General features: G+C 61.2%; 62 protein-coding genes and 1 pseudogene (2 of these 63 only partly in view). 26 read left to right on the forward strand and 37 right to left on the reverse strand.

What is annotated here, in order from left to right:
• From C8N42_RS06850 to C8N42_RS06865, 4 genes and pseudogenes are all read right to left on the reverse strand, one after another.
• Positions 1-426: the 5' end (the start) of a DctP family TRAP transporter solute-binding subunit gene (locus tag C8N42_RS06850; RefSeq protein WP_107815802.1), read on the reverse strand. It extends 576 nt beyond the left edge of the window; the window shows 426 of its 1,002 coding nt (coding positions 1-426); the start codon lies at positions 424-426; the stop codon falls past the left edge of the window.
• A 145-nt stretch (positions 427-571) separates the two neighbouring features.
• Positions 572-673, reverse strand: a pseudogene (locus C8N42_RS21840) (type II toxin-antitoxin system YoeB family toxin); the annotation flags it as partial.
• A 77-nt stretch (positions 674-750) separates the two neighbouring features.
• Positions 751-1,980 carry a sigma-54-dependent transcriptional regulator gene (locus C8N42_RS06860; protein ID WP_170109235.1) on the reverse strand — a complete coding sequence of 410 codons (1,230 nt, stop codon included), beginning with the start codon at positions 1,978-1,980 and terminating at the stop codon, positions 751-753.
• Complete coding sequence (locus C8N42_RS06865) at positions 1,967-3,769, reverse strand: sensor histidine kinase (RefSeq protein WP_107815804.1); 1,803 nt, start codon at positions 3,767-3,769, stop codon at positions 1,967-1,969. The genes C8N42_RS06860 and C8N42_RS06865 overlap by 14 nt, the downstream gene beginning before the upstream one ends.
• Before the next feature lie 59 nt (positions 3,770-3,828).
• Here C8N42_RS06865 and C8N42_RS06870 point away from each other — a divergent pair, with 59 nt between their 5' ends.
• The 5 genes from C8N42_RS06870 (at position 3,829) to lexA (ending at position 8,700) form a co-directional block, all read left to right on the forward strand.
• Positions 3,829-5,010: a cytochrome P450 gene (locus C8N42_RS06870; RefSeq protein WP_107815805.1), complete on the forward strand. Its 1,182-nt coding sequence runs from the start codon at positions 3,829-3,831 to the stop codon at positions 5,008-5,010.
• Positions 5,011-5,127: 117 nt separating this feature from the next.
• A complete protein-coding gene (gene trpC, locus C8N42_RS06875; RefSeq protein ID WP_107815806.1) occupies positions 5,128-5,928 on the forward strand; it encodes an indole-3-glycerol phosphate synthase TrpC in 801 nt (266 codons plus the stop codon).
• Entirely contained in the window at positions 5,928-6,404 is a 477-nt protein-coding gene (moaC, locus tag C8N42_RS06880; RefSeq protein WP_107815807.1) for a cyclic pyranopterin monophosphate synthase MoaC, read from the forward strand. Before trpC ends, moaC begins: the two co-directional genes overlap by 1 nt.
• A complete protein-coding gene (locus tag C8N42_RS06885; RefSeq protein ID WP_107815808.1) occupies positions 6,405-7,577 on the forward strand; it encodes a molybdopterin molybdotransferase MoeA in 1,173 nt (390 codons plus the stop codon).
• A gap of 397 nt (positions 7,578-7,974) precedes the next feature.
• Positions 7,975-8,700: a transcriptional repressor LexA gene (gene lexA / locus C8N42_RS06890; protein ID WP_107815809.1), complete on the forward strand. Its 726-nt coding sequence runs from the start codon at positions 7,975-7,977 to the stop codon at positions 8,698-8,700.
• A 74-nt stretch (positions 8,701-8,774) separates the two neighbouring features.
• On the opposite strand, the gene C8N42_RS06895 is transcribed toward lexA, so the two are convergent.
• Positions 8,775-10,931, reverse strand: a complete 2,157-nt coding sequence (locus C8N42_RS06895; protein WP_245889987.1) for a ComEC/Rec2 family competence protein — start codon at positions 10,929-10,931, stop codon at positions 8,775-8,777.
• A gap of 93 nt (positions 10,932-11,024) precedes the next feature.
• On the opposite strand from C8N42_RS06895, the gene gltX reads away from it, so the two are divergent.
• Both gltX and C8N42_RS06905 read left to right on the forward strand, forming a co-directional pair.
• Complete coding sequence (gene gltX / locus C8N42_RS06900; protein ID WP_107815810.1) at positions 11,025-12,473, forward strand: glutamate--tRNA ligase; 1,449 nt, start codon at positions 11,025-11,027, stop codon at positions 12,471-12,473.
• A gap of 250 nt (positions 12,474-12,723) precedes the next feature.
• A complete protein-coding gene (locus C8N42_RS06905; RefSeq protein ID WP_107815811.1) occupies positions 12,724-14,022 on the forward strand; it encodes a citrate synthase in 1,299 nt (432 codons plus the stop codon).
• A 77-nt stretch (positions 14,023-14,099) separates the two neighbouring features.
• Here the strand turns inward: C8N42_RS06905 and C8N42_RS06910 are convergent, their stop codons facing one another.
• Positions 14,100-14,549: a hypothetical protein gene (locus C8N42_RS06910; RefSeq protein ID WP_107815812.1), complete on the reverse strand. Its 450-nt coding sequence runs from the start codon at positions 14,547-14,549 to the stop codon at positions 14,100-14,102.
• A gap of 70 nt (positions 14,550-14,619) precedes the next feature.
• Here C8N42_RS06910 and C8N42_RS06915 point away from each other — a divergent pair, with 70 nt between their 5' ends.
• The gene (locus tag C8N42_RS06915; RefSeq protein WP_107815813.1) at positions 14,620-15,072 is read left to right on the forward strand and encodes a MarR family winged helix-turn-helix transcriptional regulator; all 453 of its coding nucleotides are present in this window, start codon (positions 14,620-14,622) and stop codon (positions 15,070-15,072) included.
• 3 nt (positions 15,073-15,075) lie between these two features.
• Here C8N42_RS06915 and C8N42_RS06920 read toward each other — a convergent pair whose 3' ends face one another.
• The 14 genes from C8N42_RS06920 to C8N42_RS06980 all read right to left on the reverse strand — a co-directional run bounded on the left by C8N42_RS06920 (position 15,076) and on the right by C8N42_RS06980 (position 25,366).
• Positions 15,076-15,852, reverse strand: a complete 777-nt coding sequence (locus tag C8N42_RS06920) for an enoyl-CoA hydratase-related protein (protein WP_107815814.1) — start codon at positions 15,850-15,852, stop codon at positions 15,076-15,078.
• 80 nt (positions 15,853-15,932) lie between these two features.
• Positions 15,933-16,502 (reverse strand): DUF2087 domain-containing protein, encoded by a 570-nt coding sequence (locus tag C8N42_RS06925; protein ID WP_107815815.1) that lies wholly within the window; start codon positions 16,500-16,502, stop codon positions 15,933-15,935.
• A gap of 218 nt (positions 16,503-16,720) precedes the next feature.
• On the reverse strand, positions 16,721-17,170 hold the full coding sequence (locus tag C8N42_RS06930) for a cytochrome c-type biogenesis protein (protein ID WP_107815816.1): 450 nt from the start codon (positions 17,168-17,170) through the stop codon (positions 16,721-16,723).
• The gene (locus C8N42_RS06935; RefSeq protein ID WP_107815817.1) at positions 17,167-19,137 is read right to left on the reverse strand and encodes a heme lyase CcmF/NrfE family subunit; all 1,971 of its coding nucleotides are present in this window, start codon (positions 19,135-19,137) and stop codon (positions 17,167-17,169) included. The genes C8N42_RS06930 and C8N42_RS06935 overlap by 4 nt, the downstream gene beginning before the upstream one ends.
• Before the next feature lie 156 nt (positions 19,138-19,293).
• The gene (locus C8N42_RS06940; RefSeq protein WP_107815818.1) at positions 19,294-19,728 is read right to left on the reverse strand and encodes a hypothetical protein; all 435 of its coding nucleotides are present in this window, start codon (positions 19,726-19,728) and stop codon (positions 19,294-19,296) included.
• On the reverse strand, positions 19,725-19,856 hold the full coding sequence (locus tag C8N42_RS22070; protein WP_281261413.1) for a hypothetical protein: 132 nt from the start codon (positions 19,854-19,856) through the stop codon (positions 19,725-19,727). Before C8N42_RS22070 ends, C8N42_RS06940 begins: the two co-directional genes overlap by 4 nt.
• Positions 19,856-20,038, reverse strand: coding sequence for a hypothetical protein (locus C8N42_RS06945; protein WP_107815819.1), 183 nt, complete (start codon positions 20,036-20,038; stop codon positions 19,856-19,858). The genes C8N42_RS22070 and C8N42_RS06945 overlap by 1 nt, the downstream gene beginning before the upstream one ends.
• Positions 20,031-20,630, reverse strand: a complete 600-nt coding sequence (locus tag C8N42_RS06950; RefSeq protein ID WP_107815820.1) for a holin family protein — start codon at positions 20,628-20,630, stop codon at positions 20,031-20,033. The genes C8N42_RS06945 and C8N42_RS06950 overlap by 8 nt, the downstream gene beginning before the upstream one ends.
• Positions 20,621-21,232 (reverse strand): holin-associated N-acetylmuramidase, encoded by a 612-nt coding sequence (locus tag C8N42_RS06955; RefSeq protein ID WP_107815821.1) that lies wholly within the window; start codon positions 21,230-21,232, stop codon positions 20,621-20,623. The genes C8N42_RS06950 and C8N42_RS06955 overlap by 10 nt, the downstream gene beginning before the upstream one ends.
• 92 nt (positions 21,233-21,324) lie before the next feature.
• Positions 21,325-21,915 carry a thermonuclease family protein gene (locus C8N42_RS06960; RefSeq protein ID WP_107815822.1) on the reverse strand — a complete coding sequence of 197 codons (591 nt, stop codon included), beginning with the start codon at positions 21,913-21,915 and terminating at the stop codon, positions 21,325-21,327.
• A gap of 93 nt (positions 21,916-22,008) precedes the next feature.
• Complete coding sequence (gene ccmE / locus C8N42_RS06965; protein WP_211309160.1) at positions 22,009-22,452, reverse strand: cytochrome c maturation protein CcmE; 444 nt, start codon at positions 22,450-22,452, stop codon at positions 22,009-22,011.
• Positions 22,453-22,485: 33 nt separating this feature from the next.
• On the reverse strand, positions 22,486-23,514 hold the full coding sequence (gene argC / locus C8N42_RS06970; RefSeq protein WP_107815824.1) for an N-acetyl-gamma-glutamyl-phosphate reductase: 1,029 nt from the start codon (positions 23,512-23,514) through the stop codon (positions 22,486-22,488).
• Between the two features lie 120 nt (positions 23,515-23,634).
• Positions 23,635-24,447, reverse strand: a complete 813-nt coding sequence (locus tag C8N42_RS06975) for a glutamate racemase (RefSeq protein WP_107815825.1) — start codon at positions 24,445-24,447, stop codon at positions 23,635-23,637.
• Between the two features lies 1 nt (position 24,448).
• A complete protein-coding gene (locus C8N42_RS06980; RefSeq protein WP_107815826.1) occupies positions 24,449-25,366 on the reverse strand; it encodes a lysophospholipid acyltransferase family protein in 918 nt (305 codons plus the stop codon).
• A gap of 244 nt (positions 25,367-25,610) precedes the next feature.
• On the opposite strand from C8N42_RS06980, the gene C8N42_RS06985 reads away from it, so the two are divergent.
• The 5 genes from C8N42_RS06985 (at position 25,611) to grxD (ending at position 30,435) form a co-directional block, all read left to right on the forward strand.
• Positions 25,611-26,525, forward strand: a complete 915-nt coding sequence (locus tag C8N42_RS06985; RefSeq protein WP_107815827.1) for a LysR family transcriptional regulator — start codon at positions 25,611-25,613, stop codon at positions 26,523-26,525.
• Positions 26,526-26,947: 422 nt separating this feature from the next.
• Positions 26,948-29,107: a phosphoribosylformylglycinamidine synthase subunit PurL gene (gene purL, locus C8N42_RS06990; RefSeq protein WP_107815828.1), complete on the forward strand. Its 2,160-nt coding sequence runs from the start codon at positions 26,948-26,950 to the stop codon at positions 29,105-29,107.
• A gap of 69 nt (positions 29,108-29,176) precedes the next feature.
• Positions 29,177-29,662, forward strand: a complete 486-nt coding sequence (locus C8N42_RS06995; RefSeq protein WP_107815829.1) for a hypothetical protein — start codon at positions 29,177-29,179, stop codon at positions 29,660-29,662.
• Positions 29,663-29,727: 65 nt separating this feature from the next.
• Positions 29,728-29,958 carry a BolA family protein gene (locus tag C8N42_RS07000; protein ID WP_107815830.1) on the forward strand — a complete coding sequence of 77 codons (231 nt, stop codon included), beginning with the start codon at positions 29,728-29,730 and terminating at the stop codon, positions 29,956-29,958.
• A gap of 117 nt (positions 29,959-30,075) precedes the next feature.
• Positions 30,076-30,435 carry a Grx4 family monothiol glutaredoxin gene (grxD, locus tag C8N42_RS07005; RefSeq protein WP_107815831.1) on the forward strand — a complete coding sequence of 120 codons (360 nt, stop codon included), beginning with the start codon at positions 30,076-30,078 and terminating at the stop codon, positions 30,433-30,435.
• 119 nt (positions 30,436-30,554) lie between these two features.
• Here grxD and C8N42_RS07010 read toward each other — a convergent pair whose 3' ends face one another.
• Positions 30,555-30,971, reverse strand: coding sequence for a cell division protein ZapA (locus C8N42_RS07010; RefSeq protein WP_107815832.1), 417 nt, complete (start codon positions 30,969-30,971; stop codon positions 30,555-30,557).
• A gap of 3 nt (positions 30,972-30,974) precedes the next feature.
• Complete coding sequence (locus C8N42_RS07015) at positions 30,975-31,502, reverse strand: hypothetical protein (protein WP_107815833.1); 528 nt, start codon at positions 31,500-31,502, stop codon at positions 30,975-30,977.
• 330 nt (positions 31,503-31,832) lie between these two features.
• On the opposite strand from C8N42_RS07015, the gene tkt reads away from it, so the two are divergent.
• From tkt to C8N42_RS21575, 7 genes are all read left to right on the forward strand, one after another.
• Complete coding sequence (gene tkt, locus C8N42_RS07020) at positions 31,833-33,854, forward strand: transketolase (RefSeq protein ID WP_107815834.1); 2,022 nt, start codon at positions 31,833-31,835, stop codon at positions 33,852-33,854.
• A gap of 162 nt (positions 33,855-34,016) precedes the next feature.
• A complete protein-coding gene (locus C8N42_RS07025) occupies positions 34,017-34,205 on the forward strand; it encodes a hypothetical protein (RefSeq protein WP_146168248.1) in 189 nt (62 codons plus the stop codon).
• Positions 34,206-34,373: 168 nt separating this feature from the next.
• Complete coding sequence (gene gap, locus C8N42_RS07030) at positions 34,374-35,369, forward strand: type I glyceraldehyde-3-phosphate dehydrogenase (protein ID WP_107815836.1); 996 nt, start codon at positions 34,374-34,376, stop codon at positions 35,367-35,369.
• 193 nt (positions 35,370-35,562) lie between these two features.
• Positions 35,563-35,706: a hypothetical protein gene (locus C8N42_RS21570; RefSeq protein ID WP_170109236.1), complete on the forward strand. Its 144-nt coding sequence runs from the start codon at positions 35,563-35,565 to the stop codon at positions 35,704-35,706.
• 124 nt (positions 35,707-35,830) lie between these two features.
• Positions 35,831-36,832, forward strand: a complete 1,002-nt coding sequence (gene gap, locus C8N42_RS07035) for a type I glyceraldehyde-3-phosphate dehydrogenase (protein WP_107815837.1) — start codon at positions 35,831-35,833, stop codon at positions 36,830-36,832.
• 252 nt (positions 36,833-37,084) lie between these two features.
• Positions 37,085-37,735, forward strand: coding sequence for a MarC family protein (locus C8N42_RS07040; RefSeq protein WP_107815838.1), 651 nt, complete (start codon positions 37,085-37,087; stop codon positions 37,733-37,735).
• Between the two features lie 167 nt (positions 37,736-37,902).
• On the forward strand, positions 37,903-38,061 hold the full coding sequence (locus C8N42_RS21575) for a hypothetical protein (protein WP_170109237.1): 159 nt from the start codon (positions 37,903-37,905) through the stop codon (positions 38,059-38,061).
• A 64-nt stretch (positions 38,062-38,125) separates the two neighbouring features.
• Here C8N42_RS21575 and coaD read toward each other — a convergent pair whose 3' ends face one another.
• The 3 genes from coaD to C8N42_RS07055 all read right to left on the reverse strand — a co-directional run bounded on the left by coaD (position 38,126) and on the right by C8N42_RS07055 (position 40,160).
• Entirely contained in the window at positions 38,126-38,620 is a 495-nt protein-coding gene (gene coaD, locus C8N42_RS07045) for a pantetheine-phosphate adenylyltransferase (protein WP_107815839.1), read from the reverse strand.
• A gap of 120 nt (positions 38,621-38,740) precedes the next feature.
• Entirely contained in the window at positions 38,741-39,175 is a 435-nt protein-coding gene (locus C8N42_RS07050; RefSeq protein ID WP_107815840.1) for a CBS domain-containing protein, read from the reverse strand.
• 91 nt (positions 39,176-39,266) lie between these two features.
• Positions 39,267-40,160, reverse strand: coding sequence for a LysR family transcriptional regulator (locus C8N42_RS07055; RefSeq protein ID WP_107816014.1), 894 nt, complete (start codon positions 40,158-40,160; stop codon positions 39,267-39,269).
• Positions 40,161-40,273: 113 nt separating this feature from the next.
• On the opposite strand from C8N42_RS07055, the gene C8N42_RS07060 reads away from it, so the two are divergent.
• Positions 40,274-41,773, forward strand: a complete 1,500-nt coding sequence (locus C8N42_RS07060; protein WP_107815841.1) for a CoA-acylating methylmalonate-semialdehyde dehydrogenase — start codon at positions 40,274-40,276, stop codon at positions 41,771-41,773.
• Positions 41,774-42,083: 310 nt separating this feature from the next.
• Positions 42,084-42,281 (forward strand): YgaP family membrane protein, encoded by a 198-nt coding sequence (locus C8N42_RS07065; RefSeq protein ID WP_107815842.1) that lies wholly within the window; start codon positions 42,084-42,086, stop codon positions 42,279-42,281.
• Between the two features lie 3 nt (positions 42,282-42,284).
• Here the strand turns inward: C8N42_RS07065 and C8N42_RS07070 are convergent, their stop codons facing one another.
• From C8N42_RS07070 to C8N42_RS07120, 11 genes are all read right to left on the reverse strand, one after another.
• Positions 42,285-42,941 carry a Crp/Fnr family transcriptional regulator gene (locus tag C8N42_RS07070; protein WP_107815843.1) on the reverse strand — a complete coding sequence of 219 codons (657 nt, stop codon included), beginning with the start codon at positions 42,939-42,941 and terminating at the stop codon, positions 42,285-42,287.
• A gap of 33 nt (positions 42,942-42,974) precedes the next feature.
• The gene (locus C8N42_RS07075) at positions 42,975-43,406 is read right to left on the reverse strand and encodes a DUF302 domain-containing protein (protein WP_107816015.1); all 432 of its coding nucleotides are present in this window, start codon (positions 43,404-43,406) and stop codon (positions 42,975-42,977) included.
• Positions 43,407-43,518: 112 nt separating this feature from the next.
• Positions 43,519-44,625, reverse strand: coding sequence for a c-type cytochrome (locus tag C8N42_RS07080; protein ID WP_107815844.1), 1,107 nt, complete (start codon positions 44,623-44,625; stop codon positions 43,519-43,521).
• Complete coding sequence (gene soxC / locus C8N42_RS07085; RefSeq protein ID WP_107815845.1) at positions 44,606-45,895, reverse strand: sulfite dehydrogenase; 1,290 nt, start codon at positions 45,893-45,895, stop codon at positions 44,606-44,608. Before soxC ends, C8N42_RS07080 begins: the two co-directional genes overlap by 20 nt.
• A gap of 58 nt (positions 45,896-45,953) precedes the next feature.
• On the reverse strand, positions 45,954-47,651 hold the full coding sequence (soxB, locus tag C8N42_RS07090) for a thiosulfohydrolase SoxB (RefSeq protein ID WP_107815846.1): 1,698 nt from the start codon (positions 47,649-47,651) through the stop codon (positions 45,954-45,956).
• 110 nt (positions 47,652-47,761) lie between these two features.
• Positions 47,762-48,628, reverse strand: a complete 867-nt coding sequence (soxA, locus tag C8N42_RS07095; protein ID WP_425430517.1) for a sulfur oxidation c-type cytochrome SoxA — start codon at positions 48,626-48,628, stop codon at positions 47,762-47,764.
• Positions 48,629-48,692: 64 nt separating this feature from the next.
• Positions 48,693-49,022: a thiosulfate oxidation carrier complex protein SoxZ gene (gene soxZ / locus C8N42_RS07100; RefSeq protein ID WP_107815848.1), complete on the reverse strand. Its 330-nt coding sequence runs from the start codon at positions 49,020-49,022 to the stop codon at positions 48,693-48,695.
• Positions 49,023-49,049: 27 nt separating this feature from the next.
• Positions 49,050-49,466, reverse strand: a complete 417-nt coding sequence (gene soxY, locus C8N42_RS07105) for a thiosulfate oxidation carrier protein SoxY (RefSeq protein ID WP_107815849.1) — start codon at positions 49,464-49,466, stop codon at positions 49,050-49,052.
• Positions 49,467-49,506: 40 nt separating this feature from the next.
• A complete protein-coding gene (gene soxX / locus C8N42_RS07110; RefSeq protein WP_107815850.1) occupies positions 49,507-49,995 on the reverse strand; it encodes a sulfur oxidation c-type cytochrome SoxX in 489 nt (162 codons plus the stop codon).
• 160 nt (positions 49,996-50,155) lie between these two features.
• The gene (locus tag C8N42_RS07115) at positions 50,156-50,752 is read right to left on the reverse strand and encodes a thioredoxin family protein (RefSeq protein ID WP_107815851.1); all 597 of its coding nucleotides are present in this window, start codon (positions 50,750-50,752) and stop codon (positions 50,156-50,158) included.
• Between the two features lie 3 nt (positions 50,753-50,755).
• On the reverse strand, positions 50,756-51,511 hold the full coding sequence (locus C8N42_RS07120; RefSeq protein WP_107815852.1) for a cytochrome c biogenesis CcdA family protein: 756 nt from the start codon (positions 51,509-51,511) through the stop codon (positions 50,756-50,758).
• Between the two features lie 133 nt (positions 51,512-51,644).
• On the opposite strand from C8N42_RS07120, the gene C8N42_RS07125 reads away from it, so the two are divergent.
• From C8N42_RS07125 to C8N42_RS07140, 4 genes are all read left to right on the forward strand, one after another.
• Positions 51,645-52,046: a thioredoxin family protein gene (locus C8N42_RS07125; protein WP_211309153.1), complete on the forward strand. Its 402-nt coding sequence runs from the start codon at positions 51,645-51,647 to the stop codon at positions 52,044-52,046.
• A 22-nt stretch (positions 52,047-52,068) separates the two neighbouring features.
• The gene (locus C8N42_RS07130; RefSeq protein WP_107815854.1) at positions 52,069-52,569 is read left to right on the forward strand and encodes a GlcG/HbpS family heme-binding protein; all 501 of its coding nucleotides are present in this window, start codon (positions 52,069-52,071) and stop codon (positions 52,567-52,569) included.
• 73 nt (positions 52,570-52,642) lie between these two features.
• Complete coding sequence (locus tag C8N42_RS07135; protein WP_107816016.1) at positions 52,643-52,975, forward strand: ArsR/SmtB family transcription factor; 333 nt, start codon at positions 52,643-52,645, stop codon at positions 52,973-52,975.
• Positions 52,976-53,045: 70 nt separating this feature from the next.
• Positions 53,046-54,089 carry a YeeE/YedE family protein gene (locus C8N42_RS07140; protein WP_107815855.1) on the forward strand — a complete coding sequence of 348 codons (1,044 nt, stop codon included), beginning with the start codon at positions 53,046-53,048 and terminating at the stop codon, positions 54,087-54,089.
• 3 nt (positions 54,090-54,092) lie between these two features.
• Here the strand turns inward: C8N42_RS07140 and C8N42_RS07145 are convergent, their stop codons facing one another.
• A protein-coding gene (locus C8N42_RS07145) for a glycerate kinase type-2 family protein (protein WP_107815856.1) crosses the window boundary here: on the reverse strand, positions 54,093-55,117 show its 3' portion. Its footprint extends 226 nt past the window's final position; only the last 1,025 of its 1,251 coding nucleotides appear in the window; its start codon lies off the right edge, out of view; its stop codon occupies positions 54,093-54,095.

Consider the following 55,117-nt stretch of genomic DNA (forward strand, 5'->3'; position numbering starts at 1 on the left):
CAGAAGCCCGCGCCGCACCATGCCCTCTTTCATCGCCTGCCCGGTTTCCGAACTCTGGAACTCGTCCACCGCCTCGATGTTCTTGAACATGAAAGGCAGATCGAAGATGCGGAACTGTTTCGTGAAGGTCTCGAATTTGGACAGGCTGGGCGCGGCCAGTTGCACATCGCCCTGAAGCATCGCCTCAAGCACCTGATCGTCATTGTAAAGCGTGGCGTTCGGATAAATCTCCATGCAGGCTTTGCCATCCATCTCGGTGTTCACCCGCTCCATCAGAAGATTGGCCGCGATGCCCTTCGGATGTTTGTCGGTGTTGACGATATGGCTGAACTTGATGACGATCTCGCCCGGATCGCAGGCCGCAAATGCCGTTCCGGCAGACGAAATAAGGGCGCTGGCAGCCAGCGCGCAGGTCAGAAACTTCATGATATACCTCCCAAGGTCCCCCGGGTCATTCTTTCACCCGGCTCCTAGCTCAACAGACAAGTTGCCGTAGCGTGAGGCAATGTTACCCAAGGTATCGGGTCATGCTTTTGCAGAATGCGAAAACAAAAGTACCAGTGCAAAACTGTCAGTAGTGATAACGCAACTGGGCGATATGAAGCGCCTGCGCCGCCCCCGTGCCGCTCACCCGGTAGACCTGCCGGTCCTCCCGGTTGATCCGCCGCGACCACCAGCCCTTGAAAGGATGGCGCTAACATTCCTTGATCAACCCGTTGTCACGCCCCAGCACACGCGCGGGTCCTGTGCTCACCGATACTCCTCCGCCCGCACCCCATGCCGCGTCAACTTGTCATAGAACGTCTTGCGCGGCAGCTTCAGTCCCTTCGCGGCCTCGGTCGCATTGCCCTTGTGGCGCTGCAAGGCCGCAATCAGGAGAGAGCGCTCCACCTGCGCCAGTTGCTCGGCCAAGCCCAGTTCCTCCTGCGCCTCGCCTTCCGTGAGCCCCATGGCGAACCGCATCGCCGCGTTCATCAGCGAACGCGCATTGCCCGGCCAATCCTGCGCCATCAGGCGCGAAATGACATCGGGCGTGATCTCCGGCACCGGCAGGTCGCTTTGTTCGCAGGCGATGTTGACGTAATGGCGAAACAACACCGGTATGTCCTCGCGCCGTTCCCGCAGGGGCGGGATACGGATCACGGCGGCTTCGAGACGATAGAACAGATCGGGCGAAAACCGCCCCTCGGCGGCCTCGGCGGCAAGATCGGCATAGGTTCCGGCGATAAGACGGGGCCGATCATGGGTTTCCAGCAACTCAAGCAGCGCGAATTGCGCCGGGCTGGTGAGCTGCACGATCTCGTCGAGGAAGACCGAGCCGCCTTCCGCCTGCGCAAAGGCATTTGCGAGCGTGTCCGGCGTCATTGCGGAAGCGGAGAATTTCAGGAAAGGCGCCATCGAGCCCGCCGACAGGAGATGCACCACCTCGGCCATTTTCGCGGTGCCTACTCCCGGTTCGCCGGTGACCAGAACGTCGGAAGCGGAGCGCGCCACCGCTCGGGCCGCATCGCGCATTTTCACCGACATATCTGATGAGCCCCGAAGCAGGCGTGCGGCGGCGTCGCCCTGTTCCACCTGCCGCTTGAGACGCCGGTTCTCCAGAACCAGAGCGCGCGTTTTCAGGGCCTTCTCCACCACCGCGATCAGGTCTTTCGGCGCGCAGGGTTTTTCGAGAAAATCGAACGCGCCCGAGGAAATCCCCCGCACCGCCATCGGGACATCCCCCTCGCCGGTCAGCAGGATCACCGGCAGTTCCGGGTCGATCTTCTGCGCGAATTCCAAAAGCGCGAACCCGTCCTTGCCGGGCATCCGGATGTCGGAAATCACCACGCCGGGAAAGTCGCGGGAGATATGATCCTTCGCCTCGATGTAACTGCCCGCCAGCGTCGGGGAGAGATCGGCCAGTTCCAGCGTCTGTCCCAAAGCTTCGCGCACCGAAGCGTCGTCATCGACCAGGAGCACTCTCTCAATATATGGCATCATGGCTCTCCTCTCGGATTACATCCCCGCTTACATCCGCCGGTTGCAATTCAACGGTGAACAGCGCCCCGCCCTCGGGTCGGTTCTCACCCCGGATACGCCCGCCGAAACTCTGCACCAACCCATAGGAAATCGACAGGCCCAGCCCCATGCCCTGCGCCGCCCCCACCTCTTTCGTGGTGTAGAACGGATCGAAGATTTTCTCCGGCTCGGATATCCCCGGTCCGGTGTCGGCAACCGTCAGCCGTGTCGGCTGACCCGGCTGCCCCCCGGGGATCGACCGGATTTCGATGCGTTTGGTGTCGCTCTGTGCCATCGCATCCACCGCATTGGACAAAAGGTTCATCACCACCTGCTGCAACCGCACCTCCCCGCCGCGCACCCAGACCTGCCCCTCCGGCTCCCAGTCGAGCGTCGCGCCCGCGCGTGAAATCTTGGCCTGCGTCATCTCGATCGCCGCCTCGATCACCGCGGTCAGTTCCACATTGGTCACCGTCTCCGTCTCTTGCCGGGCGAAGGCACGCAGGTTCTTGATGATCCGCCCCATGCGTCGGGCAAGCTCCGAAATGCGCCCAAGATTGTCGGCGGCTTTCTCCGGCTTGTCGCGTTCCAGAAAAGCCTGCGCATTCTCGGCGAACGAACGGATTGCCATCAGCGGCTGGTTCAGTTCGTGTGAAATCCCCGCCGACATCTCGCCCAGCGCCGACAGCTTCCCGGCCTGCACCAGATCGGCCTGTGCGCGCTTGAGCCGCGCTTCCGCCTCGTGGCGTTCATGCACCTCGTGCTGCAACTCGCGGTTGGCGATCTCCAGCGCTTCGGTGCGCGCCGCCACCCGCGCCTCCAACCGCAGGTTCGCCTCCGCCAGCGTCCGCCGCCGCTCCATGGTGAAAAACAGGAAGGCCGCGAAGACCAGCGCCAGAGCCGCCGCCATCCCCGCCTGCAACCCCGCCTGCGCGATCACAGGATGCAGATCCAGCAAAAGCTCGGCGGTCAACCCGACCACCGGCAGGGGTTTCGTCAGATGCAACGCGGGCGACGGAATGTAAGGCCCCATCTCATGTGTCCAGATATCATGACCCGCAAGTACATACGTCCCCCGAACAGGCAGCGGCCCGCGCAACCCGCCCCTGAGCGCAAGCTCGGAGCGGTTGGCGACAAACACCACACCGTATTCGTCGGTGAAATAGATCGCCGAAGGCTCCGACGGCCAGCTCCATTCCAGCAATCCGATGTCGACGGAGACCAGCACGGCGGCCATGGGCGGCCCCTCGGGCGAGAATACCGGGGCAGCAAAAAGGTAACGACGACGACCCTCGGGATCGACGAAATGCGCAATCCCCAGCGCCCCGTCCAGCGCCCGTGTCAGGGCCGCCTGCGCGCCTTTCGGCAGATGCGTCTCCCCTGAGGCAGCCAGCACGTCTCCGCCTTGCGAAACCACCAGCATCGAGAAGGCCCCGGTCTTGTCCATCACACCCTGAAGCAGATCGTCGGCGGAGGTCTCTCCGCCCTGCACCCGTGCCGTGACCGTCGGATGATCGGAGAGGAAGACCGCAAGTTCGCGATACCGTTGCAGCCCGGTGGTCAAACGATCGGCAGACAGCGTCAGATCCGACGTGCCCCGCGCCGCCGCCTGATCGAGCGCCGCGCGAACGGAAAAGGCGAAAACCCCAAGCCCGAACAGCACCACGACGACAAGCCCCGTCAGTGCCGTAAGCACCCGGCGACGCGCAGCATGGCGCTCGGCTTCGGCAGAAGGTGCGCCGGGGAAAGACTGATCTTGTGACGTCATGGCGGGACTCTAGAAACTCCCGCTTGCAAAGGGAAGCGCTTGCGATAAACCTCACGGCTATGAAACGCTTTGCCCTCTCCCCGCAAGACCCCGATTTCGTGCAAAATCCCTACCCGTTCTATGACCGCCTGCGCGCGGCGGACAAAATGGTATTCTGGGAAGACCTGAACCTGCCGGTGGTGGCGGGCTATGACGGGGTGTCGATGGCGCTGCGCGACAATCGTTTTGGCCGCGAAGCCCCTGAAGGCTTCACCCCTGACATTCCCGACCACCTGCGCCCTTTCTATGACATCGAGGATCACTCGATGCTGGAACTCGAAGGCGAGCGGCACACGCGCCTGCGCTCTCTGGTGCTCCGCGCCTTCACCTCGCGGCGAATCCGGGCGCTGATCCCGGACCTCGAAGAGATCGTGGGCGATCTCATCGACCGTTTTCCGGATGGGGATTTCGACCTCATGCCAGCGTTTGCGAAAATGGTGCCGGTGCGGATCATCTGTCGCCTTCTGGGCGTGCCCGAGGAGATGAGCGAACAGCTTCTCACCTGGTCCAACGCCATGGTGGCGGTCTACACACCGAACCGCACCCGTGCCATCGAAGACGCCGCCTCCCAGGCCGCTACCGAATTTTCCGCCTTCATGCGCGACTACGTTGAAGAGAGGCGCAACAAACCCGCCGACGACCTGATCACCTCCCTGATCGCCGCAGAGCAGGACGGCGAAAAACTCACCACCTACGAGTTGATCACCACCTGCATTCTTCTCCTGAACGCCGGTCACGAGGCGACGGTTCACAGCCTCGGCATCGCGGTGAAAACCCTTCTGGAACAGGAAACCCCGCACGAGTTTCTGTCGGATGGGAAAATCGACGGCACCATCGAAGAAATTTTGCGTTATGACCCACCGCTGCACCTGTTTCAACGCTGGGTCTATGAGGACACGACGTTCCTCGGCCAAGAGTTGAAACGCGGCGACAGGATCGGGCTTCTGCTCGGTGCCGCCAACCGCGACGAGGATGCCTGGGACGATGCCGGACGTTTCGATCCGGCCCGCAAGGTGAAGCAGAACACTTCCTTCGGCGCGGGCATTCATTTCTGCGTCGGCGCTCCCTTGGCACGTCTGGAAATGCGTGTCGCCCTGCCGCTCCTGTTCGAGCGCTGCCCGAACCTGCGCCTCACCGAGCCGCCGCTCTACGCCGACACATGGCATTTCCATGGGCTGGCGCGGCTGATGGTGCGCGTCTGAGCTTTCTGATGGTCAAAATACTCATGATCCGACAGTGAGTATTTGAGCCATCGGAAAACCCACAGGCGCCTTCATTGTCATCTTCCCTTGGCCGCCCGCACAAGGTATCTCTGCCCCATGTCCAATGTTCTCGATAAAATCAAAGCCTACAAGCTCGACGAAGTGGCCGCGGCGAAACAGTCCGCAAGCCTGTCCGACCTTGAGGCTCAGGCCGCCGCTCAAAGCCCCACGCGCGGTTTTGCCAAGGCGCTGCAATCGGCCGCGCAAACCGGCTACGGGTTGATCGCGGAGGTCAAGAAGGCTTCTCCGTCGAAGGGTCTCATCCGCCCGGATTTCGATCCGCCCGCCATCGCGCGAGCCTATGAGGCGGGCGGCGCGACCTGTCTGTCCGTGCTCACCGACACGCCGTCCTTTCAGGGCTCCCCGGAGTTCCTGAAAGCCGCCCGCGCCGTGGTCAGCCTGCCGGTGCTGCGCAAGGACTTCATGTATGACACCTATCAGGTGGCCGAGGCCCGCGCCTGGGGCGCCGATGCGATCCTGATCATCATGGCCTCCGTCGAGGATACGCTGGCCACCGAACTCGAAGACGCCGCCGCAGGCTTCGGTATGGATGTGCTGATCGAAGTACATGATGCCGAGGAGCTTGAGCGTGCGCTCAGGCTCAAATCGCCGCTTCTGGGCGTCAACAACCGCAATTTGAAGACCTTCGAAACCACGCTCGACACCACGCGGGAACTGTCGAAACTTGCGCCCTCTGACCGGACACTTGTCTGCGAAAGCGGGTTGTTCACGTCCGAAGACCTTGCCGATATGGCAGGCTACGGCGCGCGCTGTTTCCTCATCGGCGAAAGTCTGATGCGCCAGGACGATGTCGAGGCGGCGACCCGTGCGCTCCTCGCCAACCCGGTGCCTTTGTGATGGCGGGGCTCACCCATTTCGACGGCGAGGGCAACGCCCATATGGTCGATGTTTCCGGCAAACCGGTGACCGACCGGCTTGCCACCGCAGAGAGTGCCGTGAAGATGTCGCCAGAGACGCTCGCGCTCGTCACGCAAGGTACGGCGAAAAAGGGCGACGTTCTGGGTGTGGCGCGGCTCGCGGGGATCATGGGGGCGAAACACACCTCCGATCTGATCCCGCTCTGCCATCCCCTGCCGATCACCAAGGTCACGCTCGATCTGGAGCCTGACGAAGCCCTTCCCGGCATCCGCATCCGCGCCACGGTCAAGACCTCCGGTCAGACGGGGGTGGAGATGGAGGCGCTCACCGCTGCTTCCGTCGCCGCCCTCACCGTCTATGACATGCTCAAGGCCGCCGAGAAGGGCATGGAGATCGTCCAGACCCGGCTTTTGCGCAAGGAAGGCGGCAAATCCGGAACTTATGAGGCCGACTAGATGATTACCGTCGCTGAAGCGCTTGAAAACGTGTTCAAACTCTGCCGCCCGCTCGGCACGGAACGCGTTTCCCTGCGCGAGGCCGTGGGGCGGGTATTGGCCGAGGACGCGATTGCCAGACGCGATCAGCCGCCGTTCGCCTCCTCCGCCATGGATGGTTACGGCGTGCGGGCGGATCAGCCGCAAATTGGCGACACGTTCAAAGTCATCGGAGAAAGCGCGGCAGGTCACGGCTATGACGGCCCGATTGGCGAAGGCGACGCGGTGCGCATCTTCACCGGTGCGCCGGTGCCCAAGGGCGTCAGCCGCGTGATCATTCAGGAGGATGTCAGGCGCGAGGGCGATGTGATCACCGTCACGGCCCCCCTCTCCGAGAACCGCAATATTCGGCCCTTAGGGGGGGATTTCAAGTCCGGTGACCGGCTGACTGCGCCGCGCCGCCTCTCGCCGCAGGACATCAACCTGCTCGCCGCGATGAACATCCCTGAGGTGACGGTCTCTCGCCGTCCCGTGGTGGCTCTGATCGCCACCGGCGACGAGTTGGTCATGCCCGGCGAGACGCCCGGGCCCTCGCAAATCATCGCCTCCAATTCCTTTGGCCTTGCTGCTATGATCGAGACCGCCGGTGGCATTGCCCGTATGCTCCCCATCGCGCCGGATGACGAGGAGATGCTGGCCAGCACCTTCGCCATGACCGAGGGGGCGGATGTGATCGTCACCATCGGCGGGGCTTCCGTGGGCGATCATGACCTCGTGGGCAAGGTGGCCGGAAACCTCGGATTGGAACGCGCCTTTTACAAGGTCGCCATGCGCCCCGGCAAACCGTTGATGGCGGGCACGCTGAACGAGGCCGTGATGCTCGGCCTGCCCGGCAATCCGGTCTCCGCCATGGTCACGGCGCAGCTTTTCCTTTTGCCCGCTCTGGCCGCCCTTTCGGGTCTCCCCCCGACCCCGGCTCCGCGCGTCAAAGCCCTGCTCTTGCAGGATATTTCACCGAACGGTCCGCGCGAACATTACATGCGTGCGATCCTGAGTGAGGAGGGCGTGCGTCCCTTCGATCATCAGGACAGCTCGCTCATGTCGATCCTGTCACAAGCCAACGCGCTCCTGGTGCGTCCGGTGCAGGACCCGGCCCGCAAGGCCGGCGAAACGGTCGATGTGATCCGCCTGTGAAAATCCGGCGCTTCCCCGTAAAGTTAACCATGTCTTAACCAAGCTGCCCTCAACTCAACCCAAAGACGCAACAGATTGCTTTCGGTCGAGATGGAGAGGAATGTTGACACATTTCGGGAACAGTGGCAGAACATTATCAGAACACGCAAGAATACCCGTCTGGGGACTGTCGGACAGCGGTGGGCCTGTGACCTTTGGCCGGAAAAGCGGCGGAGCGCTCCACATGCCTTTCGCCTCTCCGTCCGAAATGTACATTACAGGAGCCGTTGCTCCCGTGCCGGTGCATTACGTCCCGCGACAAAGGATCGGAACCGGAGACGGTCGAGACATCGCCGGACGGGACAACAAAGAGACACGCGAACCCGAGATGGGTGCAGCGGGACAGAGGAATGAGCCGATGCTGACGAAAAAACAGCTCCAACTGCTGGAGTTCATCAACACCAGAATGCACAGGGACGGTGTCCCGCCCTCTTTCGACGAGATGAAAGAAGCGCTGGACCTGCGCTCCAAATCCGGCATTCACCGGCTGATCACGGCGCTGGAAGAGCGCGGTTTCATCCGTCGCCTCGCCCATCGCGCCCGTGCCATCGAAATCGTCAAACTGCCCGAAAGCCTTGGCGGCGCCCCCACGGCTCCGACATCTGCATCTGCACAATCTGGCGGGTTCACCCCGCGCGTGATCGACGGCGACCGCCCGGATCACACGCCCCCCACCGCAATGGGCGTCGAGGCCGTCGCCGCGATCAACCTGCCGATCATGGGCAAGATCGCCGCCGGTGTCCCGATCGAGGCGATCTCCGACGGGGCCATGAACGTCGCCGTGCCCGGCTCCATGCTCTCGGGGCGCGGCAATCACTATGCGCTTGAGGTCAAAGGCGAATCTATGATCGAAGCCGGGATCAACCACGGCGATATCGTGGTGATCCGCGAAACCTCTCAGGTCAGCAACGGCGATATCGTCGTCGCCATGGTCGAAGGCTATGAAACCACGCTGAAACGCTATCAGCGGCAGGGCGACATGATCGCGCTTGAGGCGGCGAACCCGGCGTTCAAGACCCGTGTGCTGCCCGCCGATCAGGTCGAGGTGCAAGGCAAGCTTGTCGGCCTGATCCGAAGCTACTGAGACCCGGCGCCAACATCCGGCGCCAAACATTGAGAAACCGCCACGCGCAACAGGCCGTGGCGGTTTCTCGCGTCTTACGGCCTTTCAGCTCCACTCATCGCCAGCCGAACCGCCCCCTCGATCTCACGAAACCGCAGCCCTATGGCGGCGGGCAAAAGCTCCGCCCGCACCTCACGCGCCGTAATCGCATGATCTCCCCGCAACGCCGGTGTGTTCCAGAGCCGGACTCCCGAGGCGGCATAGGCTGTACGGATCGTCACCCCGTCATCCTCGTGCGAAACCGCAAGCGCCCCGCTTTGCCGCAACATGCCGAGATCGGCCAGAAGACAAGTTTGAGGTGCGCGCCCCTCCCACAATTGATTGACGATCACCAGATCGGCTTCGGCACAGGCCGCGTGCACCGCCTCCTGCCAGCCGCGCCCGGTGACATGACGCACCCTGAGCGGCCCGACATCCAGAGGCGGCATGGCCCGCGCGGCGGCACGTTCCTGATCCGGCAGATCGCCATCGTTTTCCAACCAGACAGTGGCGGCAAAGCCGCTGCCACGGGGTTTCGACAGTGCGCGCCCTTCCGGCCCCATGCGCCCGACCAATGCCCCGTCATCGGAGATCAGAAGCGCAGGCCGTTCCACCACGGCCCAGAGCCCGAAGCCGAAGAATACCGCGATCAGCCCGAAACTTTGCGCCCGCCCGCGCCAAAGGATGACGAACAGCGCCCCAAGCGCGATCAGCGGCAGGCTCGAAGGCGGCGGTGACGGGAGATGACTGACCGCCCCTTCCCAGGACGACACGCTCTCTGCCACGAACAAAATCCAGCGAATGCCCCACCCCATCACCGCAAGCCCAAGAGATTGCAGCCCCAAAGGCGTCAGCATCAGCGCCAGAACCGCCGCCGGGATCACCATCGCCCCCATTAGCGGCACGGAGACCACATTGGCGATCAGACCGTAATCGGCGATCCGGTTGAAATGCGCCGCGGCGACCGGGGCGGTGGCGATGCCCGCAACGCCCGACGAAATGACAACCGTGGCGATGGTCCTGAGCCAGGACGGCCAGGACCACATGAGATGCAAGCGCCGCACGATGGCGAACACCGCAACAAGCGCCGTTGTGGCGGCAAAGGACATCTGGAAACCGGGTTCGGGGAGCACTTCGGGATGCAGCGTCAGAAGGATCAGTGCGGCGATGGCGACCGTGCGCAGGGAAATCGCCTGCCGGTCGAGCAGTACGGCAAGCAGGATGACGGACACCATGACGAAGGCGCGCTCGGTCGCCACATTGAACCCCGACAGCGCGAGGTAGAAGGCCCCGGCACAAAGCGCACCCCCGGCGGCCAGATTCTTGATCGGCCATTTCAGCGCTGCGCCGGGGATGAGCGCGAGACCCAGCCGTATGGCAAAGAACACCACCCCGGTCAGAAGCCCCATGTGCAGGCCGGAAATCGCCAGAAGATGCGAGAGGTTGGCACCGCGCAACGCCTCCGCCGTCTCCTGCGAAATCCCGGATCGGTCCCCGGTCAGGATCGCGGCGGCGAACGCGCCGGTCTGGCCGGGCAGCTTGCTTTGTAGGTCCTGCGACAGCACTTGCCGCGACCGATGCACCCACAGCGTGGGGCTGGGATCGACCGGGGCCGCGCGCAGAACCGGCGTTTGGGTATAGCCGACCGCGCCCAGACGGTCGAACCAGGCCATGCGCTGAAAATCGAAACCGCCGGGCTCGGTCGGACCGGGCGGCGGCGAGAGATGCGCGGTCATGGCAAGGCGCAACCCCGGCTCAGGCGCAACATAAGGCTGATCGCCATGCAGCGAGACCCGGACCCGCGCGGGCGTGCGGGAGGGCGCTGTGTCGCTCAACACCACACGGTCGAGCGTCAGGCGCAGCGCGTCGGAGGCGGAACGGTCGATCCGGATCACCCGCCCCTCGACAGGACCGTAATAGCGATAGGTGAGCACCGGCTCCGCGACGACATGGGTGCGCAAGCCCCCGACCAGCAGCCCGAGCAGGATGAGCAGGACTGCGGTAAGAAAGGGCGCGCCCCGTGGCGACACACGCCAGAGCAGCAGGCCCAAAGCGGCGGCACCGGCGAGAAAACACATCAGCAGCGTATAGGAAGGCTCGTTCGGCAGGGCAAAGAACAATCCGATGCCCATGGCGTAAAACATCGGTGTCCAGAGGAACAACCGCCCACGTTGACCATCGACGATGTCGAGAGGGATTTGTGCGAGTCTCAAGAGGGTGCGCACCCTTGTTTCCCCTTCCGCCTTCCCTTATGCCCGGTGACGAAAAGCATCCGCCAACATGGTTACCAAAAGGTTAATTCTCCCATGTCCGATCCCCAGTCCGCCGCCAAACCTGTCGTTACCCGCATCGCCCCCTCGCCCACCGGCGACATGCATATCGGCACCGCCCGGACGGCGCTGTTCTCATGGCTCTATGCCCGTGGACGTGGCGGCAAGTTCCTCCTGCGGATCGAGGACACGGACCGGGTGCGCTCAACGGAAAGCGCGACGAAGGGTATTCTCGAAGGCATGGCGTGGCTCGGGCTCGATTACGATGGCGAGGCAGTGAGCCAGTTCGAACGCGCGGAGCGGCATGCCGAAGTGGCCCGCGAGATGCTTGCGGCGGGCAAGGCCTATAAATGCTTCTCCACGCAGGAGGAAATCGAAGCCTTCCGTGAAGAGGCCCGCGCCAGGAAGGAAAGCACACTGTTCCGCTCGCCCTGGCGCGATGCGGACCCGTCCACTTACCCGGACGCCCCCTACGTGATCCGGATGAAAGCCCCGCGCGAGGGCGTCACCGTGGTGAAAGACCGGGTGCAGGGCGACGTGACCTTTAAAAACGACCAACTCGACGACATGATCCTGTTACGTTCGGATGGGACACCGACTTACATGCTGGCTGTGGTGGTGGACGATCAGGATATGGGCGTGACCCATGTGATCCGCGGGGACGATCACCTCGCCAATGCCGCGCGTCAGATGATGATCTACGAGGCGATGGGATGGCCGATACCGATCTACGCCCATATCCCGCTGATTTTCGGGCCGGACGGCAAGAAAATGTCGAAACGTCACGGCGCGGTCGGTGTGAAGGAATATCAGGCCATGGGCTATCCGGCGGCAGGCATGCGCAACTATCTCGCGCGGCTCGGCTGGTCGCATGGCGATGACGAATTCTTCACCGACGAGCAGGCAAAAGCCTGGTTCGACCTCGATGGAATCAACAAGGCCCCGGCACGGTTCGACACCAAGAAACTCGAAAATATCTGCGGTCAGCATATCGCGATCATGGCGGATGCTGAAATCTTGAGCGAAATCGACGGGTACCTTGAGGCGGCGGGTGAACCCGCCCTGTCTTCACAGCAAAAAGAGCGGCTGGGCGCGGCGCTCGAAAGCGTCAAGGGGGCGAGCAAGACCTACCCGCAACTTCTTGAAAAAGCACGATTTGCATTGGTGTCCCGCCCAGTGGACATGGATGAAAAAGCACAAAAACAACTGGGGTCTGTATCCAACGGTATACTGGAAGAATTGACGCCGCACCTGCAAAGTGCTAGCTGGGAGCGCGACGCATTGGAGGAGGCCGTCGGTCGTGTAATGGAAGCCATGGAGATCGGGTTCGGCAAGGTTGCCGGTCCCTTGAGATCCGCTCTTGCAGGCCGCGCAGTCACTCCGAGTGTGCTCGACATGATGCTGGTGCTTGGGCGCGAGGAAAGCCTTGCCCGGATCGGCGATTTCATGGCGCTCAGCGCAGAGGCGGCGTCGAAAGAGGAGTGACCGGGGCGTTTCAGAGACGGTCACGCGCGAAATTCAGACCGGAACACCCGTTCCGGCCAGGGTCCTGTTCCCACGGCTGCGCCTTTAACGCTCCGGGAACAGGGTCAGAATTGGTTCCTCCCGGCACTCGGGACGGGGCAAAGCCAAGACGGTGTCCGGGATCCGCCCGGGCGTCCGCGTGACCACCAGCGGATCTTCCGCCGCCTGCAAAAGCAGTGCGGGGAACGAACCGCCAACCGAAGGAACGACCATGGCAGACACTCAGAAGACTGCGACCCTGACGCTCGACGGAAACACTTACGAGCTTCCCGTCCTTTCCCCCACCGAAGGACCCGACGTCATCGACATCCGCAAGCTCTACGGCCAGGCTGATGTGTTCACCTTTGACCCGGGCTTCACCTCCACCGCCGCTTGCGAAAGCTCGATCACCTTTATCGACGGCGAAGAAGGCGTGTTGCTGCACCGCGGTTACACCATCGCCGATCTGGCCGAAAAATCCCACTTCCTCGAAGTCTGCTTCCTGCTCCTTTACGGGGAACTGCCGACCGCGGCCCAGATGGAGAAATTCGAAAGCATTGTGACGCGCCACACCATGGTGCATGAGCAGATGCTCAAATTCTTCTCCGGTTTCCGTCGTGACGCCCACCCGATGGCGATCATGGTCGGTGTGGTCGGCGCCATGTCCGCCTTCTACCACGACTCCATCGACATCGCCGACGCACATCAGCGCGAAGTGGCCACCATCCGCCTGATCGCGAAAATGCCGACCATCGCCGCGATGGCCTATAAATACACCATCGGCCAGCCCTTCGTGTATCCGCGCAACGATCTCGATTACGCCTCGAATTTCCTGCACATGTGCTTCTCCGTTCCGGCCGAGAACTATGAGGTCAACCCGATCCTGTCGCGTGCCATGGATCGCATCTTCACGCTGCATGCCGACCACGAACAGAACGCCTCGACCTCGACCGTGCGTCTGGCGTCCTCTTCGGGCGCCAACCCGTTTGCCTGTATCGCTGCCGGGATCGCCTGTCTCTGGGGGCCGGCGCACGGTGGCGCCAACCAGGCCTGCCTCGAAATGCTGCGCGAGATCGGCACCGTGGACCGCATCCCGGAATATATCGCCCGCGCCAAGGACAAGAACGATCCGTTCCGCCTGATGGGCTTCGGTCACCGCGTCTACAAGAACTTCGACCCGCGCGCGACCGTGATGAAACAGTCCGCCGACGAGGTTCTGGAACTGCTGGGCATCGAAAACAACCCGACACTTCAGGTGGCCAAGGAGCTTGAGAAACAAGCCCTGCAAGACCCGTATTTCGCCGAGAAGAAACTCTTCCCGAACGTCGATTTCTACTCCGGCATCATTCTCGAAGCGATGGGCTTCCCGACCGCGATGTTCACCCCGATCTTTGCGCTATCACGCACCATCGGCTGGATTTCCCAGTGGAAAGAACAGATCGAAGATCCGGGCATGAAAATCGGTCGTCCGCGTCAGCTCTACACCGGTCACGCCCAACGTCCCTATGTGAACGTCGAAGACCGCGGCTGATTTCACACAGCGCCCGAAATTGAAAACCCGTCGGAAACGGCGGGTTTTTCTTTAAGTATTTATGCCATCAGAAAGCCTCATGACGGCGACATGCGGCGACTGAGCCGCATCCCGTCACGCATGTTGAGGCCCAAAAGCGCGATATTGGTGGCCCCGGCGATCAGTTCGATGGATTGGATCGCATAATAGACCGGCCCGCCCTGCCCCTGCATCGCCAGCGGCACGAGAAGGAGCGCCGAGGGCACGAGAAACACCAGACCGTTGAAGGCGATGATCTTCATCCGTTTCCGTTTCGCGGCGATCAGAGGTCCGCGCATGCGTTGGCCGAGGCGGTTGCCGGAAAGCCCGGCAAGGATCAACATCGGTATGAGCGCAAGAAGTCCCCAGGCGATGGTGAGTTTGGCCATGGCAATCACGTATTTGTCGCCCATGATCAGGGTGACGACCGTGGCGCTCCAGTTTACGAGTACGATCAGAAGGCCCGTCGCGCCAAAGAGCGCATGAAGTTTCGGCAGGAAAGTCGGCATGGTGAGTCTCCAATTAGATAGCTTGCTATTTAATATTGCATAGCTTGCTATATTGTGAAAAACAACCCTCATGCCAGAGACAGACAAACAGAAAGATTTCACCCGCAGCCGCTCAGAGGGCTATCAGGTCAACCTGATGGCCCGGCTTTTCGCTCACGCCCTTCAGGCCCGCATCAAGCCTCTGGGGCTGTCGACCGGCACGTTTCCCGTCCTTCTGGCGCTTTGGGAGCGGGAAGGGCAGACCCAGCGTGAACTGGTGACGGAACTGGGTGTCGAGCAGGCAACCATGGCCAATACCCTGTCCCGGATGGAGCGCGACGGGCTGATCACCCGGCGCGCTCATGAGGCGGATGCACGGGTGCAGACGGTGTGGCTCACGGAGTGCGCGAAGGGGCTGGAACAGGCGGCGACGGAGGCTGCGTCAGAAGTCAACGACCGGGCCATGGCCGGGCTCAGTGACGAAGAGCGCCACGCTTTCGCGGCGCTCCTGTCGAAAGTCATTGGCAATCTGTCGGAGACGTGAGGCTCAACGCCCCTCGTATTTGGGCTTGCGCTTCTCAAGGAAGGCCAGCACGCCTTCCTTGAAATCCCGCGTCTGGCCGCAATGGTTTTGCAGCTTCGCCTCAAGCGCCAGTTGTTGTTCCAGCGTGTTGTCATAAGAAGCATGCATGGCCTCTTTGATATGGCGATAGGCGACCGTCGGTCCCTTGGCGAGGGTGGCCGCGCGGGCCTGCCAATGCGCCGCAAAATCCGCATCCGGCACCGCCTCGTAGATCATGCCCCAGCGCTCGGCCTGAGAAGCCGTGATCTCATCGGCGAAAAGTGCCGATCCTATGGCGCGGGCCATGCCGATCACGCGCGGCAGGATATAGGTCCCGCCCGCGTCCGGCATCAACCCGATGCGCGAAAACGCCTGAAGGAAGATCGCCGATTGCGTGGCGATGACCACGTCGCAGGCCAGCGCCAGAGAAGCCCCCGCCCCGGCAGCCACCCCATTCACGGCGGCAATCACCGGCACCGGGCAATCGTGGATCGCGTGCAGCATCGGTTCGTATTCGTCGCGCAGCGTGCGTTCGAGATCGGCAGTCGCCGCATCCACCCCGTCGCCCAGATCCTGCCCGGAGCAAAAGGCATTGCCCTCGCCCGTGAGCACGATGACCCGCGCAGACCGCCCTGCGTCGCGCACCGCATGGGTGATCTCCGCGCGCATCTGTGTGTTGAGTGCATTCTTCACCGCCGGACGATTGAGCGTCACGGTCGCGATGTCATTCTCCAACGTGAAGCGGATGGTCTCGTAGTGCATGCGCGTCTCTCTCCCTGTTTCAGCTCAAGATAAGGGCTTGGCGAGCAAAAGGAAGAGAGACGCTCCGTCAAATGTACCGCCTACAGCCCGTGAAGAACCGAAGCGCGTTCCGGCACCTCCGGGTTGGCGCTGCGCCGCCGGATTACCTCGCGGATCACCGCCTGCGCCGTGACGTCGGGACGGGTTTCAAGACGGATGTAACACGAGCCGTCCCGGTTGCGTTCCAGAAGCCCGTCTTCGATGAGCGAGCGCCGAATTTGCGCCGGATCGCGAAACACGGTCATGCTGTCGAACAGCTCCGAAATCGTGCGTTCCGTAAATTCCCTGCGTGGCGGCACCTGCGCCCAAAGCGCCCAGAGGCAATGTTGACGCACCTTGCGTTTGGTGGACCAGCTTTCGAGCAGACCTTCGGACGTAAACCGCGCTAAAGCACGGGACACCGCACGTCCTTCGACGGGCTCGACCGGACTGGCCCCAGTTTGGGTCGCCTTGAGATGCTGGAAATTGCGATAGCCACCGGCGCGCGCGATGGCGTTCAGCAAAGTCTGATGGCCCGGAGGACACTGGGCGGCGTCATCGAGATCGGATTTCAGCGCCCGCGCAAAGGCGGACACGTCGGGAATGGTAAGAGAAAGGGCCTCACGGGTCATCGGTATTCTCCGTTGATCGCGTCAGATGTCGTGCGGGGAGCTGCCCTTGGCCCACGCTCAAGACGCGCGGAAAACCGGAAGGTGAGAGAGCGACAGGTTCAGCTTACCCAAATGGGCGGCAGCGACTCGGTGAACTGCGGACCATATCGCAGATATACAAAACCCCACCGCTTTTTGTCCAGCGGCGGGGTTCCCGAGTATTTCGCCCAAGAAGAAGCTCAGTCCTGCATCAGATTTTCAAGCCGGGTCTTTTCCTCGTCGGTCAGGTCGGCGATCTCACTTTCCTGACCGCGGCGGCGGATAAAGGTGATGCCGATGCCGAGCGCAAGAATCAGCATAACCGGCCCGGCGATCCAGAGCACCTTGTTGGCGCCGTTCATCGTCGGTTTCAAAAGGACGAACTCACCGTAGCGGTCGACCACATAGTCCACCACCTCGTCATTCGTGTCCCCTGCGACAAGGCGTTCGCGCACCAGAAGCCGAAGGTCTTTCGCCAGCGTCGCGTTCGATTCGTCGATGTTCTCGTTACGGCAGACAAGGCAGCGCAAGCCTTGGGAAATGTCGCGCGCACGCGCTTCCATCGCCGGATCGGGCAGCACCTCGTCGGGCTGCACGGCGAAGAGTGGCGTGGCAGTCAGGAGTGCAAGGGCAAAGAGAAGACGTTTCATTCGGCAGGCACTCCTTTCGGGGCGGCGTGCGTTTTGCGCGCACCGGCGGCAACGCGGTAGCGACGGTCCGACAGCGAGAGCAGGCCCCCGAAAGCCATGATGATCGTCCCGCCCCAGATCCAGTTCGCCAGAGGCTTGATATAGGTGCGCACCGCCCAGCCTCCGTTCGACTGGATGTCGCCGATCACAAGGTAAACGTCACGCAGAAAGCCATTGTCGATCCCCGCCTCGGTCGTCGGCATCTGCGCCACCGGGTAGCTCCGTTTTTCGGGATGCAGCGTGGCGACTTTCCTGTCGCCCTCGAACACGCCCATGGTCGCCATGGTAGTGATGTAGTTCGGCCCCTGCCCGCGCTCGACCTTCTCAAGCGCGATGGTATAGCCCGCCACCTCGAAAGTTTCACCGACCTGCACGACGCGGATATCTTCCACCGTCCAGGCGGTGAGCCCGGCGATCCCGGCCATGGTGATGCCAAGCCCGCCATGGGCCAGCAAACGGCCCCAATCGGCACGCGGCAAACGGATCAGGCGGCCAAGGTTCACGCTCTTGCCGGTGCGCAACAAAAGGTCCTGCACTGCCCCCGCCACAAGCCATGTGCCGAGGGCCAGACCGATGGGCCCGAGCAGCGTTTTCTCGGTCTGGATCGACCAGATCAGGCCAAGGACCGCGAAGGCAAGGATCATCGAGGGGATGAGTTTTTTCACCGTCGCCCCCATGCGCGCGCGCTTCCACGGCATGATCGCCCCGATGGGCAGCATGATCGCCAGCGCCACGAAGAAAGGCGTGAAAGCGGCATTGAAGAACGGCGCACCGACGGAAAGTTTGCGGCCCCAGAAGGCTTCGGCGATGAGCGGCCAGATCGTACCAATGAAGACGACGAAGGAGGACACCGCAAGAAGGATGTTGTTGATCACCAGAGCACTTTCACGGGACACAAGCGAGAAGACCCCCTTGGCCTGCATCGCGTTGGCGCGAATGGTGAAGAGCGCCAGAGCGCCGCCCATGAAGATCGCGAGGATCAGCAGGATGAACACACCACGCTCCGGGTCGTTGGCGAAGGCATGGACGGAGGTGATGACCCCCGACCGCACGAGGAAAGTGCCGATAAGGGAGAATCCGAAGGCCATGATCGCCAATAGGATGGTCCAGCTTTTCAGCGTCTCGCGTTTTTCCACCACGATGGCGGAATGCAAAAGGGCTGCGGCAAAGAGCCATGGCATTAGGGAGGCGTTCTCCACCGGGTCCCAGAACCAGAACCCGCCCCAGCCAAGCTCATAGTAAGCCCACCACGATCCGAGACCGATGCCGATGGTCAGGAAGACCCACGCCGCGAGTGTCCACGGGCGCACCCAGCGCCCCCATGCGGCGTCGACCCGGCCTTCGAGCAGAGCGGCGACCGCGAAGGAAAAGGTCATCGAAAGACCAACGTAGCCGAGATAGAGGAAGGGCGGATGAAATGCGAGGCCGGGGTCCTGGAGAAGCGGATTGAGATCGTCGCCGTTCATCGGCGGCATCGCCAGACGCAGGAACGGGTTCGAGGTGAAGAGGATGAAGGCGAGAAAAGCCACACCGATGGAGCCCTGCACCCCGATCACACGGGCGCGCAATGTGGCCGGAAGATTGCCGCCGAACAGTGCCGCAGCCCCACCGAACAGCGCAAGGATCAAGACCCACAGGAGCATCGAGCCCTCATGGTTCCCCCAGACGCCAGAGACCTTGTAGAGCATCGGCTTGAGCGTATGCGAGTTCTCGACCACCACCTTGAGGGAGAAATCAGAGGTCACAAAGGCATAGGTCAGCGCACCGAAGGAAAAGGCGATCAGCACGAGCTGGATCATCGCGGCGGGTTCGCCCACGGCCATCATCGCCCGATTGCGGATCTGTGCCCCCAGGAGCGGCAGGATCGTCTGTGCCAAAGCCACGAAAAAAGCCATGACGAGAGCAAAATGTCCGAGTTCTACGAGCATGGGCTCCTCCCTTTTCTCCGGTTCTACCCGCTCTGAAGCCGCCCGCCAATGGGCTGCGCGCCCGTGTCGCAAGGAAATGATCCCGACACAAAGGCCCGGCACAAAGGAAAGGGGCTGCCCCAGCCCCTTTCCCTCTCTTCCCACCAGCTTTTGCCTTCAAAGGATCAAAAGCACCCCAAAAGAGACGATCACGGCTCCGATGACCGGCCAGAGAAACCTGAGCCCCGAGAGGCCGAACGTGCCCTGTATCACCGAAAAGTGAAGCACCGCACCGGAGATCAAGAGCGAGAGGAACAGGAACAGCGCTGCCACCTCGATCCCGAGGACCGGAGACCAAAACGGACCTTGCGCGATCTGCATTGCCCACCACCAGCCGGTCGTGAACCCCGATCCCGCCCAGCTCAAAGACATGCCCAGCGCCAGAGGCGTCGCCCGCACCTGCCAGAGCCAGAGGAAGGTCGCCGAGATCATCAGCGCCATGAGGGCGATGGCCCCGAAAGCCAACAAGAGCGCCTGAGAAACCCCGAGCAACAGAACGGCCAACACAAGAGCGCCCAGCACGATGCCATAGAGTGTGAGAACCTGTTTCATTGCTTCAACATCTCCTTGACGACGGCATCGAGCGCGTCCGCCGCCTCGCGATTGCGTCTGAGCGCGGCGGTCAGGGCCTCGCCCAGCCAAAGCGCGCGTAGCACCGCCTTCACCTTGCGCCACAGCATCACGCACCTCCCCGGGGCAGACGCTCCCGGATCATCGTGGTCATCTCGATCAGGACCTGCGTGTTCTTGTCGAGCACATGTCGCGTCGCCTGATCCTTTTGCAGATCGCGATAGAGGAGGAAAAATACCATGAGCACCCATGGCCCGTGTTCGGCCAGTGCCCCAACCAGAGCATCACTCATCGCGCCCCTCCTTCCACGCCAGAAGCGCCGGGTTCGGGGCCTCGGCCCCCGGCACGTCGACCGGCGCGGCAGTCCAGCCGGAGCCGGACGGAAGCCCCTGCCCCTGCGCACCCGCATCCAGTGCCCGCAAGGCCGCGATATTGGCCTGAACCACCGGGGCCTGCGCCATGGTGGAGGCGACAGAGCGTTGAAACTCCTGCGATTTCACCTGATAGCGCGCGCCGAAATAGAAGGACACGATGGTGCCTAAAAGCCACCACAACGGCTCCGGCACGAGCGCGATGCCCTGCATCCGGGAGGCGAACCAGATCGGATCGACCATGGCGGAAACGCAAAGCCCGATGGTGCCAAAGGCCATCAGCGGGCGCGGCACACGATTGAGCGCATCCATGAAGCGGTCGAAATACCCCCTTTGCACACCGGCTTGCGGCCCCGCGAACTCGCCCGCGAATTGCTGCATCGCCGCCGAACGGTAGCCCGCCTCGCGCGCGCCAGCGTTTTCCTTGTTCTCGAAGAACACCTCCGCCGTGTCCTTCACCACATTGCGCCCGTCGCCGAACAGCAAATCGAAAATCCGCCCGATCACCCCCATGCCACCACCCGTGCGGCATGCTCGGCCTCCGTCAGGTGATAGCGCGGGGAAATGAAATCTTCGGCGCGGGTGATCCAGCCACCCTTGCCGCCGTCGCGTTTCTTCGCGTATTTGCGCGACCCCGGTCGACGGTCCGCCAAAGCGTAATAGTAATTGCGCCGGGCGATGCCGTAAGCGTCCGCGAGATAGGCCGGGGCCAAAGACTGCGCGATGAACGCCGCCTCGATCGTCTGCGGCCCGACCGCCCCGTCAATGGCGATGCGCTGGCCCATGTCATTCAGGAGCCGCTGCAAAATCCGCACCGCATTGGCGCCTGCGTTGACATACATGTCGAAGACGCTCGCCTGCAACACCGGCGGCAATTCGTCGAGCCGGGGGGCGTGAAAGTAATGTTCGACGAAAATATCCCGTGCCTTGTCCCGCGTCAGTCGTTTGACATCGGTCTCGTTGATCCGTCCGTTGCCGTCGAGATCGAGCCCGAGCCGCTGCATCGTTGCAAGCGTGACCCCGTATTTCGTCGCCCCGCCGGGATCGTCGGGGTCGTTGACGTAACCACCCTCGCGAGCGACGATTTCCATCGCGATTTGCTGTACTGTTTTCATCTGCCTCAATCCCACCAAATTGATGAGTTGAGGCTCGCGCAAAAAGGTTAACGTCGGCGGAGTTGGGCGTTCGGAGTGGACCTTAAAGGCAGTTAACCGCCCTCCCCACGCGCCTTCTGTTTGGCCTCGAACTGCTCCCAGACCTGCATACGGCCCTTCTGGCGCGCATCCGCAAGCCAGAGTTTTTTGCGCACATCGGGCAATTCCATGGACCTGTATTCTCCCCTCGAAAATTTGGCCCAGTCGATTGCGAGGCCCTGTTTGACCATCTCAGCCGACAAGTCACGCCCATCCGGCAGGTAACAGCGCGCAACCGTGCGGCCATGACTGTCCACATCTGTCACCTCGGTGCGAATGGATTGACCTTTACAAAGTTTGACCAGAGCCCATTTTGCCTTTTTTCCATATGGATGATTGAGCTCAGGCGCATCAACCCCAAAGAGACGGATTTGGGTCTTGGCGATGGTCAGCGTATCGCCATCAACGACATAAGCGGCGCCCCGCAAGACGGGCTTTTCCGAAGCCTCTCTTGCCGTCTTCTCATTAAATGGCGCAGGCTTGAGAGTTGGACGATAGTGCGGTTTAGGCTCGACCGGCTTGAGCGAACGCCTTACATCTTTCTTCGCTTGGCCAATGAATAAACCACCAATGATGATGGCCGAGACAATAAGAAATTCAAACATGTTTAATTTCCCCTAAACGGGGAGATTGAACGACAGACTTCTTAAGATTTCAAGAAAAACACCAGACTATTCTTGTCATTAGGCCGCCGGACCTCAACTCTCCGGCTCCACATAAACCCCGGTCTCCTTGAGGCTGTCCATCACCTCTTTCGGCATATAGGTCTCGTCGTGTTTGGCCAGAATTTCGGTCGCCACGAAGATGCCCCCGACCATGGAGCCGGTGCCGATCATGCCCTGGTTTTCGCCGAAGAGATCGGGCAGCACGCCCTCGAAGGTCACCGGGATGGTTTCCGCCCCGTCGGTCACGGAGAAGGTCACATGGGTGCCTTCGCCGCGCACCAGAGAGCCGTCTTCCACCAGCCCGCCAAGCCGGAAAATCTCCCCTTCGCGCGGCGGCTCGGCCACCACTTTCGAGGGGTCGCGGTAGAGGTTGATCCCATCGCGCATCGCATAGCCGATCATGCCGGTGGACAGCGCCAGCGCCACGGCGGCGACGGCGAAGACCTGAATGCGGCGTGTCTTTTTAAGGTTCTTCAAACCGGCCATGGGATCTCCTCCTCAGGTCTTGAATCACGGATACATGGGGACACTCATGAGACCCGTGGTCTCATTGAGGCCCAGCATCAGGTTGGCGTTCTGGATCGCCTGACCGGACGAGCCCTTGGTCAGGTTGTCGATGGTGCCAATGACGATGGTACGGCCCGGAATACGGTCCTCCACCACCCCAATATGGCAGAAATTCGAGCCGCGCACATGTTTCATCGCGGGCGCTTGGCCGAACGGCAGCACATGAATGAAGGGCTCGGTCATGTAAGCGTCGGCCAGCGCGTAATGCACGGCGGTGGCCTCGCCCTGCACGTAGGCCGTAGCGAGGATGCCACGGGTCGCCGGGATCAGGTTCGGCGTGAACTGGATGCGCACATCCCGGCCCGCCACCTTTGAGAACTCCTGATCGAACTCGCCCAGATGCCGGTGCTTGCCGCCGATGGAATAGCCGAAGGCGTTGTCTTCCAACTCACCGTAAAGCAGGTGTTCCTTGAGCGAGCGCCCCGCGCCGGACACGGCCACCTTGAGATCGAGAATGATCTGGTCGAGATCGATGACACCGGCGGCAATCAGAGGCCGCAAAATGAACTGCCCCGTCGCGGCGTTACAGCCGGTGCCCGCCACAAGACGCGCGCCCCTGATCTCGTCGCGGTAGAATTCGGTCAGGCCATAGACCGCCTCTTTCTGAATCTCCACGGCCGAATGCGGCTTGCCATACCATTTCTCGTATTCATCCGGGTCACGGAGACGGAAATCGGCGGAGAGATCGACGACCTTCGTGGTCGGCGGCAGGTCCTTGATCACCGCTTGCGAGGTCGCGTGCGGCAGGGCGCAAAACGCCAGATCGACGGCGGAAAAATCAATATCCTCGATTTTGCATAGCGCCGGCAGATCCATGTGACGCAGATGCGGATAGACCTCACTCATCTCCATGCCCGCCTTGCGGTCACCCGAAAGCGCCACGACCTCCATCATCGGATGGGTTGCGATCAGGCGGACAAGTTCCGCGCCCGTGTAGCCGGAAGCTCCAAGAATGGCGATTTTATAGCTCATAGCAGTCGTCTTTCACATCGGCCCCGCCATGCCCTTGATCCGGGTCAAGCAGGTGCCCCAATTTAGAAGGATTCTGAATCTATCGCAATTGCGACGGGTGGGCGCAGGGCGAATGGCCCGTCAAGCCTTGATGAACTCGACTTTTCGTCGCAGGAATTGCGTGGCCCCGCGCGAGACTTTAACGGGGTCGCCCGTGGTCAGGAACATTGTTTCGGTGCCCGGCCCCACCATTGCAGGGTGTCGCGTCAGGTAGTCGGCCAGCGAGGAGGCCACCAGATTGGCCTGGCTGAACACTTTCACATCCGCACCCAACGCGTCCTGAAACGCCTCTTCCATCATCGGGTAATGGGTACAACCGAGAATGGCCGCATCCGGCGTCGGCATCTTGCGTTTGAGCGCATCGACATGGGAACGCACTAGCGCGTCGGCGAGAATCAAGTCGCCGTCTTCGATGGCATCCACGACGCCGCCGCAGGCTTGTGCCTCGACATCCACACCGATGGCGCGGAACGCCAGCTCGCGCTGGAAGGCACGGGAGGCGACGGTCGCGGGGGTCGCGAACAGCGCCACATGCTTCACCTCGACTTCGCGCGGGGGCGAGTTGTCGCCCCATTGCCGTTCTGTGAGCGCTTCGATCAGCGGCACGAAAACACCGAGCACCCGCTTGTCACGCGGAATCCAGCTTTCCTGCATCCGCCGCAGCGCCGCAGCAGAAGCGGTGTTGCAGGCAAGGATCACAAGATCGCACCCCGCTTCCCAAAGCCGTTCCACGGCGGAGGTGGTCAGGTTGTAAATGTCATCGGCGGTCCGCACCCCGTAAGGTGCGTGCGCATTGTCGCCGAAATAGACGAAGGGCACGTCGGGCAGCCGTTTCTGAACCGCGTCCAACACGGTCAACCCGCCCAAACCACTGTCAAAAATGCCGACTGCCATCTCAATACCGATCCTTCAGCCCCTTGCGGGCCGCTTTTGGGGAATGGGCTCCGTGTTTCGCCTCGAACTCAAAACCCAGCCCGGCATGTGCCAAGGGCTTTGAGGATAGTGAATAGGTCTCGACGCGCAGAAAATCCATAAGCTTTTTGCTGTCCCCGCGGAATTCGGCCAGCAGTTCCGGACGGATCGGATCGCCGATCGCCACCCGCACGGGCGTACCGAGACTGCGCCGGAATTCCCGGATCAAAAGCCCCATGCGCAGCGTTGCATGGACATGGCTCGCCAATTGGAACAGCCGCGAATTGGCCCCATCGAAATAAAGCGGCACCACCGTTGCCCCCGATTTCGCCACCATTTTCGCCGTGAACGCCCGCCAAGTCGGATCGAGCGGCGGTCCCATCGGTTTTGCGGCGGTCGACACCGTGCCGCCGGGAAACACCCCGATGCAGCCCCCCGCGCCCAGATAATCCAGCGCCGTTTTGCGGGTTTCCAGATTGAGCGCCAAAGCCTCTTTCGTCTCGTCGAACGAAATCGGCAGGATCACTTTCTCGAGATCATTGGCCCGGCGGAACACCCGGTGTGCCAGAATGCGGAAATCTCCACGGGTGAGCGACAGGATATGGCCCAGCATCAGCCCGTCGAGAATGCCGTAAGGATGATTGGCCACCACCACAAGCGGCCCCTCGGTCGGAATATTGACCAACGCTCCACGCGTCACCTCGAACGTCAGCCCGTAGCGCTCCGCCATCACCGCCCAGAAATCGCGACCGCTCGCGACATCTGCATCATAACCCTGCGCTCGCCGGATCAGGCCAATCCGTCCCGTGGCGTTCTCCATCAGCCGGATCAGCACCCGCCCACCGCGCGTGGCCGCCGAACTTGCATAGGAAATGTCACGGGCCACTTGACGCGCGGTCATGACGTCCTCTGATCCCCCGACATGCATGCGCTCTCTCCCGACCCGCATTCCGTCCCCTCCCCCATGACCAACTCCCGTTGCCCGAAATCTTTGCATTTGCTTCATATCCTTGCGTCAATTTGTGTTCACGCAAAGCATTCCCCTTGCGATCTGTGCGAAAACAAAGAATGAAACGGCCAAAATTCCTCTTTAGGCTATATCTCATGTAAACTGCCGTGAAGAGGAGGAACAGCAGGTGACGGGTATGGATTGGGACAAGCTGAGAATTTTTCACGCGGTGGCGGATGCGGGATCGCTCACCCATGCGGGGGACGCATTGCATTTGAGCCAGTCGGCAGTGTCGCGTCAAATCCGTGCGCTCGAAGAATCGCTCTCCACCACCCTGTTTCACCGCCACGCCCGCGGATTGATTCTGACGGAACAGGGCGAGTTGCTGTTCGAGGCCACCCGCGCCATGGCGAAACGGCTCGACGCCGCCGCCGCGCGCATTCGCGACAGTGAGGAAGAGGTTTACGGTGAATTGCGGGTGACCTCCGCCACCGGCTTCGGCACGCTCTGGCTCGCGCCGCGTCTGTCGAAGCTTTACGAGAAGTACCCCGAGCTGAACATCGACCTGATGCTCGAAGAGCGCGTGCTCGACCTGCCGATGCGCGAGGCCGATGTGGCGATCCGGATGAAGGAACCCTCGCAGGCCGATCTGATCCGCAAGCGGTTAATGAACATCCGCATGCGTCTTTTCGCAACACCGGAGTATCTCGCCGAACACGGGACGCCGGAAACTATGGACGATCTGACCAAGCATCGGCTGATCTGCCAGAATCCGAATTCCCATCAGGTCGCCGCCGGCGCTCGTCTCGTCGAAGAGCTGAACGATCACAACATCCGTTCGAAGCTTTTCGTGAACAATTATTTCGGCGTGCTTCAGGCCGTGCTCAACCACCTCGGAGTGGGCGTGCTACCCGATTATCTGGTCGAAACCTCGCCCCATCTGGTGCGCGTCCTGCCCGGTGTGGAAAGCGGTGAAGTGCCCGTCTTCCTCGCCTATCCCGAAGAGTTGCGCCATTCCAAACGCATCGAGGTGTTCCGCGATTTCATCATCGAAGAGATCAACGCCCACCGCCGCCTGATGCGCGACGAAGACGGTGGCGAGCCCTCCTGAGCCCCGCTTTCTGCCCCGCCATCCCGGACCACACAACGCGTCCTCGGGCATATCTCAGATGGATGATATGCGTTTTCCGCATAGCGGCATTGCAATGCATGCGCAGAAAATTCCTTGAACGATTCACAAACTGCCCCTAAATGCAGCAATGAAGCCGCTGATTGAGGCAGCTCAGTGCGGTTTTACCTCCCTGTTGGACTTAGGCCGAGCTTTGCTCGGCCTTTTTTTTGCTTTCGTTTCGGTTTTATGCCGCCCGGTCCGTGACCACGCATCCCTCCCCGGAAACACCTGAAAGGAAACTCCTCGAAAGCCCGCAGGGGATCGACAACGCGCTCTTTAGCCCCTTTCCCAAAACCGCCAAACGTCCTAAGAGGGCGCGTAACGACAGGCTGCCGCCCAAGTGGACATTCGAGGGGACATTCATGACCGAACCCGCCATCACCGAAGAGATCATCGCCGCCCACGGTCTCAAGCCGGAAGAATACGCCGAAATCCTGCGCATTCTGAACCGCGAACCGACCTTCACCGAGCTGGGTATCTTTTCGGCCATGTGGAACGAACACTGTTCCTACAAATCCTCGAAACTGCACCTGCGCAAACTGCCGACCTCCGGCCCGCAGGTCATCTGTGGCCCAGGTGAGAACGCGGGTGTGGTCGATATCGGTGACGGGCAAGCCGTGGTCTTCAAGATGGAAAGCCACAACCACCCCTCCTATATCGAGCCCTACCAAGGGGCCGCGACCGGCGTCGGCGGCATCCTGCGCGACGTGTTCACCATGGGCGCACGCCCCATCGCGGCGATGAATTCCCTCTCCTTCGGCGTCAAGGAGCACCCCAAAACCAAACAGCTTGTCCATGGCGTCGTCGAAGGTGTCGGCGGCTATGGCAACTGTTTCGGGGTGCCGACCGTGGGCGGCGAGGTCCGCTTCCACGCCGCCTATAACGGCAACTGCCTCGTGAACGCTTTCGCCGCCGGTCTGGCGGACGCGGACAAGATTTTCTACTCGGCGGCCTCGGGCGTCGGCATGCCCGTCGTCTACCTCGGTGCGAAAACCGGTCGTGACGGTGTTGGCGGCGCGACCATGGCGTCTGCCGAATTCGACGACAGCATCGAGGAGAAACGCCCCACCGTTCAGGTCGGCGATCCGTTCACCGAGAAATGTCTGATGGAAGCCACCCTTGAGCTGATGCGGACCGGCGCGGTGATCTCCATTCAGGATATGGGGGCCGCCGGTCTCACCTGTTCCGCCGTCGAGATGGGCGACAAGGGCGGTCTTGGCGTGCGTCTCGATCTCGAAAACGTGCCGCAGCGCGAACCGAACATGACCGCCTATGAGATGATGCTTTCTGAATCTCAGGAACGCATGCTCATGGTGCTGAAGCCCGAGAAAGAGGCCGAGGCGCGTGCGGTGTTCGAGAAATGGGACCTCGATTTCGCCATCGTCGGCGAGACCATCGAGGAAGACCGCTTCCTGATCATGCACAACGGCACCTGCATGGCCGACCTGCCGCTGTCCACACTCGCCTCCTCCGCGCCGGAATACGACCGTCCTTGGGTTCCGACGCCCGAGGCCGAACAGGTCGCCGACGTGCCGCAGATCGACGCCATCGACGGGCTCAAAGGGCTGATCTCCTCGCCGAACTACGCCTCGAAAGCGTGGGTCTATGAGCAATACGACACGCAGGTCATGGCCGACAGCGTGCGCACCCCGGGCCTTGGCGCCGGTGTGATCCGTGTCCATGGCACGCCCAAGATGCTCGCCTTCACCTCCGACGTGACGCCGCGCTACGTGCGTGCCAACCCGGTCGAGGGTGGCAAACAGGCCGTAGCGGAAGCTTACCGCAATCTCTCCGCCGTGGGCGCCCTGCCGCTCGCGACCACCGACAACCTGAACTTCGGCAACCCGGAGAAACCGGAGATCATGGGGCAATTCGTGGGCGCTCTGGATGGCATCGGTCAGGCCGTCGCCTTCCTCGACATGCCGATCGTGTCGGGCAACGTCTCGCTCTACAACGAAAGCTACGGCGAAGGCATCCTGCCGACCCCGACCATCGGCGCGGTGGGTCTCATCGCCTCGGAGAACGATCTGATCGCCGGTCTCGCCAATGAGGGCGATATCGCCGTGCTTGTGGGGGAAACCAAGGGACTTTTGGGCCAGTCCGCGCTCCTTTACGAGGTTTTCAACCGCGAAGATGGCGACGCCCCTCATGTCGATCTTCATGCAGAGAAACGCAACGGCGAATTCATCCGCGCCAATGGCAAGCTGATCGGCGCCGTAACCGATCTCTCCGACGGCGGGCTTGCGCTTGCCGCCTTCGAGATGGCCGAAGCCGCCGGTGTGGGCGTCACACTCGACAGTGACGACACCGCCACGCTCTTTGGCGAGGATCAGGCGCGCTACCTCGTCGCCTGCTCTTTTGACGCCGCCGAAGCCCTCATGGCCGCCGCCAGCCAGGCGGGGGTCCCCATCGCCACCGTCGGCAAATTCGGTGGCGACACGGTGAAATTCGGAACGTCTTCCGCCCCGCTGGCCGAACTATCCGCGATCTATCGCGGCACCTTCGGCGAGATTTTCGGCTGATCCTCTTCTTGGCCATATCATCTCAAGAAGGCCCGCCAAACCGCGGGCCTTTTGCTTTATAAGACACTCATGACCGACCTGCCCGACCTCACCTCCAATTGTTCCCAATGCGCAGCGCTATGCTGCGTCGGACTAACGCTCGACAAGGGCGATCTGTTCTCTTTCGACAAACCCGCGGGAACGCCCTGCCCCAATCTCGACGGGCATCTGTGTTCTTGTCACAATGAGCTCGAAGAAATCGGCAACCGGGGTTGTGTGCTCTACGATTGTGCCGGGGCCGGTCAACGTGTGACGCAACTGCGCTTCAACGGCGAAAGCTGGCGTGACGACCCGACGCTTCTGTCCGCCATGCTGCGCGATTTCGACCGGCTGAAACCTCTGCACGAGCGGATGCGGCAACTGATGGAGGCCGGAGTTCTCGATCTGCCGGAAGCGCTTGAGAACGAACGACAGCGCCTCCTGCGCAAATGCGCGCGGGCCTGGGCCGACACGGACACGCTCGCGGCAGACTATGAGACATTCCTGAGCGCGATTGCACAGGGTCATCCCGCCTGAATGCTTGCAGCGCCCCGCACCACCGCTTACATTTCAGACCAACGACAAACCAAGGAGCGCCCTACATGGCCATCACCGCCACCGATATCGAACATCTGATCCGCATTGGTTTCCCCGACGCCAAGATCATCGTTCAGGGAGATGACGGCCAGCATTTCGCCGCCGAGGTGGTGGATGCCTCGTTCAAGGGCATGAACCGCGTCCAGCAACAGCGCGCCGTCAACGCGACCCTCAAGGAAAAGCTCGACAGCGGCGAGTTGCACGCGCTGGCGTTGACCACCCGCGCGCCGGAGTAAAAGTGGAACTTCTGGTCGGGGTACTGGAGACGCTCTATATAGTGTTCAACCGCCTGCCCCGGCTTTTCAAATATGGCCTTCGCGGACTCCGTGAAGATCACCCAAAGGACATTGATCATGACTGCGCAAGAGACCATCCAGAAAACCGTCGATGAGAACGATGTCGTTCTCTACATGAAGGGCACCAAGCTCATGCCGCGTTGCGGTTTCTCGTCGAAAGTGGCGGGGATCCTGAACTTCATGGGCGTCGATTATCTCGATGTCGACGTGCTCTCCGACGAGGAAATCCGTCAGGGGATCAAGGAATTCTCCGACTGGCCGACGATCCCGCAGCTTTACGTCAAAGGCGAATTCGTCGGCGGCTGCGACATCGTGATCGAGATGACGCTCTCGGGCGAGCTCGACCAGATGCTCGCGGACAAGGGCGTCGCTTTCGACACCGAAAAAGCCGACCAAATCCGCGCCGCGAACACCTGATCACCCTTCTCCGACGGAACAAAAGGCACGTCCGAGACGTGCCTTTCTTCTTTGGACAGAGGGGGTTAATTCCCTCACTGAAGGACATCGGAAGATCGTGACGTGACAGCCTTCGGCGATCACCCCTCGTTCAGCGTGTCTGTCACACCCAGCCGTTCCTCGAAGGCGGCGGCCATGGCCTCTGCGCGGGCGGCCATCTCGGCCAGCGTGTCGGTGACATCGGCGGGCACCACCGGCACCTCGACCTTCACCGGTTCCGGCTCCGGACGCGCCCGCATCTCTTCGATCAAGGCTTCCTGCGCGCCGAGCTTGCTCTCCAGCGCGCGCATTTGTTCTTCCATCCCGGCGGTCTTGTCCGCGAGCATCAGCCCCGCCATCAGGAGCATCCGCTCAGAAGGTAAACGCCCGATCTGGCTCGACAAAACCGAAGCCTCATTGTCCAGAAGCTCGGCTGCGGATTTCAGGAAATGCTCCTCCCCCGCCTGACAGGCCACATCGAATTCGCGGCCACCGATGGAGATTTTCACTTCGGGCATCGTTTATACCTCCTCGCTCGGTTGCGCACCCGAGGCCCGCGTCATCACTGCGCGCAACTCGGTCAGGATCGCGTCGAGCTCCGTCACATCCACATCCCGCGTCACCTTGAGCGCTTCCAGCTCGGCGCGCATCCCGGCGTTGATCAGATCTGCGTCGGACAGCCCCACGGCATTGGCCTCGCGCAGCGCTGCATTGTTCTCGCGCAGTTGCGCATTCACATGACGCAGCTTCCGCATTTCCCGGTCGTGATCCATCAACTGACGGCGCAAGGTCTCCACCTCGTCCTCAAGTGCAGCCACATGGGTTTCCTGACGATCGTGGATCGCCTTCACACGGTCTTCGAGCTGGGCGTTGATGCTCTGCTCGGCTTCCAGCGCATCGTTCAGACGGGCAACCTCCGCCTCCAGCGCCTGACTGGCGACTCCCCCCGTCTGCGCCGCCTCGGCACGCTCCTCGGCCACGGCAACCGCACGCCCGATCCGCTCAAGCGCGGCTGTGATCCGGGCTTCGAAATCGGAAATCTCGCTCATTGCCACCTACTCACATTCTGCTCTGTCATCATGCGACCTCTCTCCCTGCGCCCTGTCTGGCACCATGAAAGCCGAAACTTCCTTTGTGCTCAAGGGCGAAGCGCGCGGGCCTCATGTTCTGTCTCTTGATTCGCGAGACTATCCCATGGGACCGGATTTACCAACATGCCTCCTGATCGGAGTGCGGAAAGCCCAGACAACATGGCCGCATGAACGCCTCGCCGCTTGCACTTTGCCGCCACATCGTTATCAGAAGGCCCGAAAGGCCGGAATTTCCGTGGATTCCACACGTTCCGACCTCAGTTTGGGAGCCTATAAGGAGATCCGCCCGTGGATATCGCAACCCTGCGCGAGGCGCACCCCGATCACTGGATGCGTGCCGCCGCCATCCGCACGCTGACGCTCGATGCCGTCGCCGGTGCCAATTCCGGTCACTCCGGCATGCCGATGGGCATGGCCGATGTGGCCACCGTGCTGTTCGGCAAGCATCTGAAATTCGATGCTTCCGCGCCGCTCTGGCCGGACCGCGACCGCTTCATCCTGTCGGCGGGTCACGGCTCCATGCTGATCTATTCGCTGCTTTATCTGACCGGCTACAAGGAAATGCCGCTCGAAGAGATCAAGAACTTCCGCCAGATGGGCGCGAAGACCGCCGGTCACCCGGAAAACTTCCTGCTCGACGGTGTCGAGACTACAACCGGCCCGCTCGGCCAGGGCATTTCGAACGCCGTCGGTTTCGCCATGGCCGAAGAAAGCCTGCGTGCCCGTTTCGGCGCCAAGCTTCAGAACCACTACACCTATGTCATGGCCGGTGACGGCTGTCTCATGGAGGGCGTGTCTCAGGAAGCCATCGCGCTCGCCGGTCGTCAGAAACTCGGCAAGCTGATCGTCTTCTGGGACAACAACAACATCACCATCGACGGCACAGTGGACGTTTCTGATCGCACCGATCAGGTGGCGCGTTTCAAATCCGCAGGCTGGCATGTCCAGTCCATCGACGGTCATGACCCGGAGCAGATCGACGCCGCCATCGAGGCCGCGAAGAAATCCAAGAAACCTTCGATGATCGCCTGCAAGACCCATATCGCTCTGGGTCACGCCGCGCAGGACACCTCGAAAGGCCACGGCGCGCTCACCAATCCCGACCAGCTCGCCGCCGCGAAAGCGGCCTATGGCGTGAACTGGGGTCCTTATGAGGTCTCCCCCGAGGTGAAAGCCGAATGGGAAGAGATCGGCGCGAAAGGCCGCCACGAGCGCGTTGCATGGGAGGCACGCTTCGAGGAGCAGTCCGAGCGTCGTCAGGCCGAATTCAACCGCGTCTTCGCGGGCGATGCGCCAAAGAAACTGTCGGCCACGATCAAGGCGTTCAAGAAACAGATCTCCGAGACCGCGCCGAGCCTCGCGACCCGCGCCTCCTCGCAGAAGGTGCTCGAAGTGATCAACCCGATCATGCCCGAAACCATCGGTGGCTCCGCAGACCTTACCGGATCGAACAATACGCTCACGGGCGACATGGGCGTCTTTGACGAAACCAACCGCAAGGGGCGTTACGTCTATTATGGCATCCGCGAACACGGCATGGCCGCCGCGATGAACGGCATGGCGCTTCACGGGGGCATCCGCCCTTATGGCGGCACCTTCTTCTGCTTCACCGATTACGCACGTCCGGCGATGCGTTTGTCGGCCCTGATGCGCATTCCGGTGACCTATGTCATGACCCATGACTCCATCGGTCTCGGCGAAGACGGTCCGACCCACCAGCCGGTCGAGCATCTCGCCATCTGCCGCGCGACGCCGAACACGCTGACGATCCGCCCGGCGGATACGGTCGAGACGGCTGAGGCCTGGGAAATCGCACTGACCGCGCAGAAAACCCCGTCCGTTCTGGTCCTGACCCGTCAGAACGTCCCGACGCTGCGCACCGAGCACAAGACCGCGAACCTCGTGTCCAAAGGCGCTTATGTGCTGGCCGAGGCCGAGGGCAAGCGTGACGCGATCCTGATCGCCACCGGTTCCGAAGTGGCCATCGCGATGGAAGCCCGCAAGATCCTGCAAGAGAACGGTATCGGCACCCGCGTGGTGTCCATGCCCTGTATGGAACTGTTCGCGGAACAGGACGAAGCCTATCGCCGCAAAGTGCTTCCGGCCGGTCCGGTGCGCGTTGGTGTGGAAGCCGCCGTACGCGAAGGTGGCTGGGACCGCTGGCTTCTGGGCGAGCGCGGTCGTGAAGCAAAACAGGCTTTCGTGGGCATGACCCGCTTCGGCGCGTCCGCCCCGGCCGAAGAGCTCTACGAGAAATTCGGCATCACCGCCGGGAACGTGGTGGCTCAGGTCAAGGCGCTCTTGGGCTAAGGACCATCCGCACTTTGAAAAATCACGCCCGCGCAATCTGCGCGGGCGTCTGTTTTTCGTCCCTTCCCCTACGTTACTCTTGCCTGAAACCTGTAGCTGACGTGAAATCGGCGCGGACCTCCCCGACACAGGCGGGAGGCCGGACCACCAGGGAAGGAGACGATGATGAAATCCGAAACGACACATATGCGCACGCGACTGGCCCCGGTCGTGGCGCTGCTTCTGGGCACCAGCGTGCTTGCCGCCTGCGAAACCACGCCGCAGGAGTACCCCGTGAGCCACGAGACCTGCGCCCCGGGCGACCCCGTGCAAACGCTCGACGCGAACGATTGCAAACTGCCCGGCATGTGACGGCTGAGCGGTCGGGGGCCCACGGGTCCCCGACGTGTTATCGCTAAACCGTCTCTTTTCCCTATGTTTGCGCCAACATGTTGGCGTTAAATGCTTTTCCAATACGGCACACCGCCGTATACCGACCTGCGACTCCCTCCTCATTTGAACATCAGCCGGAGACGCAACATGACCATCAAACTCGGGATCAACGGATTTGGCCGCATCGGGCGCTGCACCCTGGCGCATATCGCGGAGGCGGGCCTGAACGAGGTCGAGGTGGTCAAGATCAACGCCACCGGCCCGATCGAAACCAATGCGCACCTGCTGAAATACGACAGCGTCCATGGCCGTTTCGGCGGAACCGTAACCGTCGAAGGCAACACCATGGACCTCGGCAATGGCCCGATTCAGGTTATGTCTACCTACAACCCGGAAGAACTCGACTGGGAAGGTGTGGACGTGGTGCTCGAATGCACTGGCAAGTTCAACGACGGACACAAGGCCAACACCCACCTCGAACGCGGTGCGCGCAAAGTGCTGATCTCCGCACCCGCCAAGAACGTCGACCGCACCGTGGTCTTCGGCGTCAACCACCGCGACCTGCGCGAGACCGAGCGGATGATCTCGAACGGCTCCTGCACCACGAACTGCCTTGCGCCGCTCGCCAAGGTGCTGAACGACGCCATCGGCATCGAAAGCGGCATCATGACCACGATCCACAGCTACACCGGCGACCAGCCGACGCTGGACCGGCGTCACAAGGATCTTTACCGCGCCCGCGCCGCCGCCATGGCGATGATCCCGACCTCGACCGGGGCCGCCAAAGCCATTTCCGAAGTGCTGCCGGAACTCGCTGGCAAGCTCGACGGTTCCGCCATCCGCGTCCCCACACCGAATGTCTCTGCCGTCGACCTGACCTTTCAGGCGTCCAAGGATGTGACCGTTGCGGATGTGAACGAGATCGTGCGCGAAGCCGCCGAAGGTCACATGCGCGCCGTTCTCGGCTATGACCCCGAGCCGAAAGTGTCGATCGACTTCAACCACACGGTGCAATCCTCGATCTTCGCGCCCGATCAGACCAAGGTCATCGGCCGCACCGTGCGTGTGCTTGCCTGGTATGACAACGAATGGGGCTTCTCGGCACGTATGGCCGATGTCGCCACCGCCATGGGCCGGCTCTGACGCCTCCGGGCCGGCAAAGCCAGACGCCCTTCGGGACGGGGGAAGAGGAGCCCCCGTCCTGTCACATTTTTCGGCAGACACTTGAGGCGCGTAGGATATCCTGCGGGCATAATTTCGCTTTTTTTGATCTGCCCCCTTTTTTTCTTCACACCCCTGTCGCATTGTGCCCCCAAGACAGACGTTAGCGCGAGATATGACCAATCAAATTGCCCTGGGCCTCGCCATCGTGATTTTGATCGCGCTCGGCCTCGATTTCGGACTGACCGGGGGGGCTGGAACCTTGTTCCTGGCCCGAGAATGGCTTCGGCTCATTCACTGGATTGCATTCTGGCGCTGAGAGCTGTCGTGTGGCCGAAAGACGGTCGCATTCTGAATACATTCTGCAAGGGGAAAGCTCCTTGCGGATCACATGAAGGGGGACATCGTCCCTTCTCAAGCCAAAGCGTCAAGGAGGTGCTGTAATGGCCGTGAAAGTCGCAATCAACGGATTTGGTCGGATCGGGCGCAACGTACTGCGCGCCATCGTCGAGTCGGGTCGCACCGATATCGAGGTGGTGGCGATCAACGATCTGGGTCCGGTGGAAACCAACGCGCATCTGCTGCAATTCGACTCGGTCCATGGCCGGTTCCCGGTCGAGGTGAAATTCACCGAGGACACGATTGACGTGGGCCGAGGCCCGATCAAGGTAACCGCGATCCGCAACCCCGCCGATCTGCCCTGGTCCGATATCGACATCGTGATGGAATGCACCGGCATTTTCACCTCGAAAGAAAAATGTCAGGCGCATCTGGAGAACGGCTCTTCCCGCGTGCTGATTTCCGCGCCGGGCACCAATGCCGACAAGACCATCGTGTTCGGTGTGAACGACGATGTGCTGACCGCCGATGACATCGTCGTCTCGAACGCGTCCTGCACCACCAACTGCCTCTCTCCGGTGGCCAAGGTGCTCAATGACGAGATCGGCATCGTCAAGGGCTTCATGACCACGATCCACTCCTACACCGGCGACCAGCCGACGCTCGACACGATGCACAAGGACCTGTATCGCGCCCGCGCCGCCGCGCTGTCGATGATCCCGACCTCCACCGGTGCGGCGAAGGCCGTGGGCCTCGTGCTGCCGGAACTTGCGGGCAAGCTCGACGGTGTCGCGATCCGCGTGCCGACGCCGAACGTCTCCGTCGTCGACCTGACGTTCGAGGCCGCGCGCCCGACCACCGTGGAAGAGATCAACGAGAAAATCCGCGCCGCCGCCAATGGCCCGCTGAAAGGCATTCTCGGCTACACCGACCGCAAGCTCGTATCCTCGGATTTCAACCACGATCCGCACAGCTCGATCTTCCACACCGATCAGACCAAGGTCATGGAAGGCACCATGTGCCGCATCCTGACCTGGTACGACAATGAATGGGGTTTCTCCAACCGTATGGCGGACACCGCCGTTGCGATGGCGAAATTCCTCTGAGCCAGATACGTTCGCGACCGAAACGCAGTTAAAGCGTTTCTCAAAAGATTGAGACACTCACTTTTGAGAAACGTCACAACGCCGATACAGCGTCGTGCCGCTTTTCGCAAAACCTGAGTAAGGTTCAGCGAAAAACGTTTATCCCGCGCGAACGGGAAACGAACGCCCCGGAGCTTCTCCCTCCGGGGCGTTTTCATATTGTTCAGCGGCCAAGCGATGCTATGTCATCGAAAACATCCCAAGTTCAAAGCCATGCCCAGCCTGTCGACCATCCTCAGCGAATTCATCACCCTCTGGGTCGTCATCGACCCGATCGGCACCCTGCCCGTTTTCATCGCGGGCACTGCCGGCCTCTCACCACGTCTCGCACGCATGGCCGCCGCCCGCGCCGTGATGATCGCGTTTTTCATCCTGTTGGCCTTCATTCTTCTGGGACAAGCGGTTCTGGAGGCGCTGGGGCTGGGCCTTCCATCCTTCCAGATCGCGGGCGGGCTGGTGTTGTTCCTCTTTGCGCTGACGATGATCTTTGGCGATGGCAAGCCTTCGCACGAGACCGCGCAGGTCGAAAAACCCCAGAAAGACCAACAGGCGCAAGCCCGGCGCGTCGCGGTCTTCCCGCTTGCCATGCCCTCCATCGCGTCACCCGGCGCGATGCTGGCCGTAGTGATGCTTACCGACAACGACCGGTTTTCCATGGCACATCAGGCGATGACCGCCTCGATCATGGTGGTCGTGCTGGTAATCACCCTTCTGATCCTTTTGGCCGCCCAGCCGATCCTGCGCGTTCTGGGCGAAACCGGCGCGGCCATCGTGTCGCGCGTCATGGGCATGGTGCTCGCCGCCGTCGCGGTAGATGCGGTGCTCAAGGGCTTCGTGGCAATCGGGATCATTCCGCCGTTCTGATCCCGGCGCTGCGGGGATTTCCAAACGTATTGCAAAACAGTGATGCGTTTTCCGAGACACCCATGCGCAGGTTGCATATCGAGCTTGGCGAACCGGCATTGGTGTTAGCGCTAAAACGGGTGCATATCAGAGGTATCGAAACGCTTTAGCCCGAAAGGAACGGCATCATGAAAACCCTTGCTTCTCTCGCCACCGCCGCCCGCAAACGGGTCGCCTATCGCCGCACGCTCGCGGAACTCGACGGACTGTCCGCCAAGGTCAAAGCCGACCTGAACATCGACGACACCCGCGCCCGCAAACTGGCACACGACGCGGTCTACGGCTGACAAAACCGGCAACCGCCCCGAAAAGGCCCCCGGAGAGGGGCTTTTTTCATGCGCAGACGCTCTCTCAGCGGTTGAATTTTGCCAGAAGACGCTTTTCAACCTCGGGCGCCACGAATTTGGAAATCTCGCCATCGAGTCGGGCGATTTCCTTGACCAGTTTCGAAGCAATCGCCTGATGTCGGGCATCGGCCATGAGGAACACGGTCTCAATCTTGTTGTCGAGCGCGCGGTTCATCCCAACCATCTGATATTCATACTCGAAATCCGCCACGGCGCGCAGACCACGAATGATGATAGAAGCGTTCACATCGCGCGCGCATTGGATCAGAAGATTCTCGAACGGATGTACGACAATCTCGCAACCGGTGTCCGCAGCAAAACCGGCCGTGTACTCCTGAAGCATCTCGACACGCTCATCGAGGGTGAACAAAGGCCCCTTGTCGCGGTTGATCGCCACACCGATGACGAGCCGGTCGACAAGCGCACAGGCCCGCCGGATGATGTCGCCATGTCCATGGGTTACCGGGTCGAAAGTGCCGGGATACAAGCCGATACGCATGGGGTCGTCCTCCTCTACCTGAGGCGCACGCAACAATATTGCAGGTGCGAAATCAAGAGGATTGGGGCGCAAACGCCCCGTCACCCGTCATAATTTCGTTCGATCCCGGCTCTAGGGGCGTCAATGCCCCATGATCATGCCTTCGAGTGCGGTGTTCTCCATCGCAAGCTCCTCAAGCCGCGCCTTGACGACATCGCCAATCGACACGAGACCGATCATCTCATCGCCCTGCATCACCGGCATGTGACGGAACCGCCCGGTGCTCATCCGCTCCAGAACCGCCAGCGCCGTATCGTCGGCCCGGCAGCTCACCAGCTTGCGGGTCATGAAATCCGCCACCTTGTGCGTCAGCACTTCGGCCCCCGTCCGCCCGAGCTCGCGCACGATATCGCGTTCGGACAGGATGCCTTCGGGGCGTTTCGGATCGGTGGCGACGATCACCGCGCCGATCCTGCGCGCGGACAGAATCTCCGTCGCCTCCCCCACCGTCATATCCGGACGGATGGTCACGGTTTCCGCAATCGCCTTGGTCTTCAAAATTTGTCCAACGAGCATGTTTCCTCCCTTTTAATCAATCGGCTGCCGCAGGTGCAGCACTCTTTCTCTGTCTCCCTGTTCCAAGCCTCCCCCGTGGTGCGACAATCTGTCAAGTCTCGCCTTCGAGTTTCTCGACGACCTCCCGCATCTGCCGGGTGAAAATCTCGCAGAACCGGGACAATCTTTCGACCTTACGATCATCGGCGTGGCGCACCAGCCAGAAGGCGCGTTTGAGCCGCACAAGCTCCGGCAGCACCCGGCGCATGCGTGGCACATAGGGCAGGCAAAAGTCATGCACGATGCCGAGACCCAGCTCCGCGCGGATCATGTTGAGCTGGACGGAGACGGAATTCGACGTGTAATCCACGCGATTCACCCCGATTTCCTCAAGATAGTCCAGCTCCTTGTCAAAAATCAGATCGGGCACATAGCCCACCATCTTATGCCCCTTGAGATCGTCGAGGCCCGAAATCCCGGGATGCTTGCGCAGATAGGGGCGCATGCCCGCAAGCGACAGATGGTAGTCGGTGATCTTCTGCACCAACAGCCGCCCGGAGGTCGGCGCAGACACGCTCACCACAAGATCCACCTCGCGTTTCGACAGGTTGAAAAGACGCGGCTGGGCGATCACCTGCATTTCCAGGTCCGGGTGGGTGTCGGCGATTCGCGCGATCACCCGGGGCAGAACGTAGTTGGCGCAACCATCTGGCGCACCGATACGGATCACCCCCTTGAGCCCCGCATCGCCCTCCTCCGAGAGGCCCTCGGCACCACGCGCCACCGCCTGTTCCGCCGTCTCCGCGTGGGCCAGAAGCCGCGCACCATCGCGGGTCAGCTCATAGCCCTGTGGCGATTTCGCGAACAACGTCACCCCCAGCCCCTCTTCGAGCCGGGAGATCCGCCGTCCCACCGTCGCGGGGTCGATCTTGAGCTGACGCCCCGCCCCCGAAAGGCTTTCGGTCCGCGCCACCGCCAGAAACACCCGCAGATCGTCCCAGTTCATACCCAGCTCCCACACGACTTGTTTTGCAAAAACGCAAAATCTTTTTGAAATATTCTCTCTTTTGAACACATTTTCGCAAGACTAACTTTACGGCAAGTCATTTGGAGGATCCCATGGAAGAGCTGAAACACTACATCAACGGAGAATATGTCGCCGGCACCTCCGGCCGTTTCTCCGAAGTACGCAACCCCGCCACCGGCGAAGCCATCGCCAAGGTGCCGCTGGCCACCCCCGCCGAACTGAACGAGGCCGTCGCGAAAGCCGCCGAAGCACAGATCGAGTGGGCCAAGGTCAACCCGCAACGCCGCGCCCGTGTGATGATGAAATTCGGTCAATTGATCGAGGCCAACATGGACAAGCTTGCCGAGTGCCTGTCGCGCGAGCATGGCAAAACCATCCCTGACGCCAAGGGTGACATTCAGCGTGGTCTTGAAGTGGTCGAGGTCTGCATGGGGGCGCCTGCGATGCTCAAGGGCGAATTCACCGGCGATGCGGGACCGGGCATCGACCTTTACGCCATCCGCCAGCCGCTTGGCGTCGTTGCGGGCATCACACCGTTCAACTTCCCGGCGATGATCCCGCTCTGGAAAATGGGCCCGGCGCTGGTGTCCGGGAACGCCATGATCCTGAAGCCCTCCGAACGCACGCCGATGACCTCCTTGATGCTCGCCGAGCTTGCCACCGAGGCCGGTGTGCCCGCAGGCGTGTTGCAGGTGGTGCATGGCGACAAGGAGGCAGTCGACGCGATCCTCGACAACGACACCATTCAGGCCGTGGGCTTTGTCGGCTCCACCCCGATTGCGCAATATATCTACGGTCGTGCGGCCACCAACGGCAAACGGGCGCAATGTTTCGGCGGCGCGAAAAACCACATGATCATCATGCCGGACGCCGATCTCGACAAGGCCGCCGACGCGCTGGTGGGCGCGGGCTTCGGGGCTGCGGGGGAACGCTGCATGGCCGTCTCGGTCGCTGTGCCGGTCGGCAAGGAAACCGCCGACAAGCTGATCGAGAAACTCGTGCCCAAGATCGAGAAACTCAAGGTCGCGCCCTATACCGCAGGCGATGACACCGATTACGGCCCGGTCATCACCGCGCAAGCGAAAGAGCGCATCGAGAGCCTGATCTCCTCTGGCGTCGAGCAGGGGGCCACCCTTGTTACCGACGGGCGCGGGATGAAAATTCAGGGCTATGATAACGGCTATTTCGTCGGTCCGACCCTGTTCGATGACGTGACGCCCGACATGGACATCTACAAGGAAGAGATCTTCGGCCCGGTCCTGTCGCAGGTTCGCATGGAAACCTACGAAGAGGCGCTTCAGCTCATCATCGACAACGATTACGGCAACGGCACCGCGATCTACACCGCCGATGGCGACACCGCGCGGGACTTCGTCAACCGGGTGAATGTCGGCATGGTCGGCGTCAACTTCCCGATCCCGGTGCCTCTCTCCTACTACTCCTTCGGCGGCTGGAAGAAATCGGCCTTCGGCGATCTCGACCAGTACGGGCCGGACGCGTTCAAATTCTACACCAAGACGAAAAAGGTCACCTCGCGCTGGTTCTCCGGCATCAAGGACGGTGTGGCGCTGAATTTCAAAGCGATGGACTAAAGCGTTTCTGCTTAAACCTGAATCAAGGCTTGAGCAGAAACGCTGCGCAACGTTCAAGCGGAGCGGGCGTTTCGATTTTATGCGATAAATCAGGTTAAACTCGAAACGCTTTAAACTCCAGCTTTCACAAAACGAACATTCAAGCGGGTCTTTCGATGAAGACCCGCTTTTCTTTTGTCCGTTCGCAACATGCTCTGGATGCCCTGCGACAAATCGGTCGCCCACATGACGCATGTGAGTTTGTTACAGACAGGCGCAAGGCCGCGCAGTAGCCTAAGGCTAGGTTAACCAAAACTCACTGGAGAGTTTCATGCTCAAAAAGAACGTCGGCAGTCTTGACCGCATCCTGCGCATCGTGATCGGCCTTGCCCTGATCATCGGCTTTTTCGTCAACACCGAAGCTTCGCTGCGCTGGCTTTACCTGATCGGGATCATCCCGCTGGTGACCGGGCTTATGTCCAGCTGTCCGCTTTACTCGATCTTCGGGATCAACACCTGCAAGAAATGATCCTCACCCCGAATGCGCCAGCGCATCAAGCGCTTCGCGATCGGTCAGATACACCACGCCGCGGGCGGTCTTGACCCATCCGCGGCGCTGGAACTCCTGAAGCTGGCGGGAAATCACTTCCCGCGCCGTACCCAGTTCCGCCGCCAGTTGGGCATGCGTCGCCTTCAACTCCCCTGCCCCGCGCGACAAACCGAGAAGCTTCTGCGCCAGCCGGATGTCGACCTTTTGAAAAGCGATTTCCTCGATCACATGGAACAGATCGGTGATGCGGCGGGAATAGGCGGAAAACACGAAAGTGCGGAAACTCTGGGAGCGTGCCACCAGATCGTCGAACACCCGGCGCGGAATGGCAACCGCCTCCACCTCGGTCTCGGCAATGCCCTCGGCGCTGTAATCCTCATAGGCCAGAAGACAGGCGGTGGTCAGCACACAGCTTTCGCCCGCATGCACACGATAGAGCACGATCTCGCGCCCGCCCTCGGTGGTCTGTTGCACCCGCACCGTCCCGTCGAGCAGTAAAAGCAGGTTCTCCGGGCTCTTCCCCGGCCCGAAAAGCACCGTGTTTTCCGGCAGATGCACGATCTGGGATTGACTTACAAGGCGCTCGCGCACCTTCGGTTCCAATGTCGCCAGACCGGAAAATCGGTCGATCCAATCCATCTCGGCACCCCTTTCACGGTTCAAGGGGTTTATTTAAAAGCTCGTGGCCTCTTCCACAATCTCTGTCAGCAAATCTTCGACCGCCTGCATCGGACCTTCGGGGTAATCGCGGAAACCGATGGTGACCTTACCCGCCTGATCGGCCACGAAAATTGAATAGGGACAATGCACGATGTTCATCGGATCGGCCTCCATCACCTCGCGCGACACGGTGGCCGAGCAGAACAGGAACACATCCGCCGCCTCGAACAGCTTCACGTCGGAGCCGACGTCCGCGCGGGTGCGCTCAAGCATGTCGCCGGTGTGACTGCGGTAGTCGATCACCAGCCCTTTCGAGATGATCGCATCTTCGACGGCGAAGGCCGCATCCTCGAATGTGCCGTCATAATCGAAAGTGATCGCCTGATCATTGGCCAGAACCGGACTGACCAGAAGCGGGCCGGTCGCAAGCGCCAAAAGCGCCATCAATGCTTTGGTGTTCATGAGAAATCCTCCCTTTTCTCGAATGATACCATGGAAAAAAGGCGACACCCAGATTCAACGTCCGGATGCCGCCCCCCTGTTCGCACAGGATATCTTACTGGGACGCGGATTTGAGATATTCGATCACTGCGGCGATCTCCTCATCCTTTTTCAACCCGGCAAAGCTCATCTTGGTCTTCGGGAACATGGCTTTCGGCTTGTGCAGATATTCCGTCAGATTTTCGATGGTCCAGATGAAACCCTCGTCATGGGCAGCCGTGAAATCCTTGGAATATTTGAAATCCCCGACATGAGCGATGGTGGCACCGATCACGCCATTGAGCACCGGACCGGTCCTGTTCTTGGCGCCCTCGCCCACCTGGTGACAGGCCGCGCATTTCTTGAACACTTTCTCACCCTGAGCGGCCAGTTCCGGGTCGACCGACATGGCCGCCACGACCGGCGCCTCTTCCGCCGGAGCTTCGACCGGCTCTTGTGCAGCCTCTTCGACGGCCGGGGTGTCCACAGGTTCCTCGACAGCTTCTTCGACAACGACAGCCGCCTCGGTCACGGTTTCCGTGCCCTCTTCCTCCGGCGTCACATCGAGTACGGTCGCCCGTCTGGTGATCTCCACCGTATCCTTGCAGTTCTCGTAACAGGCGTTTTCCTCGGTGAAGATCGTGTATTCCGTTTCCGGTCGATCATCGACGATGAATCCCCCGGCATTCGGCATCTCGACTTCGAGGAAATTCTCGTTCGACAGCACGAAATCGTCGTCCACGAGGTAATTAGAATAGAGCAGATAGGCGGTAATCGCATAGACATCGTCATCCGACATGGTCTGCGCAGCCCCAAAAGGCATGGAGCGACGGACATAGTCATAGACGGTCGAGAGATACGGCCAATAAGAGCCGATGGTTTTCAGCGGATCCTTGTCCGCCAGCGTGCCATCGCCGCCCGCCAGTTTCGGCCAGTTGTCCACACCTTCCGCGAACTCGCCATGACAGACGGCGCAGTTCTCGGAAAAGATCATCTCGCCATCCTCGACCGACCCGGAGCCCACGGGCAAGCCTTCGCCATTGGGAGAAATATCGTGGTTCCAGGCCGCGATTTCTTCCGGCAGGGCGGCCCGGCCAAGGCCGAGTTTCTCCGCGAAAGCCGGCATCGCAAGGGTCGCGACAAGGGCGGTGGTGATGGTCAGTTTAGGAAGAAACTTCGACATTTTCCGCCTCCCCGTTCGCTTTGACATGCCAGGTCTGAATGCAGTTGTTGTGATACACGGAGTTCTCGCCGCGCACCTCTCTGAGCTGTGCCTTGGTCGGCTGAACATAGCCCGTTTCGTCATGGGCACGCGATTGCAGCAGCATCTCCTCACCATTCCATGTTGTGTCGAGATAGAAGCGCGTGAGCGCCATCGACTGGCCCTCATTTGCGAGACGCGCTTTCTGCCAGGTCTTGCCTCCGTCGATGGACACATCGACGCCGGTGATCGCACCACGACCGGACCAAGCCAACCCGGTGATCACCAGCGGGCCTTTGCCATGCTTGATCGGGGATTGCGGGCTGGGTGAGGTCACCACGGATTTCGCATCCATGACCCAGGTCCATTTGCGCGAGGTGCCATCCGCCAGCGTATCGGTGTATTTCGAGGTTTCCTCACGCGATTCAATGGCTTGCGCGGTCACTTCGATGCGGCGTAGCCATTTCACCCACATGTTGCCTTCCCAACCCGGCACCACGAGGCGCACCGGATAGCCATGCTCCATGCGCAGTGCTTCGCCATTGGCCTTAAAGGCAATCATGCAGTCGTCGAGCGCCTTTTCCATCGGAATGGAGCGTCCGTTCGAGGAGGCATCCGCCCCTTCGACATAAACCCATTTGTCCGACAGATCGCCCGCAGCCCCGAGCCCCGCTTCTTCGAGAAGCGTGCGCAGCGTGACGCCGGTGTATTCCATGTTGTGAATCATGCCATGGGTGAATTGTGCGCCGTTCAATTGCGCCCCCGCCCATTCCATCCCGGTGTTGGCCGCGCATTCGAGGAAGAAAGTGCGGTTCACCCGCGGGAAGCGTTCGAGATCCTCGTAGGTGAACACAAGCGGCTGGTCCACCAGACCGTTGATCATCAGGCGGTAATCTTCTTTCTTCAGCTCGATCGCGCCGGAGTGGTGACGCTCGAAAGCGCACCCCTGCGGCGTGATCGTTCCATCAAGCGCATGGATCGGCGTGAAGTTGATCGAGGAAATCGGGTCCGCCGTCAGCCACGGCACGTTGCGGCGAATGACATCGCCCTCATATTTGATCGGCAGGCCGTAGGGCGTCTCATCGACACCCGCTCCAGTGTAGATGGCCCACTCCTGTTTCTCGGTGATCAGCGGATCGGACCCTTCGGCGGCGGCTTTGCTCGCGGCCAGTCCGACCCCGGTGGCCGCCGCGCCGCGCAGGAACGCGCGCCGGCTCGCCCCACGGTTCTGGCCGTTTTGGGTATCACTCATCTCTCGTGTCTCCCTCATGATTGTGCGTTGCGGGCCGCTTTCGGCCCCTGTTCGAGTTTCAGGCACCCACCACCTTGACGGAGGTGTTCGGTTCGACATGAACCACGCCTTGTTTGCGGATATGGCTTTCCACCACGTCCCAGATCTGCGGCCCTTCGGTGCCCTCGTTGACGGAGGCCCAGCCCGCGACAACGTAGTTTTTCGCCGGATCCAGTTGCTCACCGGTTTTCAGAAGCGTCAGCTCCGAAATCCGCTCGCCCTGCGGCTTGGTGATGTCGATGCGGTAGCCAAGGCCCCCCATGCGCACCATGTCGCCGCCCTGCTGGTAATAGGGATCGGGGTTGAAGATGTTGTCGGCCACGTCTTCCATGATCGTATGGATGAACTCGCCGGTCATCTCGGAGCGGTAGGCCTTGCCATAGGTCATGGAAGTGGCGTTCCAGATGTCCTCGCGGGTAATCTTGTCGCCCGGAAGCAGCGACGGCCCCCAACGCACGCCCGGCGACATGGCGATATCGGCTTCACGCTCACTCAGAAGCGCGTCACAGATTAGATCGTCCCAGGTGCCGTTGAAATTGCCGCGACGGTAGAGCACGCTATCGGTCTCGCCGATCACCTCGGACATTGCGTCTTCATAGGGCGCTCGTTGTTCGTCGATCAGCGTGGAGACCGCTTTGTCCGGCTCGATCACGTCGGAGAAGATCGGGATGAGTTTATGACGGAAGCCCATCATGCGCCCGTCGCGCACATCCAGATCAACGCGGGAGATGAATTTGCCGTTCGATCCCGACGCGATGATGATCGTCTCACCGACCAGAACCGGCTCCGGCAGCGCGTCATGGGTGTGCCCGGAGAGCACGACGTCGATACCCTTCACGAGGCTCGCCATTTTCTTGTCCACGTCGAACCCGTTGTGCGACAGCAGCACGACAAGCTCCGCACCCATGCCGCGAACCTCGTCCACCACTTCCTGCATCCGCTCGGTGCGAATGCCAAAGGAGTATTCCGGGAACATCCAGCCGGGGTTGGCGATGGGCATATAGGGGAAGGCCTGACCGATGACGGCGATCTTCACGCCGCCACGTTCGAAGAATTTGTAAGGCTCGAAATCCTCCGCCGGTTCGTCCCATTCCGCGTCGAAGATGTTGGCGCCCAGCGCCGCAAAGGGCAGATCGGCCACCACTTCGCGCACGCGTTCGGAGCCCAGCGTAAACTCCCAGTGGAAGGTCATCGCATCGGGTTTGAGCGCGTTCATCACGTTGACCATATCCTGCCCCTCGGTGTGGTAGCAGGTGTAGGAGCCATGCCATGTGTCGCCGCCATCGAGCAAAAGCGCATCGGGACGCGCGGCGCGGATCGAGTTGATCACGGTCGCCACACGGTCGAGGCCGCCGACCTTGCCATAGGCTTTGCCCAAAGCGGAAAAATCGTTATAGGTCAGCGCATAGGCCGAGGGCGAATTGTCCTCGATGCCGTAAAGCTTGCGGAAATCCGCGCCTGTGACATGCGGCACCGAGCCCTTGTTCTCGCCCACGCCGAGGTTGATCTCCGGCTCGCGGAAATAGATCGGTTTGAGTTGGGCGTGAATGTCGGTGACATGGATCAGGGAGACGTTGCCGAAGGTGTCGAACTCCAGAAGCTGATCCTGCGTCAGGCTTTGCTGGGCCGCAAGGCGCGCCCAGTTGCCGAACCCGGACGCCCCGTAAAGGGCGGAAGCGGCCATGGAGACCTGAAGGAAGTCACGACGTGAAATCATGTGTGTCGCTCCGTAGATGTCGCACAAAACCGCTCAGGAATTATGCGTAAATTTGAATATATCGAGAGGGAGAAAGCCCCGCACGGACCCTGCCGGCGGGGCTTCAAAGATCAGTTGCGGACGGACGGCCCTTCGACGGACAGGCCGTTGCCACGGGACGCCACATAAAGCTCCAGCGCCACGAACTCCGGCGAGCCCGGAGAGAAGGTCTCCCCCCGCGTGTCGCGAATACAGCCCTTGAAGCGGCCATGCGCCCCATTGAGCTGCGCGTTTTTCAGGCGATAGGTCGGGAAGCCGTTGATCTGACCCTGCGACAGGTGGTCGGCACGGATCATATTGCCGTAATTCTGCTCATGGCAGTTGGCACAGGACAGATCGAGCTGACCGAAGCGGGTGTAATACATCTCCTTACCCTGCTCCCAAGTCGACTGGGCCGGACCGTCGATGGCCACATTCACCGGCATACCGCGCGACACGGAGGCCAAGGCCGCCTCGAAGTTCAGCATGGTCTTGCTATCGTATTTCTGCTTCTCCGCGCCCATCCGTTCGGTCAGACAGTCGTTGATCTGCATCTGGATGGTGTAGACCGCTTCCTTGTCGTCGTTCCATTTCGGATAGGTCGGGCGCACATTGGCGAGGCTCTCCACCCCGTCATGACAATCCATGCAGGATTTGCCCTCGGAGCCCATCACGGTTTCAAACTGCTCGAACCCTGCCTCGGCGCCCAGCATGCCGGGGTTGTCGAAATCGTCCATCTCCATCGCCTGGGTTTCGTCGGAGCGGAAGCGCCAACCGGACAATATCTCGTCAAGATGTCCTTCCAGATGCGCCGGTGCCGTCGTCTTGGTGACAATCTCGATCTCGCCGTTGATCACCAGTTCCGCATCCTCATCGGCAAAGGCCGGGGCCGCGAGCACCAGAGCGGTCAGAGCCGCCACAGTGCGAACGGTGCAAACGGTGCGAAGCGTGTTCTTCATTTTCATGCGTTTCTCTCCTCCCTGGGGTTGGCAGGCGCCCCCAAAGGGACGCCCGCGACCTTGGTCAGGCGATTTCGATCGCCTTTGCGTCCTCGTAGACGGAGCCGTCGTCGTCATACCAGGTGAATTTGAACTCACCGGCCTCGGGCACGGTGGCTTCGAATTCGATATAAGGGTTGGTCGAGATCGACGGTTCCAGCGTCACGTCAATCACGGACTGGCCATTGAACTCACAGGTGAAGCGGTTGATGATCGACCGCGGGATCACGTTGCCGTCGCTGTCCTTGCGCTGGCCCGACTCCATCGGGTGCGAGATCAGCGTCTTGATGGCGATGACTTCACCGGCAGATGCGGATTTGGGGACTTTAACGCGGGGTTTGACACCAGATGCCATGGGTTTTCTCCTGAAAAATGTCTTCGCTTAGCCGCCGCAGCCGCCAATGGTGACCTTCACGGTCGCAGAGGTCTTGACGAAAGAACCGTCCGCCATTTTCGCAATCGCAACCACGTCCTGCGTGCCGGCGAGACGGATACGGGTGGAGGCCATTTGCGAGCCGGCGAGCGGGCCGAAGGTAAAGGCCGCCACTTCCGGGGTCGGGTTGCCGGTGGCGAAAACCGCGATGGTTTCCGCGCCCGGCGCGTCGACGGTGATCGGAACGGTGTTGCCGTTCTCGGCGATTTCCGGGGCGGTCAGGGTGATGCCACCCTCGCCAGCTTCGGCGCCCCCGGTGAAAGCGGCGATGGCGTCATCGGCTGCCGCCACGGCGCGGAAGGGCAGCAGGGCCGCTGCCGTCGCGCCGAGGCCGAGAGCCATTGCGTCACGTCGTGTGAGATTCATGGTTTGCTCCTCGTTAGAGATTGGAAAAGCTTTCGGACGATCACTCGTCTTTCAGCGTCATGAGATAGGCGACCACATCCTCGACCTGCTCGGCCGAAAGAATCGGCGGCAGATCGGCAGGCGCGGCCTTGCCGGTGTAGGCGTCACCCGGACGGTTGAAGCCATCGACCTTGTAGAAGGCCGGCATCACCGTCCCTTCGAAAGTCTTCTTCGGGTTGATCACCAGACCGCGCAGTTCGGCTTCGGTCCAGCGGGAACCCGCGCCGTCAAGCCAGGGACCGACCTCGCCGTGGAACGGCACGTCGGCATAGGCCTCCGCCGCATGGCAGGAAACGCAGTTGCCCAAGGACTTTTCCGTCATGATCTTGCGACCTTCATCCGCGTTTCCGGAAGAACCGGTCAGCGAGGTTTCGACTGCGCCGTAATCGTCAAACTGGACGTCACCGGGTGCGATCTCCGCCAGTGCACCCAACGGGGCCGCAACGGCACCGAGCGTAAGCGCGGCGAGGCTGATTGCGATGCGTTTCATGTCTCCTCCCTAAAGACTGTGCTTCGTATTCCGCATATCTGCGTTGTTCGTTCTGCATACCGTAGCGTGCCAATTTGTCGCAACGCAAGCAACAAATTCAAAAAAGTGAATTTTGCTGCATGTGCATCCGCAAACCGGAACCGAAACGCCCTAAGGCGTATCAGTCACTTACCTTTAGCTTGCCCTGCTCCTGCTGCAGAACCACTTGACGCGCATGGTATTTCTGAAAAGGCTCGTCGCCCTCGTAGCCGTGATCGAGCACCCATTGCATCATGTTATAGGTGGTCAGTTTGCCGAAGGCACCGGGCACGGTAGAGACCGCTGCGTCCTTGGCGGAGACACCCTCCGCCACCTCTTCGGGAAAATACAGATTCGTCGGCGTGAAGAGAACACCCCACTTCTGCACCATGTCCTTTTCCGGCAATGTTTCGCCATCGAAGTCGGTCACCTCGACATCGCCGAACATGTTGATCTGGATGACGAAGAAATTGTCCTCGATCATCCGGGTGATCTCCGGGTCCGGGTAAACCTCTTCGTGCATTTTCTTGCAGTAGATACAGCCGCGCTGCTCCACCATCACCACAAGCCGTTTGCCCTCGGCATTGGCCTCGGCAAGGTCCTCGCGCAGGTCCTTGAAAGTGTCGCGTTGCCACGGCGTCTTGTGCAGCCCGTCATCGCCCATTTCCACCGCCAAAGCGGGAAAAGCGGCGGCGGCAAGCGTCAGCGAAAGAAGGGTACGTCGTGCGATCTTGAACATGGTTTAGAGGCTCCCGTTGGATCCGATCTTGGAGAAAGAGGGAAAGGTTTCGATCATCCAGGCAGCGATCACGTTCACCGAATTGGTGACGATCAGCACCGCGAAGAGAATCAGGAACACTCCCATCAGCTTTTCCACCTTCGGCAGGTGGCGGCGGAATTTGGCGGCGAATTTCAGGAAGGGCTTGATGAAGAAGGCGGCCACCACGAAGGGCGCGGTCATGCCGATGCCGAAGACCACCATCATCATCAGACCGCGCAGGGCGGTGGCCTCGTTTGAGGCGAGCATCACCACACCCACCAGCACGCCGCCGACACATGGCGTCCACCCGGCGGCGAAAGCGAGGCCCACGAGATAGGAAGACCAGACATTCATGTTGGCCGTGTCCCCCGCCTGCATCTGGAACTGGCGGTTGAGAAAACCGATGCGGATCACGCCAAGGAAATGCAGCCCAAGGATGAACACCAGCGCGGCCGAGCCGATGCGAAACCAGTCCTGATGACTGCGAAACGCCTGACTGAGCGAAAACGCCGCTGCCCCGAGCAGGACGAAGACCGTGATAATCCCGAGAGAGAACATCACCGAAGAAATCACCGCGCGTTTGCGCGCCCCCGGTGCCAGTTCGCCCTCGGCATTGATCTCCGCCATCGAGGTTCCGGCCATGTAGGACAGGTAGAATGGCACGATGGGCAGGATGCAGGGTGAGAAAAACACCACAAGCCCGCCCAGAAGGGCCGATAAAAACGTCACGTCGAGCATATAATCCTCCCAATGCGAATGCCGGCTGAACCGGACGAGGCTCCTCAACCCCGCATCGCGGTTGATCCGCGACTTGTGTCATTCACATATTCAAATTAGGTTGAATATGTCGCACCCGTCAATCGGTATACATATGTTGACAAGAATTTTGGCATCCGCCGCCCTTTCTCTCGGACTGATTCTTCCCACCGCCGCCATGGAACTGGTGATGGTGGAGCAGGATGGCTGCGCCTATTGCGCGCGCTGGAACGCGGAAATCGCACCGATTTATCCGAAGACGCCCGAGGGCGACTATGCGCCCCTGCGTCGCGTGGACCTGCGCGCACCGCGCCCCGAAAATCTCGACTTCAAGGGGCCGGTAATCTTTACACCGACCTTCATTCTGGTCGACGAAGGCGTCGAGCAGGGCCGAATCGAGGGCTACGCGGGCGACGAAATCTTCTGGACCATGCTCACGATGCTGCTGCGCGATCACTCCGATTTCGCGCCGCCGGAAACACAACCGGAGGTGGAGGGGAGCCGCACCGGAAACTGATATCACACTCAGGGAGGAAAAAATGAAACCTTTTAAAATCATAACCTTGTGCGCCAGTCTTTTGGCCGCACCCGCGCTGGCGCAAGACGAGGGCGCTTTCGTGACCTTTCAGGTCCTGAAACCCGAAGTGGCCCAAAGAGCCGCCGTCGCCGCGATGGAAAGCTGTCGTGAGGCGGGCTATCAGGTCGGCGTCATGGTGGTCGATCGCTTCGGCCTGCCACAGGCTTTCATACGCGACCGCTATGCCGGGCTGCACGTCTTCGAAACCGCGCGGCGCAAGGCCTGGACCGCCGTTTCCTTCCGTACCGATACGCTGAGCCTCGGCGAATTGACCGCACCGGGCGAGATGATGGCGGGTATTCGCGAGCTTTCCGAGCCGCTTGCACTCGGCGGCGGTCTTGTGATTGAAGCCTCAGGGTCTATAGTGGCCGGCATCGGTGTCTCCGGCGCCCCAGGTCCCGACCTCGATGCGCAATGCGCTCAGGCCGGCATCGACGCCATCATGGACGACATCGCGTTTTAAAGGACCAAACAACTCTTCGAGGACACATGAGGTGGACAAAGTGAATTCGCCTTTGCCAGTCATCACGGAAAACATGTCCGACGAGGACATGGATGTGATGATGTCGAGCGCCTGCGACGCGTCGCAGCTTTTGAAAGCCCTGTCGCATGAGGGGCGCCTGATGATCCTGTGTCATCTGGTAACCGGCGAGAAATCCGTCACCGAACTCGAAGAGTTGCTCTCGGCACGACAGGCTGCGGTGAGCCAACAGCTCGCCCGGCTGCGTCTCGAAGGTCTGGTGACGCCGCGCCGCGAGGGTAAGGCGATCTACTATTCCCTGACGGACGACCGACCCAAACGCATTCTCGAAGTGATCTACGACATGTTCTGTTCGGTCGACGGCGGCCCCAGGAAAGACGTGCGCTGACGCGCAGAAGCGGGCGATCTTCGACACAACCGAACATATCGGGCATTACGACCGGGCATAGGGAGGAAACATGCTCGACATGGTGGAACCGGGGCTGCTTGCGGCCCTGATCGGTTTGTTCGGCGGCCTGATCCTTGGCCTTGCCGCCCGTCTCGGGCGGTTCTGCTCCATGGGTGCCATCGAGGATGCGCTTTATCAGGGGTCCGATCTGCGCGCGCGACAATGGGGCGTGGCTCTGGGCATGGCCCTTCTCGGCACTTTCACCCTCATCGGCCTCGGCCTGTTCGATCCCGCACAAACCCCTTATCTCGGCCTGAAATGGTATCCGCTCGCCTCCATCGGCGGCGGGGTCCTGTTCGGTTATGGCATGGCGCTGGCGGGCAATTGCGGCTTTGGCGCGCTGGCGCGTCTCGGCGGTGGCGATCTGCGCAATTTCGTCATCGTGCTGGTCATGGGGCTGACCACTTACGTAACATTGAACGGACCTCTGGCGCATCTGCGCGTGACGCTCTTCCCCCCCATGCCCGCAGAAGGTCCCCTGCCCGGCTTCGCGCATGGTCTCGGCCTTCCGATCGTGCCCACCGGGATCGTCGCCGGGATCGTCCTGCTTGCGTTCTCGCTTTCCTCGCGCGCGTTTCTCACCAAGCCGAAACTCATTCTCTGGGGGGTGGCCGTTGGGCTGGCCATCGTCTCGGGCTGGGCGGGCACGTCCTGGCTTTCCATCTCCACGTTCGAGGCCGAACCGATCTCCTCACACACATTCGCCGCACCGATCGGCGACACGCTGTTTTATCTGATGACCTCTTCGGCCTCCTCGCCCGGTTTCGGCGTCGGCTCGGTGATCGGCGTGCTTGCAGGGGCCGCCATCGGCTCGTTGATCAAGGGCCACTTCCGCTGGGAGGCCTGCGAAGACCCGCGCGAGTTGAAACGGCAGATTCTCGGCGCGGCCCTGATGGGCGTGGGGGCGGTGGTGGCCTTTGGCTGTACCGTCGGACAAGGGCTTTCGGCCTTCTCGCTTCTGGCCTATTCCGCCCCCGTGACCATCGCTTCCATCGTCGCAGGCGCCGCTTTGGGCCTGCGCCAGTTGATCTACGGGTTTTCCTTCGTGCGTTAAAACTCAACCGAGGATCAACACCTGAAGATCGGCGACATTCGTCCCCGTTGCACCGATCTGCAACAGATCATTTGCGGCCTTCAGCCCGTGATAGCTGTCGTTCCGGGCAAGCACATCCTCGGGGTCCTGTCCCGCCGCACGCATTCGCCCGAGCGTGCCGGGATCGACGATCCCGCCCGCCGCGTCCGTCGGCCCGTCGCGCCCGTCGGTGCCGCCCGAGAGGAACACGTAATCCGTGAGCCCCGCTTCATCAGCCAGAAGCGCCACCCGCAGCGCCAGTTCCTGATTGCGCCCGCCCAAACCGTCGCCCGTGAGCCGCACCGTGGTTTCTCCACCGAACAGGAACACCCCGCGCTCGCCGGAACCCTTGGCACAATCCACAATGATCTGTGCCGCTTGCGCGACATCACCCTCAAGTGGCATCGGGAAAACATGCACGCCATGCGTGGCCCCGCCCCCGGCTGCACGCGCCATCGCCGCGACCGATATTTTATTGGACCCGATCAGCGTCGAGACGCTGTCCGGCAAGGGGCCGAGATCGGGTTGCGGCAACGACAGATAAGCGGAAACCGACGGCGGCAGCCGGTCCCAAAGCCCGAGATCGCGCAACACCTGAGCCGCCTCTTCGCGCGTTCCGATGGGCGAAACCGTCGGCCCGGAAGCAATCGCCCGCAGATCGTCGGAGACCACATCGGACAGCAAAAGCGCCGTCACTTTCGCGGGGGCCGCCGCCCGGAGCAACCCACCGCCCTTGAGCCTTGAAAGCTGTTGGCGCACGAGGTTCATCGTCACGATATCGGCCCCGGAGGCCAGCAGCAGCCGGTTGACTTCCGCCTTGTCTTCGAGCGAAACCCCTGCCACCGGCGCGGGCAAAAGCGCGGAGCCACCACCAGAAATCAGCGCCAAAACATCGCCGGTTGCGTGCGACAACACCTCCTCGACACGGAGCGCGGCCTTCGCGCCCTCGGCATCGGGCACGGGATGACCTGCGGCAAGCACTTCGGCGCCTTTGAGCGGGCGGGCGTTTT

The sequence above is a fragment of the Celeribacter persicus genome (assembly GCF_003050785.1).
In the GTDB taxonomy this organism is placed as follows: domain Bacteria; phylum Pseudomonadota; class Alphaproteobacteria; order Rhodobacterales; family Rhodobacteraceae; genus Celeribacter; species Celeribacter persicus.

Coding starts and splice junctions, on each gene's coding strand:
- C8N42_RS06860 (WP_170109235.1), bottom strand. CDS start 1,980: ATGCCATATATTGAGAGAGTGCTCCTGGTCGATGACGACGCTTCGGTG.
- C8N42_RS06865 (WP_107815804.1), bottom strand. CDS start 3,769: ATGACGTCACAAGATCAGTCTTTCCCCGGCGCACCTTCTGCCGAAGCC.
- C8N42_RS06870 (WP_107815805.1), top strand. CDS start 3,829: ATGAAACGCTTTGCCCTCTCCCCGCAAGACCCCGATTTCGTGCAAAAT.
- trpC (WP_107815806.1), top strand. CDS start 5,128: ATGTCCAATGTTCTCGATAAAATCAAAGCCTACAAGCTCGACGAAGTG.
- moaC (WP_107815807.1), top strand. CDS start 5,928: ATGGCGGGGCTCACCCATTTCGACGGCGAGGGCAACGCCCATATGGTC.
- C8N42_RS06885 (WP_107815808.1), top strand. CDS start 6,405: ATGATTACCGTCGCTGAAGCGCTTGAAAACGTGTTCAAACTCTGCCGC.
- lexA (WP_107815809.1), top strand. CDS start 7,975: ATGCTGACGAAAAAACAGCTCCAACTGCTGGAGTTCATCAACACCAGA.
- gltX (WP_107815810.1), top strand. CDS start 11,025: ATGTCCGATCCCCAGTCCGCCGCCAAACCTGTCGTTACCCGCATCGCC.
- C8N42_RS06905 (WP_107815811.1), top strand. CDS start 12,724: ATGGCAGACACTCAGAAGACTGCGACCCTGACGCTCGACGGAAACACT.
- C8N42_RS06910 (WP_107815812.1), bottom strand. CDS start 14,549: ATGCCGACTTTCCTGCCGAAACTTCATGCGCTCTTTGGCGCGACGGGC.
- C8N42_RS06915 (WP_107815813.1), top strand. CDS start 14,620: ATGCCAGAGACAGACAAACAGAAAGATTTCACCCGCAGCCGCTCAGAG.
- C8N42_RS06920 (WP_107815814.1), bottom strand. CDS start 15,852: ATGCACTACGAGACCATCCGCTTCACGTTGGAGAATGACATCGCGACC.
- C8N42_RS06925 (WP_107815815.1), bottom strand. CDS start 16,502: ATGACCCGTGAGGCCCTTTCTCTTACCATTCCCGACGTGTCCGCCTTT.
- C8N42_RS06930 (WP_107815816.1), bottom strand. CDS start 17,170: ATGAAACGTCTTCTCTTTGCCCTTGCACTCCTGACTGCCACGCCACTC.
- C8N42_RS06935 (WP_107815817.1), bottom strand. CDS start 19,137: ATGCTCGTAGAACTCGGACATTTTGCTCTCGTCATGGCTTTTTTCGTG.
- C8N42_RS06940 (WP_107815818.1), bottom strand. CDS start 19,728: ATGAAACAGGTTCTCACACTCTATGGCATCGTGCTGGGCGCTCTTGTG.
- C8N42_RS22070 (WP_281261413.1), bottom strand. CDS start 19,856: ATGCTGTGGCGCAAGGTGAAGGCGGTGCTACGCGCGCTTTGGCTGGGC.
- C8N42_RS06945 (WP_107815819.1), bottom strand. CDS start 20,038: ATGAGTGATGCTCTGGTTGGGGCACTGGCCGAACACGGGCCATGGGTG.
- C8N42_RS06950 (WP_107815820.1), bottom strand. CDS start 20,630: ATGGGGGTGATCGGGCGGATTTTCGATTTGCTGTTCGGCGACGGGCGC.
- C8N42_RS06955 (WP_107815821.1), bottom strand. CDS start 21,232: ATGAAAACAGTACAGCAAATCGCGATGGAAATCGTCGCTCGCGAGGGT.
- C8N42_RS06960 (WP_107815822.1), bottom strand. CDS start 21,915: ATGTTTGAATTTCTTATTGTCTCGGCCATCATCATTGGTGGTTTATTC.
- argC (WP_107815824.1), bottom strand. CDS start 23,514: ATGAGCTATAAAATCGCCATTCTTGGAGCTTCCGGCTACACGGGCGCG.
- C8N42_RS06975 (WP_107815825.1), bottom strand. CDS start 24,447: ATGGCAGTCGGCATTTTTGACAGTGGTTTGGGCGGGTTGACCGTGTTG.
- C8N42_RS06980 (WP_107815826.1), bottom strand. CDS start 25,366: ATGACCGCGCGTCAAGTGGCCCGTGACATTTCCTATGCAAGTTCGGCG.
- C8N42_RS06985 (WP_107815827.1), top strand. CDS start 25,611: ATGGATTGGGACAAGCTGAGAATTTTTCACGCGGTGGCGGATGCGGGA.
- purL (WP_107815828.1), top strand. CDS start 26,948: ATGACCGAACCCGCCATCACCGAAGAGATCATCGCCGCCCACGGTCTC.
- C8N42_RS06995 (WP_107815829.1), top strand. CDS start 29,177: ATGACCGACCTGCCCGACCTCACCTCCAATTGTTCCCAATGCGCAGCG.
- C8N42_RS07000 (WP_107815830.1), top strand. CDS start 29,728: ATGGCCATCACCGCCACCGATATCGAACATCTGATCCGCATTGGTTTC.
- grxD (WP_107815831.1), top strand. CDS start 30,076: ATGACTGCGCAAGAGACCATCCAGAAAACCGTCGATGAGAACGATGTC.
- C8N42_RS07010 (WP_107815832.1), bottom strand. CDS start 30,971: ATGCCCGAAGTGAAAATCTCCATCGGTGGCCGCGAATTCGATGTGGCC.
- C8N42_RS07015 (WP_107815833.1), bottom strand. CDS start 31,502: ATGAGCGAGATTTCCGATTTCGAAGCCCGGATCACAGCCGCGCTTGAG.
- C8N42_RS07025 (WP_146168248.1), top strand. CDS start 34,017: ATGATGAAATCCGAAACGACACATATGCGCACGCGACTGGCCCCGGTC.
- gap (WP_107815836.1), top strand. CDS start 34,374: ATGACCATCAAACTCGGGATCAACGGATTTGGCCGCATCGGGCGCTGC.
- C8N42_RS21570 (WP_170109236.1), top strand. CDS start 35,563: ATGACCAATCAAATTGCCCTGGGCCTCGCCATCGTGATTTTGATCGCG.
- gap (WP_107815837.1), top strand. CDS start 35,831: ATGGCCGTGAAAGTCGCAATCAACGGATTTGGTCGGATCGGGCGCAAC.
- C8N42_RS07040 (WP_107815838.1), top strand. CDS start 37,085: ATGCCCAGCCTGTCGACCATCCTCAGCGAATTCATCACCCTCTGGGTC.
- C8N42_RS21575 (WP_170109237.1), top strand. CDS start 37,903: ATGAAAACCCTTGCTTCTCTCGCCACCGCCGCCCGCAAACGGGTCGCC.
- coaD (WP_107815839.1), bottom strand. CDS start 38,620: ATGCGTATCGGCTTGTATCCCGGCACTTTCGACCCGGTAACCCATGGA.
- C8N42_RS07050 (WP_107815840.1), bottom strand. CDS start 39,175: ATGCTCGTTGGACAAATTTTGAAGACCAAGGCGATTGCGGAAACCGTG.
- C8N42_RS07055 (WP_107816014.1), bottom strand. CDS start 40,160: ATGAACTGGGACGATCTGCGGGTGTTTCTGGCGGTGGCGCGGACCGAA.
- C8N42_RS07060 (WP_107815841.1), top strand. CDS start 40,274: ATGGAAGAGCTGAAACACTACATCAACGGAGAATATGTCGCCGGCACC.
- C8N42_RS07065 (WP_107815842.1), top strand. CDS start 42,084: ATGCTCAAAAAGAACGTCGGCAGTCTTGACCGCATCCTGCGCATCGTG.
- C8N42_RS07070 (WP_107815843.1), bottom strand. CDS start 42,941: ATGGATTGGATCGACCGATTTTCCGGTCTGGCGACATTGGAACCGAAG.
- C8N42_RS07075 (WP_107816015.1), bottom strand. CDS start 43,406: ATGGCGCTTTTGGCGCTTGCGACCGGCCCGCTTCTGGTCAGTCCGGTT.
- C8N42_RS07080 (WP_107815844.1), bottom strand. CDS start 44,625: ATGTCGAAGTTTCTTCCTAAACTGACCATCACCACCGCCCTTGTCGCG.
- soxC (WP_107815845.1), bottom strand. CDS start 45,895: ATGAGTGATACCCAAAACGGCCAGAACCGTGGGGCGAGCCGGCGCGCG.
- soxB (WP_107815846.1), bottom strand. CDS start 47,651: ATGATTTCACGTCGTGACTTCCTTCAGGTCTCCATGGCCGCTTCCGCC.
- soxA (WP_425430517.1), bottom strand. CDS start 48,628: ATGAAGAACACGCTTCGCACCGTTTGCACCGTTCGCACTGTGGCGGCT.
- soxZ (WP_107815848.1), bottom strand. CDS start 49,022: ATGGCATCTGGTGTCAAACCCCGCGTTAAAGTCCCCAAATCCGCATCT.
- soxY (WP_107815849.1), bottom strand. CDS start 49,466: ATGAATCTCACACGACGTGACGCAATGGCTCTCGGCCTCGGCGCGACG.
- soxX (WP_107815850.1), bottom strand. CDS start 49,995: ATGAAACGCATCGCAATCAGCCTCGCCGCGCTTACGCTCGGTGCCGTT.
- C8N42_RS07115 (WP_107815851.1), bottom strand. CDS start 50,752: ATGTTCAAGATCGCACGACGTACCCTTCTTTCGCTGACGCTTGCCGCC.
- C8N42_RS07120 (WP_107815852.1), bottom strand. CDS start 51,511: ATGCTCGACGTGACGTTTTTATCGGCCCTTCTGGGCGGGCTTGTGGTG.
- C8N42_RS07125 (WP_211309153.1), top strand. CDS start 51,645: ATGTTGACAAGAATTTTGGCATCCGCCGCCCTTTCTCTCGGACTGATT.
- C8N42_RS07130 (WP_107815854.1), top strand. CDS start 52,069: ATGAAACCTTTTAAAATCATAACCTTGTGCGCCAGTCTTTTGGCCGCA.
- C8N42_RS07135 (WP_107816016.1), top strand. CDS start 52,643: ATGTCCGACGAGGACATGGATGTGATGATGTCGAGCGCCTGCGACGCG.
- C8N42_RS07140 (WP_107815855.1), top strand. CDS start 53,046: ATGCTCGACATGGTGGAACCGGGGCTGCTTGCGGCCCTGATCGGTTTG.